The 56,269-nt window shown below is 63.7% G+C and carries 52 protein-coding genes and 1 tRNA gene (2 of these 53 only partly in view); 25 read left to right on the top strand and 28 right to left on the bottom strand.

The window, feature by feature from the left end; all coding sequences use genetic code 11:
* Positions 1-125: the beginning of a hypothetical protein gene (locus tag ABZO33_RS08900; RefSeq protein WP_414535757.1), read on the bottom strand. 397 nt of this gene lie to the left of the window's left edge; only the first 125 of its 522 coding nucleotides appear in the window; the start codon lies at positions 123-125; the stop codon falls past the left edge of the window.
* Complete coding sequence (locus tag ABZO33_RS08895; protein WP_414535756.1) at positions 83-373, bottom strand: DUF1778 domain-containing protein; 291 nt, start codon at positions 371-373, stop codon at positions 83-85. The genes ABZO33_RS08900 and ABZO33_RS08895 overlap by 43 nt, the downstream gene beginning before the upstream one ends.
* 488 nt (positions 374-861) lie before the next feature.
* Here ABZO33_RS08895 and ABZO33_RS08890 point away from each other — a divergent pair, with 488 nt between their 5' ends.
* On the top strand, positions 862-1,119 hold the full coding sequence (locus tag ABZO33_RS08890; protein ID WP_414535755.1) for a hypothetical protein: 258 nt from the start codon (positions 862-864) through the stop codon (positions 1,117-1,119).
* Positions 1,120-1,185: 66 nt separating this feature from the next.
* Here ABZO33_RS08890 and ABZO33_RS08885 read toward each other — a convergent pair whose 3' ends face one another.
* The 3 genes from ABZO33_RS08885 to ABZO33_RS08875 form a co-directional block, all read right to left on the bottom strand.
* A complete protein-coding gene (locus ABZO33_RS08885) occupies positions 1,186-3,588 on the bottom strand; it encodes a DUF3772 domain-containing protein (protein WP_414535754.1) in 2,403 nt (800 codons plus the stop codon).
* A 54-nt stretch (positions 3,589-3,642) separates the two neighbouring features.
* A complete protein-coding gene (gene ada / locus ABZO33_RS08880) occupies positions 3,643-4,701 on the bottom strand; it encodes a bifunctional DNA-binding transcriptional regulator/O6-methylguanine-DNA methyltransferase Ada (protein ID WP_414535753.1) in 1,059 nt (352 codons plus the stop codon).
* A gap of 94 nt (positions 4,702-4,795) precedes the next feature.
* Positions 4,796-5,422, bottom strand: a complete 627-nt coding sequence (locus ABZO33_RS08875; protein WP_414535752.1) for a DNA-3-methyladenine glycosylase family protein — start codon at positions 5,420-5,422, stop codon at positions 4,796-4,798.
* Positions 5,423-5,589: 167 nt separating this feature from the next.
* On the opposite strand from ABZO33_RS08875, the gene ABZO33_RS08870 reads away from it, so the two are divergent.
* The 3 genes from ABZO33_RS08870 (at position 5,590) to ABZO33_RS08860 (ending at position 9,619) form a co-directional block, all read left to right on the top strand.
* Entirely contained in the window at positions 5,590-6,105 is a 516-nt protein-coding gene (locus ABZO33_RS08870; protein WP_414535751.1) for a sigma-70 family RNA polymerase sigma factor, read from the top strand.
* Positions 6,092-7,048, top strand: coding sequence for a FecR domain-containing protein (locus ABZO33_RS08865; protein WP_414535750.1), 957 nt, complete (start codon positions 6,092-6,094; stop codon positions 7,046-7,048). The genes ABZO33_RS08870 and ABZO33_RS08865 overlap by 14 nt, the downstream gene beginning before the upstream one ends.
* 96 nt (positions 7,049-7,144) lie before the next feature.
* Positions 7,145-9,619, top strand: a complete 2,475-nt coding sequence (locus tag ABZO33_RS08860) for a TonB-dependent siderophore receptor (RefSeq protein WP_414535749.1) — start codon at positions 7,145-7,147, stop codon at positions 9,617-9,619.
* Between the two features lie 22 nt (positions 9,620-9,641).
* Here ABZO33_RS08860 and ABZO33_RS08855 read toward each other — a convergent pair whose 3' ends face one another.
* Positions 9,642-10,799, bottom strand: coding sequence for an MFS transporter (locus ABZO33_RS08855; RefSeq protein WP_414535748.1), 1,158 nt, complete (start codon positions 10,797-10,799; stop codon positions 9,642-9,644).
* A gap of 442 nt (positions 10,800-11,241) precedes the next feature.
* Here ABZO33_RS08855 and ABZO33_RS08850 point away from each other — a divergent pair, with 442 nt between their 5' ends.
* Complete coding sequence (locus tag ABZO33_RS08850; RefSeq protein ID WP_414535747.1) at positions 11,242-12,081, top strand: RHS repeat-associated core domain-containing protein; 840 nt, start codon at positions 11,242-11,244, stop codon at positions 12,079-12,081.
* Positions 12,082-12,168: 87 nt separating this feature from the next.
* Here ABZO33_RS08850 and ABZO33_RS08845 read toward each other — a convergent pair whose 3' ends face one another.
* Complete coding sequence (locus ABZO33_RS08845; RefSeq protein ID WP_414535746.1) at positions 12,169-13,383, bottom strand: MFS transporter; 1,215 nt, start codon at positions 13,381-13,383, stop codon at positions 12,169-12,171.
* 200 nt (positions 13,384-13,583) lie between these two features.
* Between ABZO33_RS08845 and ABZO33_RS08840 the strand changes: the two genes are divergently transcribed.
* Positions 13,584-14,507 (top strand): FecR family protein, encoded by a 924-nt coding sequence (locus ABZO33_RS08840; protein ID WP_414536328.1) that lies wholly within the window; start codon positions 13,584-13,586, stop codon positions 14,505-14,507.
* Positions 14,508-14,603: 96 nt separating this feature from the next.
* Positions 14,604-14,680, top strand: a tRNA-Met gene (locus ABZO33_RS08835).
* Positions 14,681-14,734: 54 nt separating this feature from the next.
* On the opposite strand, the gene ABZO33_RS08830 is transcribed toward ABZO33_RS08835, so the two are convergent.
* Positions 14,735-15,349, bottom strand: coding sequence for a LysE family translocator (locus tag ABZO33_RS08830; RefSeq protein ID WP_414535745.1), 615 nt, complete (start codon positions 15,347-15,349; stop codon positions 14,735-14,737).
* 217 nt (positions 15,350-15,566) lie between these two features.
* On the opposite strand from ABZO33_RS08830, the gene ABZO33_RS08825 reads away from it, so the two are divergent.
* Entirely contained in the window at positions 15,567-16,472 is a 906-nt protein-coding gene (locus ABZO33_RS08825) for a LysR substrate-binding domain-containing protein (RefSeq protein ID WP_414535744.1), read from the top strand.
* Here ABZO33_RS08825 and ABZO33_RS08820 read toward each other — a convergent pair.
* Positions 16,412-16,996 (bottom strand): D-Ala-D-Ala carboxypeptidase family metallohydrolase, encoded by a 585-nt coding sequence (locus ABZO33_RS08820; RefSeq protein ID WP_414535743.1) that lies wholly within the window; start codon positions 16,994-16,996, stop codon positions 16,412-16,414. The two genes, ABZO33_RS08825 and ABZO33_RS08820, sit on opposite strands and share 61 nt — an antisense overlap.
* Positions 16,997-17,061: 65 nt before the next feature.
* Here ABZO33_RS08820 and ABZO33_RS08815 point away from each other — a divergent pair, with 65 nt between their 5' ends.
* Positions 17,062-18,225 carry a hypothetical protein gene (locus ABZO33_RS08815; RefSeq protein WP_414535742.1) on the top strand — a complete coding sequence of 388 codons (1,164 nt, stop codon included), beginning with the start codon at positions 17,062-17,064 and terminating at the stop codon, positions 18,223-18,225.
* Between the two features lie 153 nt (positions 18,226-18,378).
* Here ABZO33_RS08815 and rimI read toward each other — a convergent pair whose 3' ends face one another.
* Together rimI and ABZO33_RS08805 are read right to left on the bottom strand one after the other, a co-directional pair.
* Positions 18,379-18,834: a ribosomal protein S18-alanine N-acetyltransferase gene (rimI, locus tag ABZO33_RS08810; protein ID WP_046857177.1), complete on the bottom strand. Its 456-nt coding sequence runs from the start codon at positions 18,832-18,834 to the stop codon at positions 18,379-18,381.
* Positions 18,831-19,622 (bottom strand): energy transducer TonB, encoded by a 792-nt coding sequence (locus ABZO33_RS08805; protein WP_414535741.1) that lies wholly within the window; start codon positions 19,620-19,622, stop codon positions 18,831-18,833. Before ABZO33_RS08805 ends, rimI begins: the two co-directional genes overlap by 4 nt.
* Positions 19,623-19,897: 275 nt before the next feature.
* On the opposite strand from ABZO33_RS08805, the gene mksB reads away from it, so the two are divergent.
* Genes mksB through mksF form a run of 3 tightly spaced genes read left to right on the top strand, consistent with a single transcriptional unit; the run spans position 19,898 to position 24,712 of the window.
* Positions 19,898-21,187 carry an Mks condensin complex protein MksB gene (gene mksB, locus ABZO33_RS08800; protein ID WP_414535740.1) on the top strand — a complete coding sequence of 430 codons (1,290 nt, stop codon included), beginning with the start codon at positions 19,898-19,900 and terminating at the stop codon, positions 21,185-21,187.
* On the top strand, positions 21,177-21,884 hold the full coding sequence (gene mksE / locus ABZO33_RS08795; protein ID WP_046857180.1) for an Mks condensin complex protein MksE: 708 nt from the start codon (positions 21,177-21,179) through the stop codon (positions 21,882-21,884). Before mksB ends, mksE begins: the two co-directional genes overlap by 11 nt.
* Positions 21,881-24,712 carry an Mks condensin complex protein MksF gene (mksF, locus tag ABZO33_RS08790; RefSeq protein WP_414535739.1) on the top strand — a complete coding sequence of 944 codons (2,832 nt, stop codon included), beginning with the start codon at positions 21,881-21,883 and terminating at the stop codon, positions 24,710-24,712. The genes mksE and mksF overlap by 4 nt, the downstream gene beginning before the upstream one ends.
* A gap of 96 nt (positions 24,713-24,808) precedes the next feature.
* On the opposite strand, the gene ABZO33_RS08785 is transcribed toward mksF, so the two are convergent.
* The 5 genes from ABZO33_RS08785 to rplU all read right to left on the bottom strand — a co-directional run bounded on the left by ABZO33_RS08785 (position 24,809) and on the right by rplU (position 28,503).
* Complete coding sequence (locus tag ABZO33_RS08785; RefSeq protein ID WP_414535738.1) at positions 24,809-25,270, bottom strand: CreA family protein; 462 nt, start codon at positions 25,268-25,270, stop codon at positions 24,809-24,811.
* A 5-nt stretch (positions 25,271-25,275) separates the two neighbouring features.
* Positions 25,276-26,394, bottom strand: coding sequence for a glutamate 5-kinase (proB, locus tag ABZO33_RS08780; protein ID WP_279888510.1), 1,119 nt, complete (start codon positions 26,392-26,394; stop codon positions 25,276-25,278).
* A gap of 87 nt (positions 26,395-26,481) precedes the next feature.
* Positions 26,482-27,705 carry an Obg family GTPase CgtA gene (gene cgtA / locus ABZO33_RS08775; RefSeq protein ID WP_414535737.1) on the bottom strand — a complete coding sequence of 408 codons (1,224 nt, stop codon included), beginning with the start codon at positions 27,703-27,705 and terminating at the stop codon, positions 26,482-26,484.
* Between the two features lie 188 nt (positions 27,706-27,893).
* Positions 27,894-28,151, bottom strand: coding sequence for a 50S ribosomal protein L27 (gene rpmA, locus ABZO33_RS08770; RefSeq protein WP_003247464.1), 258 nt, complete (start codon positions 28,149-28,151; stop codon positions 27,894-27,896).
* 37 nt (positions 28,152-28,188) lie between these two features.
* Positions 28,189-28,503 carry a 50S ribosomal protein L21 gene (gene rplU / locus ABZO33_RS08765; RefSeq protein WP_003247466.1) on the bottom strand — a complete coding sequence of 105 codons (315 nt, stop codon included), beginning with the start codon at positions 28,501-28,503 and terminating at the stop codon, positions 28,189-28,191.
* A gap of 244 nt (positions 28,504-28,747) precedes the next feature.
* On the opposite strand from rplU, the gene ABZO33_RS08760 reads away from it, so the two are divergent.
* The 3 genes from ABZO33_RS08760 (at position 28,748) to ABZO33_RS08750 (ending at position 30,640) form a co-directional block, all read left to right on the top strand.
* Entirely contained in the window at positions 28,748-29,716 is a 969-nt protein-coding gene (locus ABZO33_RS08760; protein WP_414535736.1) for a polyprenyl synthetase family protein, read from the top strand.
* A gap of 185 nt (positions 29,717-29,901) precedes the next feature.
* Positions 29,902-30,243 (top strand): zinc ribbon domain-containing protein YjdM, encoded by a 342-nt coding sequence (locus ABZO33_RS08755; RefSeq protein ID WP_046857186.1) that lies wholly within the window; start codon positions 29,902-29,904, stop codon positions 30,241-30,243.
* 151 nt (positions 30,244-30,394) lie between these two features.
* Positions 30,395-30,640 carry a hypothetical protein gene (locus ABZO33_RS08750; protein WP_038707330.1) on the top strand — a complete coding sequence of 82 codons (246 nt, stop codon included), beginning with the start codon at positions 30,395-30,397 and terminating at the stop codon, positions 30,638-30,640.
* A gap of 127 nt (positions 30,641-30,767) precedes the next feature.
* Here the strand turns inward: ABZO33_RS08750 and ABZO33_RS08745 are convergent, their stop codons facing one another.
* From ABZO33_RS08745 to ABZO33_RS08725, 5 genes are all read right to left on the bottom strand, one after another.
* Positions 30,768-31,385, bottom strand: a complete 618-nt coding sequence (locus ABZO33_RS08745; RefSeq protein WP_414535735.1) for an FKBP-type peptidyl-prolyl cis-trans isomerase — start codon at positions 31,383-31,385, stop codon at positions 30,768-30,770.
* A gap of 85 nt (positions 31,386-31,470) precedes the next feature.
* On the bottom strand, positions 31,471-31,776 hold the full coding sequence (locus ABZO33_RS08740; protein WP_046857188.1) for a DUF6482 family protein: 306 nt from the start codon (positions 31,774-31,776) through the stop codon (positions 31,471-31,473).
* A 128-nt stretch (positions 31,777-31,904) separates the two neighbouring features.
* Positions 31,905-32,393 (bottom strand): TIGR00645 family protein, encoded by a 489-nt coding sequence (locus ABZO33_RS08735; RefSeq protein ID WP_023631146.1) that lies wholly within the window; start codon positions 32,391-32,393, stop codon positions 31,905-31,907.
* Between the two features lie 179 nt (positions 32,394-32,572).
* Positions 32,573-32,911 (bottom strand): hypothetical protein, encoded by a 339-nt coding sequence (locus tag ABZO33_RS08730; protein ID WP_023631147.1) that lies wholly within the window; start codon positions 32,909-32,911, stop codon positions 32,573-32,575.
* Positions 32,912-33,074: 163 nt separating this feature from the next.
* On the bottom strand, positions 33,075-35,513 hold the full coding sequence (locus ABZO33_RS08725; protein WP_414535734.1) for a Lon protease family protein: 2,439 nt from the start codon (positions 35,511-35,513) through the stop codon (positions 33,075-33,077).
* A 254-nt stretch (positions 35,514-35,767) separates the two neighbouring features.
* Here ABZO33_RS08725 and ABZO33_RS08720 point away from each other — a divergent pair, with 254 nt between their 5' ends.
* From ABZO33_RS08720 to ABZO33_RS08705, 4 genes are all read left to right on the top strand, one after another.
* Positions 35,768-36,256, top strand: coding sequence for a DUF3015 domain-containing protein (locus ABZO33_RS08720; RefSeq protein WP_414535733.1), 489 nt, complete (start codon positions 35,768-35,770; stop codon positions 36,254-36,256).
* Between the two features lie 78 nt (positions 36,257-36,334).
* Positions 36,335-38,188, top strand: a complete 1,854-nt coding sequence (locus ABZO33_RS08715) for a DUF4105 domain-containing protein (protein WP_414535732.1) — start codon at positions 36,335-36,337, stop codon at positions 38,186-38,188.
* Between the two features lie 115 nt (positions 38,189-38,303).
* Positions 38,304-38,657: a hypothetical protein gene (locus ABZO33_RS08710; RefSeq protein WP_414535731.1), complete on the top strand. Its 354-nt coding sequence runs from the start codon at positions 38,304-38,306 to the stop codon at positions 38,655-38,657.
* Between the two features lie 68 nt (positions 38,658-38,725).
* Positions 38,726-39,244: a GreA/GreB family elongation factor gene (locus ABZO33_RS08705; RefSeq protein ID WP_414535730.1), complete on the top strand. Its 519-nt coding sequence runs from the start codon at positions 38,726-38,728 to the stop codon at positions 39,242-39,244.
* Between the two features lie 72 nt (positions 39,245-39,316).
* On the opposite strand, the gene gdhA is transcribed toward ABZO33_RS08705, so the two are convergent.
* From gdhA to ABZO33_RS08690, 3 genes are all read right to left on the bottom strand, one after another.
* On the bottom strand, positions 39,317-40,657 hold the full coding sequence (gene gdhA / locus ABZO33_RS08700; protein WP_414535729.1) for an NADP-specific glutamate dehydrogenase: 1,341 nt from the start codon (positions 40,655-40,657) through the stop codon (positions 39,317-39,319).
* A 289-nt stretch (positions 40,658-40,946) separates the two neighbouring features.
* Entirely contained in the window at positions 40,947-42,614 is a 1,668-nt protein-coding gene (ettA, locus tag ABZO33_RS08695) for an energy-dependent translational throttle protein EttA (RefSeq protein ID WP_038707327.1), read from the bottom strand.
* A gap of 206 nt (positions 42,615-42,820) precedes the next feature.
* A complete protein-coding gene (locus tag ABZO33_RS08690; protein WP_046857195.1) occupies positions 42,821-43,213 on the bottom strand; it encodes a hypothetical protein in 393 nt (130 codons plus the stop codon).
* A gap of 251 nt (positions 43,214-43,464) precedes the next feature.
* On the opposite strand from ABZO33_RS08690, the gene ABZO33_RS08685 reads away from it, so the two are divergent.
* The 4 genes from ABZO33_RS08685 to ABZO33_RS08670 all read left to right on the top strand — a co-directional run bounded on the left by ABZO33_RS08685 (position 43,465) and on the right by ABZO33_RS08670 (position 51,443).
* Positions 43,465-47,295, top strand: coding sequence for an EAL domain-containing protein (locus ABZO33_RS08685; RefSeq protein ID WP_414535728.1), 3,831 nt, complete (start codon positions 43,465-43,467; stop codon positions 47,293-47,295).
* Positions 47,296-47,560: 265 nt separating this feature from the next.
* Positions 47,561-48,814, top strand: coding sequence for a serine hydroxymethyltransferase (glyA, locus tag ABZO33_RS08680; protein ID WP_414535727.1), 1,254 nt, complete (start codon positions 47,561-47,563; stop codon positions 48,812-48,814).
* Between the two features lie 233 nt (positions 48,815-49,047).
* On the top strand, positions 49,048-50,298 hold the full coding sequence (locus ABZO33_RS08675) for an aminotransferase class I/II-fold pyridoxal phosphate-dependent enzyme (protein ID WP_414536327.1): 1,251 nt from the start codon (positions 49,048-49,050) through the stop codon (positions 50,296-50,298).
* The gene (locus tag ABZO33_RS08670; protein ID WP_414535726.1) at positions 50,295-51,443 is read left to right on the top strand and encodes an MFS transporter; all 1,149 of its coding nucleotides are present in this window, start codon (positions 50,295-50,297) and stop codon (positions 51,441-51,443) included. The genes ABZO33_RS08675 and ABZO33_RS08670 overlap by 4 nt, the downstream gene beginning before the upstream one ends.
* Here the strand turns inward: ABZO33_RS08670 and ABZO33_RS08665 are convergent.
* From ABZO33_RS08665 to ABZO33_RS08650, 4 genes are all read right to left on the bottom strand, one after another.
* Positions 51,428-51,592: a hypothetical protein gene (locus ABZO33_RS08665; RefSeq protein ID WP_414535725.1), complete on the bottom strand. Its 165-nt coding sequence runs from the start codon at positions 51,590-51,592 to the stop codon at positions 51,428-51,430. The two genes, ABZO33_RS08670 and ABZO33_RS08665, sit on opposite strands and share 16 nt — an antisense overlap.
* A 63-nt stretch (positions 51,593-51,655) precedes the next feature.
* Positions 51,656-52,648: a GTPase gene (gene yjiA / locus ABZO33_RS08660; RefSeq protein WP_414535724.1), complete on the bottom strand. Its 993-nt coding sequence runs from the start codon at positions 52,646-52,648 to the stop codon at positions 51,656-51,658.
* A gap of 78 nt (positions 52,649-52,726) precedes the next feature.
* Complete coding sequence (locus ABZO33_RS08655; RefSeq protein ID WP_008094130.1) at positions 52,727-52,924, bottom strand: YbdD/YjiX family protein; 198 nt, start codon at positions 52,922-52,924, stop codon at positions 52,727-52,729.
* Between the two features lie 13 nt (positions 52,925-52,937).
* The gene (locus tag ABZO33_RS08650) at positions 52,938-55,004 is read right to left on the bottom strand and encodes a carbon starvation CstA family protein (protein WP_414535723.1); all 2,067 of its coding nucleotides are present in this window, start codon (positions 55,002-55,004) and stop codon (positions 52,938-52,940) included.
* A gap of 164 nt (positions 55,005-55,168) precedes the next feature.
* On the opposite strand from ABZO33_RS08650, the gene ABZO33_RS08645 reads away from it, so the two are divergent.
* Positions 55,169-55,537 (top strand): PilZ domain-containing protein, encoded by a 369-nt coding sequence (locus ABZO33_RS08645; protein WP_414535722.1) that lies wholly within the window; start codon positions 55,169-55,171, stop codon positions 55,535-55,537.
* Between the two features lie 261 nt (positions 55,538-55,798).
* Positions 55,799-56,269, top strand: the 5' portion of a protein-coding gene (locus ABZO33_RS08640) for a nucleobase:cation symporter-2 family protein (protein WP_023630301.1). Its footprint extends 1,047 nt past the window's final position; 471 of the gene's 1,518 nt are visible here — the first part of the coding sequence; its start codon is at positions 55,799-55,801; the stop codon falls past the right edge of the window.

Here is a 56,269-nt window from a genome sequence, read left to right as displayed (position 1 = left end):
TCTCGAAGGTAGCCATTGATCGACGCCTCTCCACAGTCGAACTGACCTAGCTCATGAAACGCTTCGAGCTTCTGCGGAGCGCTCAGCTCCAGCGCTTCGGCCTTGCCAACAGCTTCTTCACGCATTCATTGCTCCTGATGGGGTTGTCTTCAAGCGCCTGGGTGAATTGATCGAAGGCTTCGTCATCAAGCAGGAACAACCGGCGCTCCATCAGTACTTCCTCAGCGCGTCGGCAAGCCGCATCGAGAACGAAGCTGGTGCGGTCACCGCCCACAATCTCCACGGCGGCATCGATGAGGTCTCTGCGATGCTCGGCCACCCGCATGTTCAGCGGTACGGCCTTGCTCCGATCCTTGATGTGTAAATCGCTCATTGGTGACTCCCAGCCCATCCCACGGGGCACTGAATCGACGAAGGATATCGACCAGACAAAGACTACTCTTGCGTAACGCAATTGTATAGCCAGATATCAATTTGCGTTACACCTAGACTGCTCATGTCACGCTTAGATTGACCTTGTTCCCTTTGGCATGCACGTCAGAACATTCCGAGATTGAAACCAGTTGCTTCAGCCCGAGCGGACTTGGGAACTATCCTACGCACGCTGCCGACGCGTCTGAATTGTCGAGGACCATCAGCAGGACTAACTTCCCCAGGTCGTCGTTCTGACGATCAGGTGTGAGAGCCTGCTACCGTCGAAATGAAGCACGCAGCGCTGCCATGGCGGCTGTGCGCGGGCAGGCCCAGGCCTGGCCGGCATTTGCTCATTTCGACCGGTCTCTCACCCCGCGTACGGCTGCCACCCTCATCCTGTGAGAGGGATCTGGAGGCGGCACCTTTCAATCGAAATGAGTGCTTCCCATGAAAAAGATCGTTCCTGATCCACCCCCTGCCAAACCGCTCAACCGCCCCTTCTTCACCATCAACGACGATATGCCCACCACCGAAGCGCTGCTTCATGCCATCCAGCTGATGCGCGGTATCGAAGACACCCTCGACGAATACTGCTGCGCCTTGGCCGGAGAACCCGGGCTGGGGATGCTGGTGAACGCCGCGCACAACGTGCAGATGGGGCGGGCGTTGGCGGAGCACGCGTTGAACCGCTGCACTTGCGGCTGACAGACTCCGAGCGCATCGCGGGGCCAGTCGCATCGGTGCGCCGATACGACTGGCCCCGCGATGGCTTCACGCCGGTTCGTCGGCCTGGCGCCCGTTCTCCTGCACCAGCACCATGCTCGCCGGCGACGACAGGGCGATGCCCTCTTCACGCAGGCGCCCGAGAATGGTGAACAGCAGGTCGCTGCGCGTGCCCGATACCTGTCGAGGCGAAGCGACATAGCCGCTTACCCCGATGACCATGCCACTGCTGGTCAGGTCCTTGAAGGTCACCGAGGTGGCCGGTGCATCGAGGATCGATTCGTGCTCCTTGTATGCCGCCAACAGCACTTCGCGCACTTTCGCAGGATCGGTCTCCAGCGGCAGCGTCAGGGTGATGCCCACTACGCCCAGGGCATTGGCCATGGTCACGTTGCGCACGTTCTGCGAGATGAACTGCGAGTTGGGCACGATCACCGTCGAGCGGTCGGACATCTGGATCTCGGTGGCGCGCACGTTGATCCGGCGAATATCACCCTCGACACCGGCCAGGCTCACCCAGTCGCCCACCTTCACCGGGCGCTCGGTGAGCAGGATCAGGCCGGAAATGAAGTTCTGCACGATCTGCTGCAGGCCGAAACCGATACCCACCGACAGCGCACTGACCACCCAGGTCAGGCTGGTCAGGTTGATGTGCAAGGTCGACATCACCAGCATGGCCAGGAACAGGAAGCCCAGGTAGCCGACCAGGGTCACCAGCGAGGCGCGCATGCCGGCGTCCATGTCGGTTTCCGGCAGCAGGCGCTCGCTCAGCCAGCGCTTGACCACGCGGATGGCGAACCAGCCACCGAGGAAGATCGCCACGGCCAGGAAGATGTCCTGGGGCACGATGTTCAGGTTGCCCAGCACCTTGCCACCGGTGCCGTCCCAGTCCGCCAGGCTCAGCAGCAGCTCGCCGGGGCTGGTGCCCGATGGCATGAATATCAGCAACGCGGCGGCGAACAGCAGCAGTGTGCGGCCGATGCCCGCCAGCACCGTGCTGGCCTGGGCCTGGTGGCGTTGCTGCAGGCCCAGCGCCGAGGCCAGCGCCAGACCACCAGGCTGGCGCGGTGACAGCAGGGTTTCGCACAGGTCGCCGAACACGGTTACCAGCAGGTAGGCACAGACCACCACCACACTGACCCACAGCAGCTTGGCGGTGAGGAAGTAGGCAAGCGTCAGGTAGCCGGCGAGCAGGGTCAGCAGGACAGCCGCCACCCACACCACGATCACGAACGGGATCAGCCCGGCCAGGCCCTTGGGACGCTCCAGGTCGTGCAGGCGGTGGGCGCGGCGATAGCGCAGCAGCGCCACGACGAACAGCAGCGACACCACCAGCGCGGTCACGCCGTTGGTAGCCAGGGTCAGCGCCAGGCTGGTGCCGATCACGCTGTTGATGCGCTCCTGGGTCAGCAGCACCATCAGCGCCAGGGCCAGGACCTTGGGGAACCAGCCCAGGGCACTGGCCACTTCGTCGGCGATCGGCGGGAGGCGCCAGGACGGACGCTGCAGCATCAGCATGGCGCGCCCCAGGCCAGAGATGAAGGCACTGAAGATCACCAGCGCAAGGATATGGTTGGTCAGACTGGCGACGTCGCTACCCAGTTCGGCGCTGCTCTCCAGCCCCCAACGCAGCAGCGACACGGAGCCTGAGATGGTGCCCAGCGTGGCCAGGCTGACGCTCAGCGCCAGGGCGCTGCGGCGCAGGCGGCCTTCGGGCAGCCAGCGGATCATCGCATCGGCCAGCAGGCGCTCGAGCAGCCGCCGTACCAAGGTCCAGACCAGCACCGCCGCCACCAGCGCGGTGATGAACAACCAGCGGTGCTCGGCGCTGAAGGCGCTGGCCATGGCGTCCGACACCTCGCCACGCAGGTCGCGCAGACGCGCCACATCATCGTCGGTAGGGCGGATCAAGCTCGACCAGAACGCCGGGCTCAACGGGCTGGCGGCGCGGCTGGTGATCTGCGAGTTGAACAGGCTGCGGCGCAGGTTGACGATCTGCGTCGACAGGTCACGGGCCGACTGGGTCAACGTGGTGGCGTCCTTCTGCTCGGCGACCACCTTGTTCTTCTCGTCGTTGAGCTGCTTGCGCTGTCGCGTCAGGCTCTCGGCCTCTTCCGCCATGGGCGGGCCGAGCACGTTGAGCTGGTCGTCCAGGCGCTGCACGTCGGCGGTGCGCTGGGTGGCCAGCACATCGGCCTGGCGTTGCACCTGCAGGGCCGACTGGCGCAACTGCGCAAGCAGGTCGTCGTTGGCGTTGCTGGTGACGCCCTGGCGGATCTGGTCGAGCCGCTCGCTCAACTCCTCCAGGCTGGCGTTCTCGTCCAGCACCTGCTGCTCGGCCACGGCCAGGCGCGATACCGGCGTGGCCGGGGCAGCCCAGGCCGGGACGGCCAGGCACAACAGCAGGGCGAAAATCCCCGCATAGAATCGGTCAAGGCTGACGCGCCTCATCGAATGTTCCTCTACACAACTCGACAGGGCGTGAATTCTACGCGGTCTGGAGGCTCAGGAGAGTGCCGTCTCTCGGTCCAGCAACTGACGTTTGCGTTCGATGCCCCAGCGGTAACCACTGAGGTCGCCGTCACGGCGCACCACCCGGTGGCAGGGAATGGCCACGGCGATCGCGTTGGCCGCGCAGGCCTGAGCCACCGCGCGCACGGCCTTGGGCGCGCCGATGCGTTCGGCGATGTCGGTGTAGCTGACCGTGGTGCCGGGCGGTACCTCGCGCAGCGCCTGCCAGACCCGCTCCTGGAACGCCGTGCCCTGCACATCCAGGGGCAACGCCAGGCCCAGCGCCGGCGCCTCGACAAAGCCGATCACCTCCGCCACCAGCCGTTCGAAGGCGTCATCGCCGCCGATCAGCTGGGCCTTGGGGAACTTGTCCTGCAGGTCCTTGAGCAAGGGTTCGGGCTCGTCACCGAGCAGGATCGCGCAGATGCCCCGCTCGCTCTGAGCCACCAGGATCGCCCCCAGCGAGCACTGGGCCACGGCAAAATGGATGGTGGCACCCTGACCGCCGGCACGGTACTCCCGCGGGCGCATGCCCAAGCGCTCGGCGGCGCTCTCGTAGAAACGGCTGTTGGAGTTGTAGCCAGCGTCGTAGATGGCCTCGGTGACGCTGTCGGAGGCATCCAGGCGCTCGCGCAGGCGCCGTGCGCGAAACGCCGAGGCATAGGCCTTGGGTGTAAGGCCGGTCTCGGCCTTGAACAACCGGTGCAGGTGGAAGGGGCTGACATTGAGTTCGCTGCCGAGCCGATCGAGATTAGGCGCCGTCTCGCCGGCCTCGATCAGGCGGCAGGCGCGGGCCACCAGCTCGGTGCGCCGGCTACCCTGCCCGGCCTTGCAGCGTTTGCAGGCGCGGTAGCCCGCTGCCTCGGCCTGGCCGGGGTCGGCAAAGAACTCGACATTCTCGCGCTTGGCCAGCCGCGACTTGCAGGCGGGCTGGCAGTAGACGCCGGTGGTGCGCACGGCGTAGACGAAGTGGCCGGTGGCGGCGGTGTCGCGGGACTGCACGGCATGCCAGCGTTCAGCGTCGGTGGTGTAGGTGGTCGGGGCGGGGGTCATGGCGCCTCTCCTTGGTTCGATGCGCTGAGCTTGGCGGCTTGGCCGAAAACGAACACTCCGAATCTTGCGTTATCTTCAATGGCCCTATTACGGGTCAAGCCCTCCACAGGTACCAGGCCGCCACGGTGCGATACGGGCTCCACGCCCCGCCCAAAACCCGCATCTGCGCGGGCGTCGGCGCCTTTTCCAGGCCCTTCATGCGCCGATACCCCTCGCGCACGCCGAAGTCGTCCACTGGCAGGATATCCGAACGCTCCAGGCTATAGATCAACAGCATCTCCACCGTCCAACGCCCGACTCCGCGCAGCGCCACCAGGCGTTCGATCAGCACCTGGTCATCCAGCGCCAGGGCTTCGGCGCGGCAAGGCACGATGCCCTCCAGGCTGGCCTGGGCGATGCCGTGCAACGTAGCCGTCTTGCTCGCGGAAAAACCACAACCGCGCATCACCTCCGGGGGTACCGCCAGCAACTGCGCAGGCGAGGGGAAGTCGGCCTGCGCAAACAGCGCCAGCAACCGCCCGAGGATTGCCTCGGCCGCCCGCGCATGCAACTGCTGGTAGGCAATGGCCCGCACCAGCGCCTCGTAGGGCTCGCGACCAGGCGTGGCCCGATGCAGGCAGGGCCCGACGGCGGCAATATGCCGCGCCCAGTCCGCATCCTGCCCGGCCAGCCAGGCAGCGGCATCGTCGAAGGCCTGCGGGGAAAGATCTGCAAGGATCATCGGTGGGGTTCGTATGGGCACAGTCTCCCAGACTAGCCCAACCGTTCATCGGTGAAACGCTCAATCTTGCGCATCTAATCGCTGGCATACCATTGATCCGCCAGTAACGCCGCGCATAGAATTGAGAACCATTAACAATCACATTATCCGGGCAGGCTCTCCAGACGATGCAGATCGAAGACACGCTCAAACCGGCCCAGGTCGATCTGCTCTATCAGGCCCATCACCACTGGCTGCGGTCCTGGCTCGGCGCCCGGGTAGGTTGCCGGGAGAACGCCGCCGACCTCGCCCAGGACACTTTCGTGCGCCTGCTCAAGGCGCGCCAGGCCTCGCCTCTGAAGGAGCCACGGGCCTACCTGAGCAGCATCGCCCGCGGCCTGATGATCGACCAGTTCCGCCGTCGCGCCCTGGAAAAAGCCTACCTCGAAAGCCTGGCCAGCCTGCCCGAACAGCATGCGCCCAGCGAGGAACAGCGCCTGGTCATCCTCGATACCCTCGAACGCCTCGACCTCGCCCTGCAACGCCTCAAGCCCCGCGCTCGCCAGGCCTTCCTGCTGGCCCAGCTCGACGGCCTCAGCCTGGCGCAGATCGCCCAGCGCCTGGACGTTTCCCGGGCCACCGTGGAACGCGACCTGGCCAAGGCCCTGGGTGCCTGCTACCGGATGCGCTATGCCGACACCTGACCAGACACCGACCCAAGCCCAGGTCGACCAGGCCATCGAATGGCTGGTCAAACTGCGCTACGACAGCCCCGGCCCACGCACCGAACAGCAGTTCCAGCGCTGGCTGGCCAGCCACTCGCAGCATGCCCAGGCGTGGCAGCGGGTCAGCAGCCTCGGTGACGAACTGGCCAGCCTGCCCGCCGAGTTGAGCCGGCAGACCCTGGCCGGCACCGAGCGCCAGCGCATGAGCCGGCGCGACCACCTCAAGCTGCTTTCAGTATTGGCGCTCGGCGGCGCCGCCGGCTGGGCCGCACGCGAACCCCTTGGCCTGACCGCCCTGATGGCCGACAGCCGCACCGCCACCGGCGAGCGCCGTGAACTGCTGGGCAGCGACGGCAGCCTGATCCACCTGAACACCGCCAGCGCCATCGACTTGCGCTACAGCGCCGACCAACGCCGGCTGACCCTGCTGCGTGGCGAAATCAGCCTGGACAGCAACGTCAACGACAACCGCCCGTTCAGCATCGACACCCCCGTCGGCGCGCTGAGCACCGAAGGTGGCCAGCTACTGTTGCGGGAGAACGCCCAGGGCCTGCTGCTGGCCGTGCGCCGCGGCGAGGTGACGTTGTTCCCCGCTTCCACCGCTGCCCATTCGGTCAAGCCTGGCGAGGTGCTGCAGGTGTTCGCCCAGGGCGACTACCAGCCCGCGAGCCTGCATGGCGACCCCTGGGGCTGGACCGACGGCGTGCTCAGCGTGCAGCAGATGCCCCTGGGCGAGTTCATTGACGAACTGTCGCGCTACCGCCCCGGCGTGCTGCGCTGCGCGCCGGAGGTGGCCGGGCTGCAGGTTTCCGGCACCTACCAGCTGGCCGACACCGACCAGGTCCTGCTGCTGGTCGCCCGTAGCCTGCCGGTGCGCGTCGACTACCGCACGCGCTTCTGGGTGAGCATCGGCGCCGCCTGAACAATTGATGAAAATAAATGAGGTGGAATCTCATTCTCGTCCGGCCTGAAGGAAAACAAGCCCGAACAGTGGTCTGACAACCTTCAGGAGCGCTTCATGATTCGCCCGTGTGCCCCTCGCAACGCCACCCTGCGCCATGCCATCCACGCTGCCGCCCTTGGCCTGGGCATGGCCTGCGCAGGCGTACTGCCGACAGCCGCCCTCGCCGCGCCCGCCAGCCAGAGCCAGCAGCGCGACTGGAACATCCCGGCTGGCCCGCTGGCCGCCGCACTGGACCAACTGGCGCGCCAGGGCGGGCTCAACCTGTCGTTCGACGCCGGCAGCCTGCAGGGCAAAACCACCCAAGGCGTGCAGGGCCGGCATGACAGTGCGCAGGCGTTGCAGATCCTGCTGCAGGGCAGCGATGTGCAGGTCCAGCAGGAAAGCGACAAAAGCTTCCTGCTGATACCCGCCCTGGATGTGGGCGATGCCCTGCAACTGGGCGCCACCAGCATCTCCAGCAACCGCTTGGGCGAGACCACCGAGCACAGCGGCTCCTACACCACCGGGGCGGTGACCATCGGCAAGACCCCGCAAAGCATCCGCCACACCCCGCAATCGGTGACCGTGGTCACCCGCCAGCGGATCGACGACCAGAACATCACCAACCTCACCAACCTGCTCGAGCAGACGCCCGGCGTGGTGGTCAACCTCACCGACAGCGAGCGGGTGCAGTACTACTCGCGCGGCTACCAGATCGACGCCATCCAGTACGACGGTGCCACCGTGGTGCAGAGCAGCGGCGGTGGTTCGTTCATCCAGAGCGATTCGGCGATCCTCGATCGCGCCGAGATCCTGCGCGGGGCCACTGGCATGCTGCGCGGCGCCGGCAACCCCTCGGGCACCGTCAACCTGGTGCGCAAGCGCCCTACCTATGAATTCCAGGGCGAAGGCAGCGTCACCCTCGGCACCTGGGACGCCCAGCGCTACGTCGCCGACCTCTCCGGGCCGTTGACCGAGACTGGCAACGTGCGTGGCCGGGTGATCGCGGTGCACGACGAGAAGGACCACTTCCAGCAGTCGCGCCAGGAGCGCAAGGACGTGCTGTACGGGGTGATGGCCTTCGATCTCGACGACAGCACCACCCTGACCACTGGCCTTGAGTGGACCCAGCTCGACGCCACCGGGGCCTGGGGCAACCTGCCGGCCGACTACGACGGCTCGCCATTGCCGTTCGGCCGCAGCACCTACCTGGGTGCCGACTGGAACCGCTGGAACCGCAGCAACCTGCAGACCTTCGCCGAGCTCGAGCACCGTTTCGACAACGACTGGACGCTCAAGCTGATGGCTCAGCGCACCCACTTCGAGCTGGACGACAACGGCTTCAAGCAGACCTTCTTCAGCCGTGCCACCGGCACCGCCAACCCGACCCGCAACCCTTACCTGATGAGCTACCAGGTGACCGAAGGCGATGGCGGCGAGAGCCTGCAGAACAACCTCAGCGCGACCCTCAACGGCCCGTTCGATTTGCTTGGCCGCACCCACGAGCTGATGCTGGGCGTCGAGCGCATCCGCAACGACTCCTACGCCTCGGCCACCAACAATGTGCAGTCGGGTGTGTTCGACATTCGCACCTGGGACCCGAAGACCAGCCTGGCCAACCCGAACATCGACATCACCGCCCACCCGGTGCGCACCCGCACCACCCAGGAAGGCGCCTACGCCACCTGGCGCATCTCCCTGGCCGACCCACTCACCGCGATCATCGGCGCCCGCGCCAACTGGTACGACTACGAGCAGGAGAACAACACCAAGGCCAACGGCAAGTTCAGCGTCGACAACGAGATCGTGCCGTACGCCGCGCTGATCTACGACCTCAACGAGAACTTCAGCACCTACGCCAGCTATACCGAGATCTTCAACCCGCAGACCAACACCGACGCTGCAGGCTCCGTGCTGGAACCTGTGACCGGCGAGGCGTATGAGACGGGGATCAAAGGTGAGTTCTACGAGGGCCGGCTGAACACCTCGCTGGCGTTCTTCCGCATCTACCAGGTCGGCAACGCGCTGGACGACCTCAGCGGCCCGAACCCGTGCCTGCCCAACTACACCAGTGGCTATTGCAAGGTCGCCGCGGGCAAGAACCGCAGCCAGGGCTTCGAGCTGGAGATTTCCGGTGAAGTGCTGCCGGGCTGGAACGTGACCGGCGGCTACACCTACAACACCACCGAATACCTCAAGGACACCACCGGCAACAACGGCAACCCGATCCGCACCACCGACCCCAAGCGCATGCTGCGCCTGTTCACCAGCTACCGCCTGCCGGGCGAGCTGCAGGCCTGGACCGTGGGCGGCGGCGTGCAGGCGCAGAGCGCCATCTACAACCGCAGTGGCAGCGCCGAAGCCTCGCAGTCGGGGTATGCGGTGTACAACGCGATGGTGAACTACCGCTTCAACGACAACTATTCGTTGCAGTTGAACGCCAACAACCTGTTCGACAAGAAGTACTACCGCCAGGTGGCGCCGACGCCGACCGGCTACTACTGGGGCGATCCGCGCAATGTGTCGGTGACCTTGCGCGGAACGTTCTAACCTGCCCCGCGATGGCTGGGGGTCAGTCCGCCACCGCCTGAAGCTTGCCCGCCCGGCGATAGGCCTGGCGGGCGAAGCACACGAACAGCCCCGCCATCAGCGCCAGCGCCATGGGCAGGCCATGGGGCGCCACGTCCATCGCCGCGCCGCTGACCAGCGGCCCGACCAGGCTGCCGACGCCCCACAGCAGGCCGACACTGGCATTGGCGGTCACCAGGTCCTGGCCCCTGAAACGCTGCCCGATCAGCACCAGCGCCAGCGTATAGATGCCGCCCGCCACCGCCCCGAGCACCACCAGCAGCGGCCACAGCAGCCAGGTCATCTGCAGCAGCCACGGCAAGGCGATGCCGATACTCATCGCCACCAGCCCGCACACCAGGTGCAGCCCGGTGCGCTCGACCCGGTCGGCGAGCCAGCCCAGCGGCAGCTGGAAGAGCATGTCGCCGGCGAACACCACCGTCACCATCAGCGCCGCCACACCCACGGCGAAACCATGGCTGGTGGCGTATACCGGCAGCAGCGACAGCACCACGGCATCGAAGAACGAGAAGAACAGCACCGCCACGCACAGCGCCGGGGCCACGCGGAAGAAGCCGGCCAGACCGAAGCTCTTCTCGCCCTCCTCATGCTCGACGTGGTCGTTGGGCACGGTGAACAGGATGCACAGCAAGGCCAGGCCATAACAGAGGGTGACCACGCCGGTCAGCCAGGGGCTGTTGGCGCCCAGCAGCGCCAGCAACGCCGGGCCGAGCACCTGGAAGCCGGTGAAGCTGGTGGCATACAGCGCCATGATCTTGCCGCGGTTGTGTTCCGGGCACAGCTCGTTGACCCACGACTCGCCGAGAATGATCGCGATGCCCATGCCGATGCCCAGCCCCAGGCGCAGCAGCGCCAGCCACAGCATCGAATCGAAGGCCCACTCCAGCAGGGCGATGCTCACGGTGCACAGGCTGAAGCTGAGCAGGTAGATGACTCGCCGGGTCAGGTGCCGGCAGCAGGCGTCGACCATGAACGCCGAGAGCATCATGCCCGCCGCCGGGATCGCCGAGATGATGCCGATCTCCAGCGTCCCTGCCCCCGCTTCGTGCAGGCGCAACGACACCAGCGGCAGGCTCGCCCCAAGGCTGAAACCGACCACCGACACGGCGAACAACAGGCCCGCCAGCAAACGCATGTTCATGTACCACTCCTTGCAAGCCGGCGCACAGGGGCTCTGGCCCTGGCCGACTGGAAAATCCGCTGAAAGATGTTCGAACGCAGGCGCCCGCGATCACACCGCAAAGGCGCGGGATGCGGGGGCGCGGATCAGTTCAGGGCAAGGTGTGGCGAGAAGGTGAAGGCGAACAAGACGCTGCGTCGACGCTTGAGCACCGTGTCGCTCGGCCACGCGCGGCGCGCTGTCGGGACGACAGGCTGGCGATGTGGGCTGAGGCTACGGGTACGGCGCATTGCATCGGCTACGCAGGTAGAGAGGAGGCGGCACTCTAGGCCAGGGGAGGTGGGATCGTCAATCGAGTCGAAGAGCGAATCACGACGACAAACCTGTAATTTTTACCAGTTGCTGGTGATGCCCTTGGAGCGCAAAGTCATGTAACAGCTGCTCTATATCAAAAGGGAATCGAATGAAACCTAAAGTCACAAGTAGCTTTACTACTGCGCTGCTGACAACTGATGCTCATGGATCAATTTTGCAGCACAGTTCAAAGCAAAAATCGACTGCGTTCATTTATACTCCTTTCGGCTATAACCTGACCATCAATCGGTTGACATCAACACTAGGATTCAATGCTCAGGCACGAGACTGTTCAGGATTTTATTTACTCGGCAATGGTTACCGTGCCTATAACCCAGCCTTGAGTATTTTCCTGAGCCCTGATAACCATTCGCCATTTGGTAAGGGAGGAGCCAATAGCTACGGATATTGCAAAGGAGACCCCATAAATTACCAGGATCCAACTGGTGAAGCTGAAGTTCACGCGAGAGTTTTAAAGGTCATGCGTATCTACAGTTCTTGGGATGCGTTTGAACAGGACAACCAGCCTAGGACAGCTCGGGAGTTGCTGCCAGCTCCTGCACAGCAGGCGTTTCCAGCACAACCTCAAGACAACCAGCCTCTGGCGCGTAACCACGACCCCTTGAGAACAGCCCAACCAGCACATGCCAGCCCTCCAATACCCTTGGAAAGCAACAGAGTTGCCGATACCGTCGGCGAGAATACTCACCGCGCGTCATCTCCAAGACAAGCATTTTCGGCAATGCTTCGCTCTCAGGTCAGAAGCATAGTTCGACGCATCCTTCCGAGATCAAGATCGTCATCACAACAATTAAACACCTCTCCTCCACCTGTGCCGAACTCAGCAGCCCGTATGCATCAGCTAATGCGAGCAGGCCGGGCAGCTGACAATCGCAACACTTCTTGGTCAGCATCAGGTAATAACGGGAGAGTACGCGCAAGCAGCTGATATTATGAAAAGTCCATTGGTTCGAAGTGCCTAAGTCAGGGTATCCCTCATAGAGGCCGCGCTGCCTGCAGCGCGGCACCTGTTGCCTCAGCGCTTGCCAGTAGACGGCAAAAACACCGCCAGCAACCCAAACAACGGCAGGAACGAGCAAACCCCATACACGTACTCGATCCCACGCAGATCGGCCACATACCCCAACAGCGCCGCGCCGATCCCGCCAAACCCGAACATCAGCCCGAAGAAGATCCCGGCGATCATCCCGACATTGCCCGGCACCAGTTCCTGGGCATACACCACGATCGCCGAGAACGCCGACGCCAGGACGAAGCCGATCACCACGCTGAGCACGGTGGTCCAGAACAGGTCGGCATAGGGCAGCGCCAGGGTGAACGGCGCCACCCCGAGGATCGAGAACCAGATCACCGCCTTGCGCCCGATGCGATCACCGATCGGCCCGCCGAAGAAGGTGCCCGCCGCCACCGCGCCAAGGAACAGGAACAGGTGCAGCTGCGAACTGGCCACCGACAGCTGGAACTTCTCGATCAGGTAGAAGGTGAAGTAGCTGGTGAAGCTGGCCATGTAGAAGTACTTGGAAAACACCAGCAGGCCCAGCACCACCAAGGCCATCATCACCCGCTGGCGCGAGATGCCATGGGTGGCCTGCACCGCCTTGCGCGCCTTGGCCTGGTTCAGGTGCTCCTTGTACCAGCGGCGCAGCATCAGGGTCACGGCAAAGAAGAACAGCCCGGCCACGCCGAACCAGGCCACGTGGGTCTGGCCGAAGGGAATGACTATCGCCGCCGCCAGCAGCGGGCCAAGGGCGGAGCCGGCGTTACCGCCGACCTGGAAGCTCGACTGGGCCAGGCCGAAGCGCCCACCCGAGGCCAGCCGAGCGATGCGCGAGGTCTCGGGGTGGAAGGTCGAAGAGCCGATGCCCACCAGCGCCGAGGCCAGCAGGATCATCGGGAAGCTGCCGACGAAGGCCAGCATCACGATACCCACCAAGGTGCACAGGGTGCCCAGCGGCAACAGGTTCGGCGTGGGCCGCTTGTCGGTGAAAAAGCCCACCCATGGCTGCAACAGCGACGCAGTGATCTGGAAGGTCAGGGTGATCAGGCCGATCTGGGCGAAGCTCAGGTCGTAGTTGGCCTTGAGCATCGGGTAGATCGCCGGCAGCACCGCCTGGATCAGATCGTTGATCAGGTGCGCCAGGGCGCAGAAACCGATGATGCGCATCACCAGTGGGGTGGCCTGGTTTGCCGGGCTGCTGGCGCTGGAAGTCGTGGTACTGCTGATGGCCATGGGCTGGATGTCCGTCCGCGGGTTGGGATCCGATTATCGTGAAACAAATAGATACGAAGCTACCTTTTTATTTGCGCAAGCCTTCCATCCGACACGTACTTGTAAATAATTCTCAATATATTTAGCATCCTTTCTCCTTTCCCTTGTGAACGCTGGGCGAAACCGCCCTCCCCTGCGAGCAGACCGATCCCATGAGCCCGATGCCCGCCTTGCAGCCCACGCCGGACCCCGAGCAGGAAGCCCTGGACTGGTTCTCGCGCCTGCGCCAACCCGGCTGCGACGAGGCCCTGCGCCAGGCGTTCGCCAACTGGTGCCAGGACCCGCTCAACGCAAGGGCCTATGCCCAGCTCGAAGCCTACTGGCAGCAATTGCAGGTTCCTGCGGCGCGCCCGCGACCACGCATCGCCAAGGTCCGTCGCAGCCGCGCCGGACTGTGCTTGGCGCTACTGTTTCTAATACTGGTGGGCGCACTGGCCTGGCTCTACTGGCCGGTGATGCAGCGCCTGGGCAGCGAACTGCACACCGACAGCGGTGAGCGTCGCAGCGTGCGCCTGGCCGATGGCTCGACCCTGCACCTGGACAGCGCCAGCGCGATGAATGTCGACCTGCGCGGGCGCACCCGCCAGTTGCATCTGGTGCAAGGGCAGGTCTACCTGGAGGTGATGCTCGATGGCCGGGCCATGGAGGTGCAGGTCGATGACACCCGCATCCAGGTGTTCGGTACCCGCCTGCAGATCGCTCGCCATGCCGACTACGACGAACTGGTGGTGTTCGGCGGCAAGGCTGCGGTGTTGCAGGGGGGCGACCAGCGCCTGGTCAATGCCGGCGAGCGGGTGACGTTCAGCGCAAGCCGCATCAATCCGGTCGAGAAGATCGACGCCAAATTGGCCGATGCCTGGCGCAACGGCCAGTTGAAGGCCAGGAACCTGCCATTGAGCGAGGTATTGGAACGCCTGGCCGATTACCGTGGCCAGCGTGTCTGGATGATGAACGAGCAGGCGGCCTACCAGCGGGTCAGCGGCGATTTCGACCTCGATCACCCGGCGCAGAGCCTCGAGCGCCTGGCCGCCGACCAGCAACTGCGCTTGCACAACCTGCTCGGCCACTGGCTGATCGTGCGCTGAGGCGCCCTTCCCGGCTAAGTTTTTGAAAGGTTGGCAATTTTTTTTGAAAACGTTGTTGACAGGATCGCGATTCGAGCTAATAATGCGCGCCAAGTTGGCTACATAGCTCAGTTGGTTAGAGCATAGCATTCATAATGCTGGGGTCCGGGGTTCAAGTCCCTGTGTAGCCACCACCTTTTAAAAGGGCTTATCGAAAGATAAGCCCTTTTTCTTTGCCCGCGAAAAAGCTACTTCACTCCTGCCACCACCACGGCCAGCCCCAGGCCGATCAACGCCACGCCGATGACCCGGTCGACCACCACTTGCCGCTCGATCATCGCCCGGCGCAGCCCGCTGCTGGAGAAGAACACTGCCACCAGGCTGAACCACACCCAGTGGGCGAACGACATGAACGCGCCGTAGGCGAAGTCCAGCGCCAGCGGGCTGCCAGGCTGCACCACCTGGGTGTAGGCGCTGACCACGAAGAGCATGGTCTTGGGGTTCAGCGCGTTGGTCAGAAAACCCGTGCGCAACGCGCTCGCCACGCTGGACGCGCCTTGCGCCAGGCCGTCGAGGCTGATGCGCGTGGTGTTGGTCAGCGACTTGTAGCCCAGGTACACCAGGTAGCCCGCCCCCACTACCTTCATGGCCAGGAATAGGGTCGGGCTCTGGCTGATGATCACGGCGATGCCAAGCACGGTGTACAGCACATGCACTTGCACGCCCAGGGCGATGCCTGCCGCGGCAGCGAGGCCAGCCTTGTGACCTTGTGCATAACTGCTGCGGGTGACCATGGCGAAGTCGGCGCCGGGACTGATGACGGCCAGGAGGGTGAACAGGGCTACGGCGATGAGTTCGTTCACGAACAGGGATCCTCGATGAAAATTCACGGAAGATGGGATTATCCTGTTGCCTTGAACGGGTAAAAATCGATTTATAGTCTGACTAATCTGCTAGTTTTACTCACCTATCCGCATTGAATCGACTGGCCTATCGCGGGGCAAGCCCGCTCCCACGAGCACAGCCTGAGCATGCGTGGGAGCGGGCTTTCCCCGCGATAAAGCCGGAACAGGCCAGCACATGAAACTGCCTCCCCTCACCGCCTTTCGCTACTTCGACATCGCCGCCCGCACTGAAAGCTTCGTGCGCGCCGCCGAGCACCTGCACGTCACCCACGGCGCCGTCAGCCGCCAGGTGCGCCTGCTCGAGGAAAGCCTCGGCGTGGCACTGTTCGAACGGCGCAACCGGGCGATCTTTCTCACCCCCGCCGGTCGCGAGCTGCGCAGCACCACCCAGTCGATCTTCGAGCAATTGGAGGGCGCCGTGCAGCGCCTGCAACAGCAGCCTGAAGACAACGTACTGGTGGTCTCCTGCGAGCCGACCATCGCCATGCGCTGGCTGATCCCGCGCCTGCCGCGCTTTCACGCCGCACATCCCGACCTGCAGTTGCACCTGGTGGCGGCCGGCGGGCCGGTGGACTTCGCCCGTGGCGGCATCGACCTGGCCCTGCGCCGCGATGACTTCCATTGGGATCGCCAGTTGCACAGCCTGAAGATCTGCGATGAATGGATCGGCCCGGTCGCCACACCGCACCTGGAGGGCCAACGCCTGCTGCACAGCGCCACCCGCCCCGATGCCTGGGCGACCTGGCTGCGCCTTAGCGGCCAAGGCATCCGACACACGGCGCGCAGCGAGTTCGAGCACTTCTACTTGTCGATCCAGGCCGCCAGCGCGGGCATGGGGCTGGCCATCGCCTCGGCGCTGATGGTCCGCGACGAACTGGACAATGGCCAGCTACAGGCACCCTTCGGCTTCCTGCGCGATGGCTCCGGCTACCACCTGCTCAGCCCGCAGCCGCTGGACGTTGGCAGCAAGCGCCAGCGCTTCGCGCAGTGGGTCGGCGACGAGTGCCGGGCCTGCCTGGCTCACCTGGGCTTGCTGCAGAACGACGAACCGGCCCCGCCGTCCCCGCCCCAGGTGCGATAGCCGGCCGTGTCGATATGGATACGCCCCGAGGGGTAACGGCCAAGCCCCATGTTCCAGGCCTGGCCGTGCTGCTGCCAGAAGCGGCACAGCGGGTTAGGGTCGGCCCAGCGCGGCAGCAGCAGGTCGACGGCGAAAGCGCGCATGTGCGCGCTGCTCGGTGCGCCGCCGGCACAGGCATTGAGCCGGGGATCGCGGTAGGCCGACACCACTTCGAACTGATTCAGGATGCCTTGGCGATCCAGGGTCTGAATCAAGGCCAGGGTCGAACGCACCGCCGGCCAGTGACTCGCCGGCGGCACCGCGAAGGGTGAAGCCTTGCACAGGCGCCAGTCGGAGGCCGAGCGCAGCAACTGATGAATCGGCACCACGCCATACAGCCGGGCCTCCACCAGCATTTCACGAAACCGTCGGTTCTCGTGATCCCCGGCCCACTGGGCGAACATCCACACATCGCGTTCATCGGCCTGCACCGCACCCAGCCCGATCAGCGCGCTAACCAATAGCCATATCCTGGCGCTTTTCATTCCCCCACCTCTTCATCCACCATGGGCGGTCCGCCGTCCTGGCGGCCACTGACAAGGAGTTAAGCATGCACAAGATTGCTGTATCGGGCCTGGCCGCCCTCGCCTTCAGCGGCCTGGCCATGGCCGACGCGCAGATCGACCTGGGCGATGCCCAGCGGGTCACACGGCTATTCGCCTACCCCAACAACTGCAACGTGATCTGCTACCGCGACTGGACACTCGAGAAGACCGTCGAGCACTACCTCACCCAGAGCGTGCAGCGCGACGGCTACGCCGACGCCAAGGTCACGGTGAACCGCGACAACGACAAGCTGCACGCCAGCATCACCGGCGTGCCGGCCAGCTACACCGAGCCCTTGCGCAAGCTGCTCGACAGCGGCGAGCTGGCCTACCAGGGCGCCACCCGCCTCAACCAGAAAGGCGGCTGGGACTACAGCTGGTACCTGTTCCTGCCCCTGGGCATGGCGCTGGAGAACCGCCGCAGCATCGAACTGCTGCACTTCCCGCCGGACTATTCGCTGACCCGCTACCAGGACTACCTGAAGTCCAACACCACCGACCGCTGGGCGGAGCTGCTGACCTTCAATGGTATCGAGGCCACCCAGACCCCGGCCTACCAGACCATCGTCGACATCGCCCCGATCGCCGCGCCGGCCAGCGCCGGCAAGGACCTGGAAGGGGTCTACAGCTACTTCAACGACTACCAGGTGCGCATGGTCAAGGAAGTGGCCCTGACCCACGACGGCAAAGGCGCCTTGCCGATGGTTGCGTTTGGCGCGCCGGTACGCGCCTGGATCCAGCAACAGTATGGGCCAAAGGTGAATGTGCTCGGCCTGGTGAGCATCAGCCCCGAGGCCAACAGTGCCAAGGTGCCCGTGCTCGGCGCCAACCACCCGAGTGCGATCTGGTACGCCGCCGACCCGAAAAGCTATGACGGCGATCAGGACAAGGCCGACGCCGCAGGCCTGAAGATGATGGGCCAGGACCTTTCCGCCGCCTGCTGGCAGGCCGGCATGGGGCGCAACCCGCAGGCCGATGCCAAGCTCACCCTGGATGCCTGCACCAGCAAGTGGCAGGTAACCCAGAAGAAGCAGACCTGCGAACTGTTCTACCGCACCATCCGCGAGATGACCCCGGAGCAGGCGGCGGCCAAGTGCAATACCGGGCCGGTCACACGCAGCCTGCGGGACCTGCGTAAACCGGTCGAAGTGCAGCACCCAGAGATCTGAGTTACTTGCACAAGGGGCCGCGATGCGGCCCTATCGCCGGCAAGCCGGCTCCCACACCGACCGCGCCGCCTTCAAGCCAAGTGCCATCGCTGTGGGAGCTGGCTTGCCAGCGATGGGGCGCGTAGCGGCCCCAATACAAGACAGCGTGCGAAGTCAGTCTTCGAGCAACGTACAGGCCATCACCAGGGCATCCTCCCGCCCACCCGCCATCGGGTAGTAGTCACGGCGCCGGCCGACTTCATTGAAGCCATAGCGCTCGTACAAGCGATAGGCCGACTGGTTGCTGGCACGCACTTCCAGGAAACACTCACGGCCATTGAGCTGATAGGCCCGGGCCATCAGGTGTTCGAGCAGGCGCAGACCCAGGCCACAGCCCTGGTTCTCCGGTTTGACGGTGATGTTGAGCAGGTGCGCCTCGTCGATGATCACATTGATCACGCCATGGCCGACCTGCTGCTGGCCGTCGAACATCAGCCACACTTCGTAGGATTTCAGCGCATCCTGGAAGATGCCGCGGGTCCAGGGATGGCTGAAGGCGGCATATTCGATCTTCAGCAGGGTATCCAGGTCCGCCTCGGTCGCCGGGCGGAAACTGATCGAGTCACTCATTCAACGCGTTTCCAGCGCGCCATCAGCTGGCGCATGGCTTTCCAGACGTCCGCCTTGCGCTGCGGCTCGTCCATCAACAGTTCAAGGCCGGGCAAGGCCCAGGCATCGCCGAGCAGGTCGACCTTGAGTTCTTGGTAGTAGGCTTCGGCATCGGCCTGGCCGGCGAAGCGGATGGCCGGCAAGCCGAGCAGCCACAGACAGGTACACGGCGCTTCTTCCAGGCGCGCGGCGATGAAACCCTGGACGAAGTCCCGGGCGGCGTCCGGGCCCTGGTCCATATTGCCGCGCATCAGCAGCGGCCAACGCACCGGCTCGCCAATGATCTGCGGGGCGTCCGGCAGGCCAGCGGCGCGCAGCATGTCCTTGAGCAGCAGGTACGACGGGTCGCGACTCTGGAACGGCTGGCCGGTGGCCAGCTCGACCAGCAGCAGGCAACTGCCAGCGCGCAGCAACTGCAGGGCGAAGCGTGGCGGCGGTACCGGCGCCGGGCGTGGCGCGGGGGCCTCCTGCTCGGCCTCGACCGGCTTGGCGGCTGGTTTTGGCGCGCTGCCCGGACGCGGGATCTCGATCTTCGGCCGCTCGGCACGCGCCTGAGGAGCCGCCGGGGTGGCGCTCGGCGCAGGCACGGGAGCGGCCGGACGCACCTCGAAGTCGACGTCCTCGACCGGCGCCACCGGTAACAGCAGCTCTGGCCGCGACGGCGCGGCGAAAGGCAGTTCGGCGCGCGGCAGCCAGTGCACCACTTGCATGGCGGACAGGTAGGCGCGGCGGCGGGACTCGATCAGCAAGGCGCGGGTATCCGGGGATAGTCGAAACAGTCGGGCATTCTAACGCCGTTGACCTGGATGCGCCGCAACAGAATATCGGCCATCGCGGGGCAAGCCCGCTCCCACGCCTGCATTAGGGCGTGGGAGCGGCGGTTCGGCGCCCCGACTTGCCCCGCGATGGCCGGTGAATCCCCCAAACGGATCAGGGTTATCCCCATAACAGACCAAGGGGTGAAATCCTCCCCCCCGGATGCAGTACAATCGCCGCTTTTATTTGGCAACGAGTCGACCCGCCAATGATCGAACCCAAGCGCGTCCTGCGCGCCCTAGCCGAACACTGGGCCTTGATCGAGCCGCTGTGCGAGCGCTTCGACCAGGGCACCCTGAGCCTGGTCGAGCTGCGCCAGCAGCTGGCCCGCCAGCAGGTGGAAAGCACCCCGCAGGACATCACCCAGCTGCTCGACGTGTGGATTCGCCTGGACATCCTGGTCCCGGTGGCCAAGAGCCCGAACCGCTTCGAGCTCAACGCGCAGATCCACGACTTCCTCGCCTACCTGCGCCGCGAACACCGGCTGGGCCTGTGCCTGGAGATCGAAGCCTACCTGCGCCACCTGGAGCGCCTGGCCGGGCATATCCAGGACGCCTTCGACAACCGCGACAGCGACGACCTGGCGCGCCAGCTGCGTCTGCTCGACATGCGCGTGCGCGATGTGCTGAAGAAGCTCGACAACGACGAACAGGCGCTGGTGGCCGTGGCCGAGCGGGCCAAGACCAGCAACCGCCAGATCCCCCTGCGCCAGCGCTACGCCGAAGTGCTGGCGACCTGGGACGAATACGTCGAGCCGATGATCCAGCTGGTCAACGCCGACGGCGCCTTCGAGCAGGGCGTGCGCAAGGTCGAGACCGTGCTGCTGCGCCTTTTGGGCGAGCAGGCGCGCCTGGGCCACCTGGTCGACGACGACATGCTGCTGCGCACCCACGCGCGCATCCTCGAGATGCAGACCAGCGCCCAGCTGACCTTGCGCCACGCCCGCGAGCTGCTGCTGCCGCTGCGTGAAGAGGCGCGCCGGCACAACGCCGTGACCCGCGGCGCGGCGCTGGCCCTGTCGGTGATCCGCAAGAAGGGCATCGACGCCGTGCCGCAGGCGGCCATGCCGATGTTCACCCGCCCGCAGAGCACCTTCCTCGGCAGCGCCAGCCAGGTCGAGGCCTACGTCTACGCCCTGGCCCGCTTCGAGCCCAAGCCCGCGCGCTTCCCCAAGGCGCACAAGACGCAAAAGGGCCCGCTGCCCCGCGCCCCGCGCACGGTCAAGGAAATGCTCGAGCGTTGCGAAGACGCCCTGCCGCTGCCGGACCTGATGGTCTGGCTGCTGGAGCAGGAGCCCGAGGGCGCTACCGACGAACTGCTGTACTGGTTCTCGCGCCTGTCGCGCGAGAAGCGCTTCAGCCGCGAGCGCCTCGATCGCCAGCAATACCTCACCCGCGAACACCTGGTCAGCCTGCGCTCCTTCGCCCTGACCTCCAGCCGCGAAAACAAGCCGGCGACCCTGACCGAATCCACCGCGAGCCCCGCCCATGCATCTTGATCTTTCCGAACTGTCCCAGCTCGCGCCGATCTTCCGCGAACTGTTCAAGGGCTTCCACGTCAGCCGCCGCGACCCGGAGCTGTACGCCCAGCTGTCGAACTTCCAGGACCAGTACCGCACCCTGTTCAAGGCCCTGGGCTTCGAGCTGGTGTGCGATACCCGCGGCTTCTACTACTTCGTCCCCGAGCAGGCCGCCGCGCAGGTCAACAAGACCGCCCAGCGCCTGTCGCTGTTCACCTTCATCCTGGTCGAGCACCTCGCCGACCAGGGCCGCGACCCGATGGCCGTGCTCGACGGTGGCAGCATCGGCCGCGACGAACTGCCGTCGCTGCTGGACAAGTACCGCGACCTGTTCCTGCAAGCCGAAGTGCAGACCGTCGACGAGCTGGAAGAAAAGATCATGCGCCGCATGAGCCAGCTCGGCTTTGCCCATGAGGAAGGCGGCATCTACCGCTTCCTGCCGCCGATGCACCGCTTCCTCGACGTCTGCCTGTCGGTCCAGCAGGACCGCGACCTGGCCGCCACCCTGCACAGCGATCTGCCGCTGCCAGTACCCGTGCTGGTGGTGGAAGAGACGCCCGAAGAACTCAACCGCACCGACGACCCGCTCGACCTCACCCCGTTCGACGGCGAGGAAAGCGAAGAGGATGCCCTGGCCCGGGCGATCCGCGAAGAGCAACAGGAGATTGACGCATGAGCCAGGAACGCTACGGCATCCGCCGCTTCGCACTGCTCAACACCGCCGGCTACAGCCTCGGCCTGTTCCCCTTGGAACACCCGTTGTCGGTCTACGGCGCCAACAACCTGGGTAAATCGGCGTCGATCAACGCCCTGCAGTTCCCGATCCTGGCGCGCATGTCCGACATGAGCTTCGGCAAGTACAGCCTGGAGCAGTCGCGGCGCTTCTACTTCGCCAGCGACACCAGCTACATCCTCACCGAGCTGAACCTGCCCCACGGCCCGCACGTGATCGGCGTGGTCGGCCGCGGCCCAGGCGGCGGCTTCGGCCACCAGTTCTTCGCCTACCAAGGCGAGCTGGACCTGGCCCACTACCAGAAAGACGACACCTGCCTGCGCCAGAAGGAGCTGTTCACCAACCTCGAGCGCCACGGCCTGAAAGCCTACGAGCTCAAGCCGGATGAGCTGCGCCGATTGCTGGTCGGCGGCCACACCTCGGTGCCGCTGGACCTCACCCTGATCCCGCTGCGCTCGACCAGCGAGCAGAGCCTGAAGACCTTCCGCGCCCTGTTCATCAACCTGCTGCACATGCGCGAGATCACCGCCGCCAAGCTCAAGCAGCTGTTCCTCGACGCCTTCGAGCACAGCCTGCGTTCGGGCAGCGTCGACTACATCGCCGCCTGCGAAGAGGCCTTCCGCGACGTGCGCCGCATGGAGGGCGACTACAACGCCCTGGTGGCTGCCGGCCCGCTGGTCGAGGCCCTGGCCGGTGGCGTGGCCCAACGCGACATTCTGCGTGGCAAGCTGCATCGCATTTCGCCGCTGCTCGACAACCTGCTGGGCACCTGGCAGGAATATGCCATGGCGCGCAAGGAAGAGCTGGTAATCCAGTCCGAGCACTACCGTGGCGAGCAGGACCGACTGCAGAACGACCAGCGCGGCGGCACCCAGGAGCTGATGCGCCTGGAGCGCGAAATCACCGGCATTCAGCGCTGGCTGGGCGAGCTGTCGGTGCTCAAGCACCGCTTCGCCCTGGTCACCGATGTCAAGGTGCTGGAGCAGCAGCTGCTGGCGGCCAAGGACGCTCACGACGAACTGGCCGGCGCCCTGGCCCAGTCGCGACAGTTCTCCGCCGAAGACCTCGACGAGCGCGTGCGCGACCTGGAAAAACGCGTCAAGGCGGTCAAGCAGCAGCTCGACCACGCCGACAACAACAGCTATGCGCGCCTGCGCGAAGAGTTCTCGCAGCAGGACGTCGACCGCCTGATGCGCCTGTTCAACGGCGCGCTGTTCAGCCTGCCGATGGGTGAGCGTGGCATCGAGCTGGACGACAGCGACGTCTGGGTGAAAACCCTGGAGGGCGTGCTCGACCGCTTCAAGGGCGAGCGCTTCGAAGTGCCTGGCCTGTCCATCGACATCTCGCACATCGACCCGCCCGCGCTGCAGGCCCTGGCCGACCGCGCCGCCCTGCGCGATCAGAAGGAACGCCTGGAGAAAGAGCTCAAGCAGCTCAGGACCCAGCAAGCCGTAGCCCTCGACCGCGCCGCGAGCAAGGCGCAGACCGAGGCGCTGTACCAGCAGGTGCTGGATGCGCAGAAGGCCCTGGAGGACTTCCGCCGCACCGAGACCCTGGCCGCCGAAGAGCCGGAGAAAATGGAGCAGCTGGGCCAGCTGGAAGCCGCCCAGGACGAGCTCAAGCGCTCCAGCGACGCCTTCACCGAGCGCGTCCAGCAGCTGTCGGCCAAGCTGCAACTGGTAGGCCGGCAGATTGCCGACCTGGAAGCCAAGCAGCGCACCCTGGAAGACGCCCTGCGCCGTCGCCAGCTGCTACCGGCCGACCTGCCGTTCGGCACACCGTTCATGGAAGCCATCGACGATTCCATGGACAACCTGCTGCCGCTGCTCAACGACTACCAGGACAGCTGGCAGGCGCTGCAGCGCGTGGACAACCAGATCGAGGCGCTGTACGCCCAGGTGCGCCTGAAAGGCGTGGCCAAGTTCGACAGCGAAGACGACATGGAGCGCCGCCTGCAGCTGTTGATCAACGCCTACTCGCACCGCACCGAGGAAGCGCTGACCCTGGCCAAGGCCCGCCGCGCCGCGGTCACCGACATCGCCCGGACCCTGCGCAACATCCGCAGCGACTACGACAGCCTCGAGCACCAGCTGGCGCTGTTCAACCGTGAGATCAACAAGCGCCAGGTGTCGAACCTGGAGAGCTTCCGCGTGGTGCTGGCACCGAACAAGGAAGCGCTCAAGCATATCGACCAGATCATCCACAGCGCCGGCCAGTACGAGGAAGGCGAGACCCTGTCGGTGTTCGACCTGACCCAGAGCGCCGAGCAGGATCACAAGAACGAAGAGGCCAAGGAATACCTGGCGCGACTGGTGGCGGCCAACCACAACCAGCTGGGCCTGAAGGACCTGTTCGAACTGGCCTTCGAGATCACCAAGATCAACAGCCAACCGGTGATCCACGCCGACATCGATGGCGCCGCGTCCAACGGCACCACCATGACCATCAAGGCGCTGACCAACATGTACCTGTTGCTGCACCTGATGGACCGCGATCTGGCCGGGCGCATTCGCTTGCCGTACTACCTCGACGAGGCGGCGGACATCGACGAACGCAACCAGGCGGCGCTGCTGGAGACCAGCCAGCAGCTGGGCTTCGTGCCGATCCTGGCGAGCGTGAAGCCGCAGGTGTCGGCGCGGGTAGCGATCGATCTTGAGGGTGGTAGCGGGCCGAATGGCATCTACATCGACGAGGCAGACTGGAAATACATCAGCCGTCGCGACGAGGTGAAGGCCATCGTGCGTGAGGATGAGGCCGAAGAGCTGGCCTGAGCCATCCTGTAAAACATCGCGGGGCAAGCCCGCTCCCACGCCGATCCATGTGATGGCGTGGGAGCGGGCTTGCCCCGCGATCGTTTCAGCCGGTGATCACTGCGCCCACGGCACAATCGGAATCGCCGTCACCGCATTCTGCGGGCTGCCTTCGATCACGCGGTCGCTGTACACCAGGTACACCAGCGTATTGCGCTTCTTGTCGAGAAAACGCACCACCTGCATGGTCTTGAACACCAGCGAGGTGCGTTCCTTGAACACTTCCTCACCGTCTTTCAATTCACCCTTGAAGTGGATCGGCCCGACCTGACGGCAGGCAATCGACGCCTCGGCACGGTCCTCGGCCAGACCCAACCCACCTTTCAGGCCACCGGTCTTGGCTCGCGACAGGTAGCAGGTCACGCCATCGACCTTCGGGTCGTCGAACGCCTCGACGACGATGCGGTCATTCGGCCCGACGAACTTGAACACGGTGGACACCTGGCCGATTTCCTCGGCCCCGGCCAACATCGGCAGCACCAACGCGGCGGCGGCAATCAATCCTTTAAGCACTTGCATCTCCTTCAGACCAACACCAGGTTGTCGCGGTGCACCAGCTCAGGCTCGGCGCTGTAGCCCAGCAGGCTCTCAATGGCATCGGACGGCTGGCCGATGATCTTCTGTGCTTCCAGGGCACTGTAGTTGGCCAGGCCACGGGCCACTTCCAGGCCGTCGGGGCCAACGCAGACCACCATCTCGCCACGGCGGAAGCTGCCCTGCACGGTCTTCACCCCCACAGGCAGCAGGCTCTTGTTCGATTCGCGCAGGGCTTTCACCGCGCCGTCGTCGAGCACCAGGGTGCCACGGGTCTGCAGGTGGCCGGCCAGCCACTGTTTGCGCGCGGCGAGCATGCCGCGCTCGGGCGACAGCAGGGTGCCCAGGCGCTCACCGGCCTTCAGGCGGTCGAGCACGCGCTCGATACGGCCACCAATGATGATGGTATGCGCACCGGAGCGGGCGGCCAGGCGCGCGGCGCGCAGCTTGGTCTGCATGCCGCCACGGCCCAGGGCGCCGCCGGTACCGCCCGCCACGGCGTCCAGCGACGGGTCATCGGCACGGGCTTCGTAGATCAGCTGGGCTTCGGGGTTGTTGCGCGGGTCGGCGTCGAACATGCCGTCGCGGTCGGTGAGGATCACCAGCAGGTCGGCTTCCACCAGGTTGGCCACCAGCGCCGCCAGGGTGTCGTTGTCACCGAAACGGATCTCGTCGGTGACCACGGTGTCGTTCTCGTTGATCACCGGCACCACACCCAGGTCGACCAGGGTGCGCAGGGTGCTGCGGGCATTGAGGTAACGCTTGCGGTCGGACAGGTCGTCGTGGGTCAGGAGGATCTGCGCGGTGTGCTTGCCGTGCTCGCCGAAGCTCGACTCCCAGGCCTGCACCAGGCGCATCTGGCCAAGCGAGGCAGCGGCCTGCAGCTCGTTCATCGCGCTCGGTCGCGTGGTCCAGCCCAGCTGGCTCATGCCCGCTGCGACGGCCCCGGAGGAGACCAGCACCAGTTCCACGCCCGCCTCGCGCAGGGCCACCATCTGCTCGACCCAGACCGCCATGGCGCCCCGGTCGAGGCCCTTGCCGTCGGCGGTCAGCAGCGCGCTGCCAATCTTCACGACCCAGCGCTTGGCGCCAGTCACCTTGCTTCGCATCTTCTCTTCCAACCTATGTCGAATCTGTAGATACCTTGGATACAAAAACGCCGCTCCAGAGAGCGGCGTTTAGTGTACTGCAACCGGTCAGTCGCGCACGTAAATGATTTCCGGGCCGTCTTCGTCGTCCTCGAAATCATCCCAATCGTCATCGTCGCCGATGTCGTGCACGCTCTTGACGCCGGTACGGCGCAGGGTGCGGGCGTCGTCCAGTGCCTGCAACTGGGCACGGGCTTCGTCTTCGATGCGCTGGTCGAGCTCGGCCAGCTCTTCGGCGTAGGCCGGGTCGTTGGCCAGGCGGTCGGCGCGGTCTTCGAGGTAGCGCATCAGGTCGTGGCTGAGTTTCTCGGTGCCCTGCTTGGCGATAGCCGAGATCACGTACACCGGGCCATCCCAGTTCAGGCGCTCGACCACTTCCTTGACGCGCTCATCCTTCTCGTCGTCCATGATCATGTCGGCCTTGTTCAGCACCAACCAACGCTCACGATCGACCAGCGCCGGGCTGAACTGCGCCAGCTCGTTGATGATCACTTCGGCGGCGTCGGCCGGGCTGCTGTCGTCCAACGGCGCCAGGTCGACCAGGTGCAGCAGCACGCGGGTACGGGCCAGGTGCTTGAGGAAGCGGATACCCAGGCCGGCACCTTCGGAGGCGCCTTCGATCAGGCCGGGGATGTCGGCGATGACGAAGCTCTTCCAACGGTCGACGCTGACCACGCCCAGGTTTGGCACCAGGGTGGTGAACGGGTAGTCGGCAACTTTCGGCTTGGCGGCCGAGACCGAGCGGATGAAGGTGCTCTTGCCGGCGTTCGGCAGGCCCAGCAGACCGACGTCGGCCAGGACCTTCATTTCCATCTTCAGGTCGCGCTGGTCGCCGGGCTTGCCCGGGGTGGTCTGGCGTGGCGCACGGTTGGTGCTCGACTTGAAACGGGTGTTGCCCAGGCCGTGCCAGCCGCCTTGGGCGACCATCAGTTTCTGGCCCGGGGTGACCAGGTCACCGATCACTTCCTGGGTGGAAGCGTCGATCACGGTGGTGCCCACCGGCACGCGCAGGAACAGGTCCTCGCCTTTCTTGCCGGTGCAGTCGGTGCTGCCGCCGTTGGAGCCGCGCTGGGCTTCGTGGTGACGGGTGTAGCGATAATCGACGAGGGTGTTGAGGTTCTCGTCGGCCACCATGTACACCGAGCCGCCGTCGCCGCCGTCACCGCCGTTGGGGCCACCATTCTCGATGAATTTTTCGCGGCGGAAGCTCATGCAACCATTGCCGCCGTCACCGGCTTTTACCCGGATCGATACTTCGTCTACAAACTTCATTCAAAACCGCCTCTCGTCGGACGACGAGTCGAAAACCAGAAAATCTTGAGGCTCTTGCAAAGATGAGCGCGGCGGCCCCGTACGAACCAGAAACCAACGCCGGCAGCCCATTCAAACAGCTTTGCAAGAGGCTCACCACAAACGAAAAAGCCCCGTCGCATGACGGGGCTTCTGGAGCGACGTCGCGATTAAGCGGCGACGATGCTCACGTAACGGCGCATGAACTCGCCTTTCTTCTCGAACTTGATCACGCCTTCGATCTTGGCGAACAGGGTGTGATCCTTGCCCATGCCAACGCCGTAGCCAGCGTGGAATTCGGTGCCGCGCTGACGGACGATGATGTTGCCAGGCTTGATGACCTGACCGCCATACATCTTCACGCCAAGGCGTTTCGATTCTGAGTCGCGACCGTTACGAGTACTACCACCAGCCTTCTTGTGAGCCATGGTTCAATTCTCCAATAAATTCAGGGGATCGGGGCGATTAAGCCTGGATACCGGTGATTTTGATTTCGGTGAACCACTGGCGGTGGCCCATGCGCTTCATGTGGTGCTTACGACGACGGAACTTGATGATGCGAACCTTGTCGTGACGGCCTTGCGAAACGACTTCGGCCACTACTTTAGCACCAGCAACAACTGGAGCACCGATGGTGACTTCTTCACCGTTGGCGACCAGCAGAACGCGATCGAAGGTCACGGATTCGCCAGTGGCGACTTCCAGTTTTTCGATCTTGAGGAATTCACCTTCAGCGACTTTGTACTGCTTGCCGCCGGTAACGATTACTGCGTAAGACATGGTATTTCTCCGATAATCCTGCTCACCCAGCGCTTTATATGATGAGTATTGGCTGGCATGGCTGCACAGGGCTGGAACGGCCCGGCGCAATTGCGTAAGGCAGGTGCTGCCCAGGAAGTTAGGGTGCGCGATTGTACGCAACCCCATAAATGCTTGCAAGTACCGGCCCGGGGCCACGGCCACCGCGCCTTGACACACCGATACCTGCGACCTAGCATGCCGCGCAACCTCAATGGAGCAGCCGATGCAACCCCAAACCTTCTACCGCGCGGTAGCTGATGACTTCAGCGCCGTCGACGAGATCATCAAGAAGCAGCTGACCTCGCGCGTGCCGCTGGTATCGAAGATCGGCGACTATATCACCTCCGCCGGCGGCAAACGCCTGCGCCCGCTGCTGGTGCTGCTGTGCGGCAAGGCCCTGGGCCGCGAGGGCGACGACCTGCGCCTGCTGGCGGCGACCATCGAGTTCCTGCACACCGCCACCCTGCTGCACGACGACGTGGTCGACATGTCCGGCATGCGCCGTGGCCGCTCCACCGCCAACGCCCTGTGGGGCAACGCGCCGAGCGTGCTGGTGGGCGACTTCCTCTATTCGCGCTCGTTCGAGATGATGGTCGAACTGGGCTCAATGCCGGTCATGCAGATCCTCTCCAAGGCCACCCGGGTGATCGCCGAAGGTGAAGTGCTGCAGCTGTCGCGCGTGCGTGATGCCAGCACCACCGAGGAAATCTACATGGACGTGATCCGCGGCAAGACCGCGATGCTGTTCGAAGCCTCGACCCACAGCGCTGCGGCGCTGGCCGGCGCCACCGACGCGCAGCGCGAAGCCCTGCGCACCTTCGGCGACCACCTGGGCGTGGCCTTCCAGCTGGTCGACGACCTGCTGGACTATAAAGGCGACTCCGAGACCTTGGGCAAGAACGTCGGCGACGACCTGGCCGAAGGCAAACCGACCCTGCCGCTGATCTACACCATGCGCGAAGGCACCCCGGAGCAGGCCGCGCTGGTGCGCCAGGCGATCCAGAAGGGTGGCCTGGAGGACCTGGAGCAGATCCGCATCGCCGTCGAGGCATCCGGCGCCCTGGAGTACACCGCGCAGATGGCCCGCGACTACGTCGCCCGCGCCATCGCCTGCCTGGAAGTGCTGCCGGCCAGCGAGTACCGGGATGCCCTGGTCGAGCTGAGCGAGTTTGCCGTAGCGCGTACGCACTGATACATCGCATCACCCCTATCGCGGGGCAAGTCGCATCGGCGCACCGCCGCTCCCACGCCAGCACACATCATGGCGTGGGAGCGGCGGTGCGCCGATGCGACTTGCCCCGCGATGCTTTTGTGCAGGAAATCACTAAACCCTATACAATGTGCGCCTTTATCCGCCTGTACTTGAAAGGAAACGCCGTGAGCACTCTGCCACCCTGCCCTCAATGCAACTCCGAATACACCTATGAGGATGGCACCCAACTGATCTGCCCCGAATGCGCCCACGAGTGGTCGGCCAACGGCGAAGCCGAAGCCGCCAGCGACGACGTGGTGAAAAAGGATTCGGTCGGCAACGTCCTGCAGGACGGCGACACTGTCACCGTGATCAAGGACCTCAAGGTCAAAGGTTCGTCCCTGGTGGTCAAGGTCGGTACCAAGGTCAAGAACATCCGCCTGTGCGACGGCGACCACGACATCGACTGCAAGATCGACGGCATCGGCGCGATGAAACTCAAGTCCGAGTTCGTGCGCAAGGTCTGATCGCCTGCCCCTCGGGGCTGCCCAACGGGCGGCCCTGACAGATCCTGCAACAGGATCGCCGGGACCATTCGGAAGAATTCTTCCAATAGTCCCTTGCTATTTTGATAATAAGAATTATTCTCATTGGAACCGCTATCCAAGGAGAGTAGCCATGACCTATCTGATCGACGCCTGGCTCGACCGCCCCCACCCTTACCTGCGCATCCTGCATCGCGAGACTGGCGAAGTCTGCGCCGTGCTCGAGGAAGACGCGCTTGATGAACTGCGCGACCAGGGCGACCTGGACCTTATGGGCCTGAATTCGAGTGAGCCGGGAGTGCTCAAGGAACTGGTGAGGAACCTGTTCCTGTTCTGCTATGCGCGGGCGTTGCGCCCGGGAGGAACGGATTGGAACTGAATTTAGCAGGTCTGCCCTCATCGCCGGCCAGCCGGCTCCCACACTGATCGCAACGACCTCAGGTCTTGTGCTGTTCCTGTGGGAGCGGGCTTGCCCGCGAATGGGCCGCAAAGCGGCCCCGACGGTATTACAGAACGTCGAGCAGCTCGACGTCGAACACCAGAGTGCTGTGCGGCGGGATGCTACCGACGCCTTGGGCGCCGTAGGCCAGCTCGCTCGGCACGTACAGGCGCCATTTGCTGCCGGCGTTCATCAGTTGCAGAGCCTCGGTCCAGCCGGCGATCACGCCGCCAACCGGGAATTCGGCAGGCTGGCCACGATCGTAGGAGCTGTCGAACACGGTGCCGTCGATCAGGGTGCCGTGGTAGTGAGTACGCACATTGTCTTCGCGGGACGGCTTGGCGCCTTCGCCTGCGGTCAGCACTTCGTACTGCAGGCCCGAGGCCAGGGTCACGATGCCTTCGCGCTTGGCGTTGTCTGCCAGGAATTCCTTGCCAGCGGCAGCGGCGGCTTCAGCCTTGGCTGCGGCTTCGGCCTGCATCACTTCGCGGATGACCTTGAAGGCGGCCGACAGGTCTTCTTCGCTGACGCGGCTGTCGGCGCCATGGAAGGCGTCGGTCAGGCCGGCGACGATGGCGTTCAGGTTGACGCCTGGTGGCGGGTTGTCGCGCAGCTGGCCACCCAGCTGACGGCCGATGCCGTAGCTGACGCGGGATTCGTCGGTGGACAGGTTGAGTTCGGACATTGGCGTGCTCCGCTTGAGGGCGCACTGCAGCCGCGCCCTGATGAAAAGGGCGAGCAGCCTAGCACACTGGCGCCGCGTGAAGCAGCTACCAAGCCGAACGCTGGGAAATCGGTACTTTGAGGTCTTCTTCCGGGTGCGTGCCCATGCCACACATCTCGTCCTGCACGGACCAGTGCACCAGGTTCAGCGACAGCAGGGGGATCGATTGCAGAAGCAGCCGCGCATCCTCGACCGAATGCACGCGCAAGCGTTGACCACGCGGGTCATCGAGTGGGTGGGCGCGGCCCTTGACCCGGGCTTCGAGCAGGTAATCACCGCCTTCGATGGCGATCAGGTTGAGTTCGTCGACATGGCCAGCCCTGGCCTCGGTATTGAGCTGATGCAGGTTCATGGGCGTACCTCGCTGCGGGAACCACGCATGAGTGCTCATTTTTTGTACAGGCCTGCTGAAAGTACAAGCCACCGTCCGTCAGGAATTGAAAAGCATCGCGGGGCAAGCCCGCGATGCGAGCAGACGAATCAGTGCTTGGTGATGCGATCCAGGTAACCCATGACGAACGCCGAAATGACGAAGGTCATGTGGATGATCACGTACCACATCAGGTAGTCGGTGGAGATGTTCTGCGCATCCATGAACACCCGCAGCAGGTGGATCGAGGAGATGGCGACGATCGACGCGGCGACCTTCATCTTCAGCGACGAGGAATCCATCTTGCCCAGCCAATTGAGCTTTTCCTTGCTCTCGTCGATGTCCAGCTGCGAGACGAAGTTCTCGTAGCCGGAGATCATCACCATCACCAGCAGGCCGCCGACCAGCGACATGTCGATCAGCGACAGGATCACCAGGATCAGGTCGGCTTCGGCGAGGGTGAAGACATTGGGCAGGACATGGATGATTTCCTGGAAGAACTTCAAGGCCAATGCCAGCAGGCCCAGCGAGAGGCCGAAGTAGATCGGGGCGAGCAGCCAGCGCGAGGCATACATCGCGTTTTCGAGGATACGTTCCATGGACAATAGGGGACTCTGAAGTGACTGGAAAAGCGAGCGCGAGTATAGCCAGCCACCTGTGACAGCAAAAGCCTGCGGTCAGTTGCCGCAGGCCCGATATATCCTCGATACCCTATCGCCGGCAAGCCGGCTCCCACAGGTTGGATGTGTGGCAGCTTACTGGCGATGAGATCATGGGGTCAGGTTTCGGGATGGAACTGATAATCCCCAAGGTTCCGGCAACGTTCACCGTTGATCCGGCGCAACTGCGCTTGCAGGTGCAGGCACCAGATCTGCGGATCTTCAGCGACCTGATAGCCATGCAGGGTGAGGCTGTCGACAATGGCGTTCATCACCGATTCGGCCACCATCGGCCCGTGAAACGGGCCCTGGGCCTTGATCGCCGAAGGTTGTTCTCCGGCCATGCCGGCGGCGAACAGCAAGGTCCACATGCCGTTGTCGCCGGCCAGTGGGCGGATGCTGCATTCGATGCGGGTCACCAGGCCCAGGCACTGGCGGGTGAGGCTGAGGTTGCGCATGGCGGCGTCCCCTCTGTAAAGCCTTGTTCAGCCTGAAACCATCAGGCTGTTTCCATCCTGAACCCTGACAACGTCCTTAAGTTCCACTGTAGCCGAGCCGCAAGAAAAGTTGGAAAACTGGCGCTGAACGGTAGCACTTCGCCGCCAGCGCCGGTTTATTGACTTAAGCGGGCTTGGCCTGGGCGATAACCTCCTCCAGGCGCTCTTTCTCGGCTTCCTTGATTTCTTCCTCGCTGATCATTTCGGCAATCACCCGCAGACGCTCGACCACCCGGGCGTTGACGCTGCCCTCGGCGAATTCGCCCTTGTCATCCATCTCGCCGGCCTCCTCGCCAACCAGCAGGCTCAAGGCTTCGTCGGCCTGGCTGACGGCATAGACGTGGAAACGACCGGCTTCGACCGCCTGCACCACCCGCTCGTCGAGCATCAGCGTGGCGACGTTGGCACGCGGGATGATCACCCCTTGTTCACCGGTCAGGCCACGGGCTTCGCAAAGACGGAAGAAGCCTTCGATCTTCTCGTTGACCCCACCGACCGCCTGCACTTCGCCAAACTGGTTGATCGAGCCGGTAATGGCAAAACACTGCTTGAGCGGGGTACGCGACAACGCCGAGATCAGCGTGCACGCCTCCCCCAGCGAGGCGCTGTCGCCATCGACGTAGCCGTAGGACTGCTCCAGCGCGATGCTCGCCGAGATCGCCAGGGGGAACTCCTGGGCATAGCGGCTGCCCAGGTAGCCGGTGAGGATCATCACCCCCTTGGAGTGGATCGGCTGCCCCAGGTTGACCTCGCGCTCGATGTCGACGATGCCACTGCCGCCCGGGTAGACGGTGGCAGAGATGCGCGCTGGCATGCCGAACGCCGAATCGCCCACTTCAAGGACGGTCAGGCCGTTGCACTTGCCGATCGCCGCGCCTTCGGTGTCGATCAGGATGATCCCGGCGAGCATGTCGTCGAGCACCCGCTGCGACACCCGCCCGGTGCGCTGGGCCTTGGCCTTGAGCGCCCGCTCGATGTGGCCGGCGTCGGTCATGCTCTCGCTGGCCAACTGGCGGATGAAGTCTGCCTCGCTGACCAGCTGGAACAGGTCGCCGATTCGCGCCGACAAGCGCGACTGGTTCTCGGCCAGGCGCGCGCTGTAGGTGGCCAGGCGCGCCACCGCATCGCTGGTCAGCGGCGCCATGCCTTCCTCGTTGGTACGGGTACGCAGCAACTGGGCGAACTGCTCCAGGTTCTCGTCGACCATGGGCATGTCTTCATCGAAGTCCACCAGCACCCGGAACATCTCCTGGAAGTCCGGGTCATGGTCCTGCAGCGCGTAATACAGCTGGCGCGAGCCGATAATCACCAGCTTGACGCTGAGCGGGATCACCTGCGGCGTCAGGCTCACGGTGGCGACACGGCCCAGTTCGCCCAGCGGCGACTCCATCTTCAGCTTGCGCGACTGCAAGGCACGCTTGAGCGCGTCCCAGACGAAGGGCTCGCCGAGCATCTTCTCGGCTTCAAGAATCAGGAAGCCGCCATTGGCGCGGTGCAACGCACCGGCGCGAAGCTGGCGATAGGAGGTGTACAACGCACCCTGGTCAGTGCTGTATTCGATGCGACCGAACAGGTTGTCGTAGGTCGGGTGCGGCTCGAACACCACCGGCGCCCCACCTTTGCCCGGGTGGCCGACCACCAGGTTGGGCGCGTACTGTTCCTCGAGCATCTTGCGCGCCACCGCGTCGGTCTTGCTGTCATCGACCAGTTGCTCGACCACGGTGCGCAGCAGGTTCAATTGCAGCGATTGCAGGTAGGCGCACACCGCGGCGTTTTCCGCGTACTTTTCCGACAGCGGCGCCAGCAGCGGCTGCAGGGCGAGAGTGATGGTTTCCTCGTTGAGCTGGCGCAACTGGTTGTTCGATTCGCGTTTCCATTGCGGCAGGCTGGAGAGTTCCTCGTTCAGGCGCTCCTCGAGCTCGGCGATGTCCTCATGGAAACGCTCGCGCAATTCCTCCGGCAGTTGGGCGAACTCGGCTTCGTCCAGCGCCTTGCCATCGGCCATGGGGGTAAAGGCGACATTGCTGCTGTCGCGGTACAGCGCCACGTCCTTCTCCAGCGAGGCGCGCTCGATGACGTCCAGTGCGCGGTCATAGCGCTGGTTGAAGGCGCGGTCGATGGCGCTTTTCTTCTGCTGGTAGGAAGGGTGCTCGAACACCGCCGGGAAGGTGGCCAACAGGTTGTCGATCAAGCCGTTCATGTCGCTGAGGAACGCTTGCGCGCTGCCGGCCGGCAGTTCCAGCGCGCGCGGCTCGCGGGAGTCCTCGAAATTATTGACGTACAGCCAGTCGGCCGGGGTGAGCTGGCGCTTGCCTTCGGCCTTGAGGTAGCGCTTGACGAAGGAGAACCGGCCCGTGCCGGGCTCGCCCATTACATACACGTTGTAACCGGGGCGCGGCATCGCCACGCCGAACTGCAGGGCCTCGACGGCACGCTCCTGGCCCAGCACACCACGAAACGGCTCCAGATCGTCGGTATTGGAAAAAGCAAACTGTTCAGCGGAGAAACGCCGGGTCAGGGCTTCTGGCGCGAGACGCAGGCGCGAGGCGACAGGATCGGGCATTGGGTTTCCTTACTTCGGCGGGGCGGATGAAAAGCATTCTGGCGCTGCCAGCGCGCAGCGGCAAGGCTCCATGGGACTTTATGTCACAGCCCAAGCCTGGCAATCACGCAAGCAATTTTTCGCAATAAACAACGCAACCTTTGGATCGTGCCTAAACTCCAAGCTGCGCAGGGGGATGGAAATCCTCCCGCCCTGGCAACTGCGTTGCCAGAACCCTGACCATTGGTACGTCACTTGAGAAAGAGAACAACGCTATGAAACGGATTCTTCTGGGTACTCTGTTCGCCGCTGTCTCGATCAACGCCATGGCCGAAGCGCCAGGCGGCCCGAACTGCGGCTGGGGCAACCTGCTGTTCGAGGGCCAGCGCGGCACGCCGGCCCACTTCCTGGCCTCCACCACCAACGGCACCTCCGGCAACGCAACCTTCGGCATGACCTCGGGCACCAACGGCTGCTCGACCAAGGCCGCACTCACCTATGGCGGCAAATCCTGGTTCGCCATGAACGGCATGATGAACGAGCTCTCCGAAGACATGGCCCAGGGCCAGGGCGAAGCCCTGACCACCTATGCCGTGGTCCTCGGTGTGGCCCCTGAAGACCGCGCGCATTTCGCCGCCGTCACTCACGAGCACTTCCAACAGATCTTCAGCAGCGCCGACGTGACTGCCGAAACTGTCCACCACAACACCCTGGCCGTGCTCAAGAGCGACCCGCAACTGGCCAAGTACGCCTCCGAGGCTTGAGTACCACGCCTCCCGCCCCGGCAGCGGGGCGGGCTTGGCGCTTCACCTTTCGGCATCATCAGGATGTAGTTGCCCGACATGCTCAAACGCCTCGTTCCCCTGGCGCTGATCGTCAGCGCACCACTTCATGCCGCCCCACAGCTTGACCCGGCCCGCGTCCAGCAGTTGGCGGCCACGCCCTACTGGATCGCCATCGGACACTACGAGACTGCCAAGCTTGGCGGTTGGCGCAGCTATGTGGACGACCCGCGCTTCTTCCTTGCCGAGGACGGCGCGCATCACCCGGACCAGGAGCTGCAGGCCACGGTCGCCGCGCTGTATGCCCCGGCCAGCCTGGGCGACAAGCACGCCCAATGCGTATTCCCGGCACGGACCCGCTGGCTACGCGAGCAGCTGGCCCTCACCGATCTGCCGAGCCCGGCCTGCCAGGAATTCGATACCTGGTACAAGTCGATCGACCCGCACAGCGCGGCGCTGATTTTCCCGGCGGCCTATCTCAACAGCCCGTCGTCGATGTTCGGCCATACGCTGCTGCGCATCGACCAGTCCAATACCCGGCGTGACGACACCACGCTGCTGAGCTACGCGATCAACTTCGGCGCCTACATCGAGGGCAGCGACAACAGCATCCTCTATGCCTGGAAAGGCCTGATGGGCGGCTATCCCGGGCTGTTCGCGATGATGCCCTACCAGGAAAAGCTGTCCGAATACCGCAGCCTGGAAAACCGTGACCTGTGGGAGTACCAGCTGGACCTGACCCCGGAAGAGACCGGGCGCATGGTCGAGCACGTGTGGGAGCTCAAGCAGATCAAGTTCGACTATTTCTTCTTCGACGAGAACTGCTCCTATCGCCTGCTGGAGCTGTTGCAGGTGGCACGCCCGAGCCTGGACCTGACCTCGCAGTTCCCGCTGACCGCCATCCCCACCGACACCGTCAAGGCGGTGAAGCAGTCCGGGCTGGTGGCGGACGTGCGCTACCGCCCTTCCCGCGAACGCGAACTGCTGGCCCGTGCCGAGCCGCTGGACCACGAGGAAAAGCAGCAAGTGCTGGCCATCAGCGCCGACACCGCGCAGTTGCAAAGCCCCTCCTTCACCGCCCTGCCCCGCGACCGCCAGGCGCTGGTACAAGACGCCGCCTACCGCTTGGAGCGCTACCGCGCCAATGGCCAGGAACGCGACCCGGCCCAGGCCGGCCGCAGCTATGAACTGCTCAGGGCGATCAACCGCAACCCGCCGCCGCCATTGCAGATCGAGCAGCCCGGCCTGCCGGAGGACGGCCACCAGTCGCGCACCTGGCAACTGGGGGTGGGTACCCGCGAGGACCGCGCCTACGCCGAGTATGGCCTGCGCATGGCCTACCACGACCTCAACGACAACATGGACAGTTTCCCCCTCGGCGCGCAAATCGAGATTTTGCAGCTCAAGCTGCGCCAGTACGAGGGCAACGACTGGCAGGTACAACGCCTGGACCTGGCCACCATCCGCTCGCTGACACCGCGCAACGATCTGCTCAAGCCTTGGTCGTGGCAGGTCGCGGGCGGCCTGGAACGCGTGCCGGGCAAGCATGACGACGACGTGCTGGTCAGCCATGTCAACGGCGGCGCCGGCGGTACCTGGCAACTGGGTGACGACTTGCTGGGCTTTGCCCTGGGCACGGTGCGGGTCGAGCATCACAACGACTTCGCCGAATTCATCTCGCCCGCCGCCGGGTTCAATGGCGGGCTGTTGTGGCGCAACCCACTGGGTAACCTGACGCTGGAGGCCAAGGGTGATTTTTTCACCAACGGCGAAGTGCGGCGCAGCATCAGCCTCAACCAGCAGTGGGAGATCAGCCGCGACCTGGGCTTGCGATTGAGTGCGTCACGCCAGTTCAGCCACCTGGCCACGGCGCAGAACGAAGTGATGCTGGAGTTGAAGTGGTATCAGTATTGAGCACCTGGGCCGCTTTGCGGCCCCGGTCCCGGTGCAATCCTTCGACAGCGTTTTGACATCGTGCCAACAATTCCCGACCTAGACTTTGCGGTATTAATCCGAGGGTCCTGTGGTCATGTCGCGGTACTGGTTAGGCTTGTGTTTCTTGCTGCTGGCGGGTTGCGAAAGCACCCATGAACAGATGGTCAACCAGGGCTACCCGCCCGCCTACGCCGACGGCTTTCAGGACGGCTGCAGCAGCGGTCGCCAGGCCGCCGGGCTGATGGCCGGCGACTTTCGCAAGGATGTCCCGCGCTACCTGCACAACCGCCAGTACGAAAGCGGCTGGGACGACGGCTTTCGCCAGTGCCACGCCATGCAGTCCAGCGAAGACCTGCGCGAGTATCGCGAACGCTATTGGGACGAGCGTGACCGCGACTGGCAGCAAGAGAAGGATCAAGGTGCCGCACGCGCCTATCGGCGCAATTGACGTCGCAAACGGACAACTGTTGAAACCCGCAGCCTGCCACCATGGTCTCCAGCACAAGGAGGCCAACCATGAGCCGAGCATTCGTCAATGAAGACCAGGCCGCCGCCCAGGCCAGCCAGCCGGTCGAGCGCCGGGTCAGCGACCAGCCCAACCATGTCACCGCCAGCGGCCTGGCGCAGTTGCAGCTGCGAGTGGCCGCGCTCAATGCATTGCGCGCCGAGCTGCAGGCCGAGGGCGATGCCGACAAGCAGCGCCTGGCCGATACCGAGCGTGACCTGCGCTACTTCACCGCCCGCGTGCAGAGCGCGCAGGTTGTCCCTGCTGCAACGTCCACGGAGAAGGTGCAGATCGGCAGCCTGGTGCGGTTCATCGATGAGCATGACCAGGAGCATCAGGTGCAACTGGTGGGCGAGGATCAGGCCGATGCGGCCCAAGGCTTGATCAACTGGGGCTCGCCGCTGGGGCGGGCGCTGCTGGGGGCACGGCCTGGAGATGAAGTGCTGTGGCGACGACCGGCGGGGGATCAGGTGATCGAAGTGGTAGAAATTGGAAGCGAGGCTTGTGGGAGCGGGCTTGCCCCGCGATAGCGCCGGCCAGGCAAACGTCGTGGCCTGATCCAACAACATCGCGGGGCAAGCCCGCTCCCACGGGTCTTCAGATCAAACGACGCCCTGGGCCAGCATCGCGTCGGCCACTTTCACGAAGCCCGCGATGTTGGCGCCCTTGACGTAGTTGATGCTGCCATCGGCCTCTTCGCCGTAGTGCACGCACGCATGGTGGATCGACTGCATGATGTGGTGCAGCTTGCTGTCCACCTCCCCGGCAGTCCACAACAGGCGCATGGCGTTCTGCGACATCTCCAGGCCCGACACGGCCACGCCGCCGGCATTGGACGCCTTGCCCGGCGCGTAGAGAATGCCGGCCTCGATGAAGATATCCACAGCCTCCAGGGTGGTCGGCATGTTGGCCCCTTCGGCCACGCAGATGCAGCCATTGCGCAACAGGGTACGGGCGTCTTCGGCGCCCAGTTCGTTCTGCGTCGCGCATGGCAGTGCGATATCGCATGCCAGGCTCCAGGGCGTCTGGCCTTGGCGGAACTCCAGGCCGAACTGCTCGGCCAGCTCGCTGATGCGACCGCGCTTGACGTTCTTCAGCTCCATCACCGCGTCCCACTGGGCATCGGCAAGGCCGGCTTCTGCGTACAAAGTACCTTCGGAGTCGGACAGCGAGATCACCTTGCCGCCCAGGTCCATGACCTTGCGCGCCGCGTACTGGGCGACGTTACCGGAACCTGAGATCGCCACGCGGCGACCGTCGATGCGCTGGTCGCGGCGCTTGAGCATCTCTTCGGCGAAGTACACGCAGCCGTAGCCGGTGGCCTCCGGGCGGATCAGGCTGCCGCCATAGGTCATGCCCTTGCCGGTCAGCACCGAAGTGAACTGGTTGGCCAGGCGCTTGTACTGGCCGAACAGGAAGCCGATCTCGCGGGCACCGACGCCGATGTCACCCGCTGGCACATCCAGGTCGGCACCGATGTGGCGGTACAGCTCGCTCATGAACGCCTGGCAGAAGCGCATCACTTCGGCGTCGCTCTTGCCCTTAGGGTCGAAGTCCGAGCCACCTTTGCCGCCGCCCATGGGCAGCGAGGTCAGCGAGTTCTTGAACACCTGCTCGAAGGCCAGGAACTTGAGCACGCCCAGATTGACCGACGGGTGGAAACGCAGGCCGCCCTTGTACGGGCCGATGGCGCTGCTCATCTGGATGCGATAGCCGCGGTTGACCTGGACCTTGCCCTGGTCGTCGACCCACGACACACGGAACAGCACGGCGCGCTCGGGTTCGACCATGCGTTCGAGAATGCCTGCCTGCAGGTAGTGAGGGTTGGCTTCGAGGAAAGGCCACAGGCTGCGCAGCACCTCCTCCACGGCCTGGTGGAATTCGGGCTGGGCCGGGTCGCGCTGTTGCAGTCGGGCCAGGAAATCGTCGACAGATTCGATCATGGTAGACATCTCACCAAGAGAGGGATTGTTTTTGGTTTTTTCGGGAATGTACCAAGAACCAATCGCACTGGAACAGGGCGCGATGTCGTTTTTATGAAATTAATTGGTGCGTTTTCTATAACTGTATACAAGTTTTAGGATGTACCCGTGAGAGAGAACTTGCTCCTGGATCTCCTGCGATGCAGCAATCGCGGGGCAAGCCCGCTCCCACGCAGCCCTCCCATCGCCTGAAAGACGGGCACAAAAATGGGGCCCCTAGGGGCCCCATCGTTGTGCAGCGAAAACCGGCTTACTGGGCCAGTTTCTTGTGCCGCACGCGGTGCGGCTGGGCTGCGGCGTCGCCCAGGCGCTTCTTGCGATCGGCTTCGTACTCGGTGTAGTTGCCTTCGAAGAACACCACGCTGGAGTCGTCTTCGTACGCCAGGATGTGGGTGGCCACACGGTCCAGGAACCAACGGTCGTGGGAAATCACGATGGCGGCGCCCGGGAAGTCCAGCAGGGCTTCCTCCAGCGAACGCAGGGTTTCAACGTCGAGGTCGTTGGACGGTTCGTCGAGCAGCAGGACGTTGCCGCCCTCCTTCAGGGTCAGGGCCAGGTGCAGGCGGCCACGCTCACCACCGGAGAGGTCCTTGACGAACTTCTGCTGGTCGCCGCCCTTGAAGTTGAAGCGGCCGACGTAGGTGCGCGACGGGATCTCGTAGCTGCCGATGCGGATCTGGTCGGAGCCGTCGGAGATCTGCTGGAACACGGTCTTGCTGCCGTCCAGGTCCTCGCGGCTCTGGTCGACGCAAGCCAGCTGCACGGTTTCACCGATCTCGATGCTGCCCGAATCCGGCTGTTCCTTGCCCATCAGCATGCGGAACAGGGTCGATTTACCGGCACCGTTACCACCGATCACGCCGACGATGGCGCCCTTGGGCATGGCGAACGACAGGTTGTCGATCAATACGCGATCGCCATAGCCCTTGGTGACGTTCTTGAACTCGATGACCTTGTCGCCCAGGCGCGGACCGGCCGGGATGTAGATCTCGTTGGTCTCGCTGCGTTTCTGGAATTCCTGCGACTGCATCTCTTCGAAACGCTGCAGACGGGCCTTGGACTTGGACTGGCGGGCCTTGGCGCCTTTGCGCACCCACTCCAGTTCCTCTTTCATGGCCTTCTCGTGGGCGCTCTGCTGCTTGGATTCCTGCGCCAGACGGTCCGACTTGGCTTCCAGCCAGCCCGAGTAGTTGCCTTCGTACGGGATGCCGGCGCCGCGGTCCAGCTCGAGGATCCAGCCGGCGACGTTGTCGAGGAAGTAACGGTCGTGGGTGATTGCCACCACGGTGCCGGGGAAGTCGTGCAGGAAGCGCTCCAGCCAGGCCACCGAGTCGGCGTCCAGGTGGTTGGTCGGTTCGTCCAGCAGCAGCATGTCGGGGGCCGACAGCAGCAGGCGGCACAGGGCCACGCGGCGCTTCTCGCCACCGGACAGGTGCTCGATCTTCGCCTCCCAGGCCGGCAGGCGCAGGGCGTCGGCGGCGACGTCCAGCTGACGCTCGAGGTTGTGGCCGTCGGCGGCCTGCAGAATGGCCTCGAGCTTGGCCTGTTCGGCGGCCAGCTTGTCGAAGTCGGCATCCGGGTCGGCGTAGGCGGCGTAGACCTCGTCCAGGCGAGCCTGGGCGTCCTTGATCACGCTGACCGCTTCCTCGACCACTTCACGCACGGTCTTGCTCGGGTCCAGCTGCGGCTCCTGGGGCAGGTAGCCGACGTTGATATCGGGCATCGGACGGGCTTCGCCGTCGAATTCCTTGTCGACGCCCGCCATGATCCGCAGCAGGGTCGATTTACCCGCGCCGTTCAGGCCCAGCACGCCGATCTTGGCGCCCGGGAAGAACGACAGGGAAATGTTCTTGAGAATTTCCCGCTTCGGCGGCACGACCTTGCTCAGCCGATGCATGGTGTAGACGTATTGAGCCAAAACCAAGCCCTCTATCAGATAGGTAAAGACACGCGCCCCGGCATTGGCCAGGGTGATGTAGTTACGGGGTGTCGTTGAACAAAGTGGGCCATTCTACGCCAAGTCGCGGCGTTGCACAGATGGGGTAGATGGCGGGGCCGCTCGGCGGCCTTCGCGGGGCAAGCCCGCGCCCACACCGGCATGGGTGGGGCGGGCTTGGCGCGGGCTCAGACGTGCGACTGCCTGGCCTTGCCACGCGGCAGGCGGCAACGGTCCGATTGCTCGGCCAGGCGCGCGGCCCAGGCGGACTTGACGCTGAAGCCGCCACTGCGGGCAGGTTTGCCAGCCGGCTTGCTCACGGCCTTGGCAGGCGCGGCAGTGGGCTTGGCGGTGGGTTGTGCGGCAACCTGGGCGACCGGCTCGGCGGCAGCCTTGGCCGACTTGCGCAGCTCGGCCAGCGACGGCGTCTTGTTGGCACTGGCGGCAGCCGCGTCCGGCTTGGCCAGCGAGCGCTGGCAGGTCTTGCAGGATACGTCCTCGGCCACGGCAGTGCTGACCAGCGTCTGACTGCTACGCCCGCAGGCGGAATCGAGGCCATTGGTGGAATAGTGGGTAACCAAAACCGTACATCTCCGATGCGTTGACTATGAAGCGGGCGGCATTCTCGCACAGGTTGCAGGGACTTGCCGAACCGGCATGACCAGCTGCGGGCCGGCATCGGACATGCGGACTGGCACTTTGCCATATTTGAAGGCATGCTAGTCGGCTACCCGCGTGCGTCTTATAGTGCGCCCAGCAACCACGGCACGGGCCGTGCATGCCGCGAGAACGCAACCCCTGCCATCGTCAGCCCAATCGCAGGACCCAACGCTTGACCAATCTCACGCAACCGTCATCCCTGCGTCCTGCCGATCCCACGGCCGGCACGCACCTGCGTGGCTCGCTCAAGGGGGCGTTGGCCCTGCTCGCCCTGGTTCTGCTGGGTTTGCTGCTGTGGCAACTGTTCGCCCAGTTCCGCCATACCCAGGCCGACCTGCGCGAGCAAAGCCTGGCCACCAGCGCCGAACTGGCCGACCACCTGAGCCTGAACATGGCACTGAAGGCCCAGCAATCGCTGAACCTGGTCCAGCCCTACGTCAAACCTCCGGCGCCTGTTGCACTGCCCAGCCTGCTCGCCACCTTGCAGGCTCGCCTGCCTGCCCTGCGCGACCTGGCCTGGCTGGACGCCGCCGGGCAGGTGCGCAGCGACACCCTCGCGGGCTCTCCCGACCGTCAGGTGATTGACGACCTGCTGCAACTGAACCAGGGCCGTGCTTTTTTCTATGGCAACAATGCTGACAACCAGCGCGTCTACCTGCTGCTGCGCCAGCCGACCGAACAGGACCGCGGCTACTGGCTGCTGCGCCTGAGCCCCGACTACTACCAGGAACTGACCCGTCACCTTGACGGCCCCGCCCATCCCCTATGGCTGCTGGAAAACAGCCGCAGCGGCGAGGTCATCGAGCGCCACGGGCACCGGCAGACCAGCGAAGAGCCTCTGCAAAGCGTGATGCTTGCCTTCATCGACAACAGCACCTGGCAACTGCGTGGCCTGTTCGATGCCGGCCTGGCCCGCGACAGGTTGCTGCCGGCGCTGCTCGGCAAATGTGTGCTGGTGCTGTTCTGCGCGCTGCTGCCGGTGCTGGCGCTGATCAACATGCGCCGCCGCCAACGCGCCTTGCAGGAAGACCGCCGGCGCTACCAGGAAATCTTCGAGGGCACCGGCGTGGCCCTGTGCGTGCTCGACCTCTCCAGCCTGCCGGGGCAGCTCGACCGCTACCACCTGCGCAACCGCGCCGCGCTCAAGCAGAGCCTGGCCCTGGACACCAAGCTGCGCCGCTCGCTGCTCACGGAGCTGAAGATCACCGAGATCAACCAGGTGGCCCGCCAGCTGCTCAACGTCGACTGCCACGAAGGCGCCTGGCAGCGCCTGATCGACGGCAGCGGCGACGGCCGCGACAGTGTTGGCATGCAGTTGATCGACGCGTTGATCGAAGAGCGCCCGCAGCTTGAGCTGGAGGTGCGCGTGCCGGCCCCGCTGGGCGGCGAACTGCACTTGTGGCTGATGGCCCGCCTGCCACAGCAGCGCCGCGACTACCAGGCAGTGATCCTGAGCATCAGCGACATCACCAGCCGCAAGCAGGTGGAGCTGTCTCTGCTCGAACGCGAGGGCTTCTGGTCGGACGTGGTACGCACCGTGCCCGACCAGCTCTACGTGCAGGACGTTGACAGCCAGCGGATGATCTTCAGCAACCGCCACCTTGGCCAGACCCTGGGCTACGACCGCGCGGAACTGGCTCAGATGGGCGACCGCTTCTGGGAAATGCTCCTGCACCCTGGCGACGCCGAGCACTACCGCGCCCTGCGCCAGCAGCAGCGTGACACCGGCTACGGCCAGTCGCTGCACTGCCAGCTGCGCTTCCGCCACCGCGATGGCGGCTGGCGTTGCTACGACATCCGCGAGCAGGTGCTGACCCGCGACAGCGAAGGCCTGGTCACGCGCATCATCGGCGTGGGCAAGGATGTCACCGTGCAGATCGAAGCCAGCGAATCGCTGCGCGACAGCGAACAGCGCTACCGCATGCTCGCCGAGAGCATCAGCGACGTGATCTTCTCCACCGACAGCCAGCTGCAGCTCAACTATGTCAGCCCCTCGGTGCAGGCGGTGCTGGGCTACCAGGCCGACTGGATCTTCGCCAACGGCTGGCAGTCGATCATTGCCAACCCGGCCCAGCTCAGCGGTGTCTACAACCTCCTCGAGCGCGTCAGCCAGGTGCTGGACGACAGCACGCAACTGGCCCAGTTGCGCAGCACCCTGCCCACGCAGTTGTTCCTGTTCGACTGCCTGCGCGCCGACGGCCGCAAGATCCCCATCGAGCTGCGCCTGGTGCTGGTGTGGGACGAACACGAGCGTTTCGAGGGGGTACTCGGCGTGGGCCGCGACATCAGCCAGCAACGCCGGGCCGAAAAAGACCTGCGCATGGCCGCGACCGTGTTCGAGCACTCCACCTCGGCGATCCTCATTACCGACCCGGCCGGCTATATCGTCCAGGCCAACGAAGCGTTTACCCGGGTCAGCGGCTATGCCATGGCCGAGGTGCTCGACCAGCTCCCCGGCATGCTTACCGTCGAGCAGCAACAGAACGCCCAGCAAGGCTACGTGCTCAAGCAACTGAGCCAGCGCGGCAGCTGGGAAGGCGAGGTCTGGCTGAAACGGCGCAACGGCGAGCACTACCCGGCGTGGGTCGGCATCACTGCGGTGCTTGACGATGAAGGCGACCTGGCCAGCTATGTGTGCTTCTTCACCGACATCAGCGAACGCAAGGCCAGCGAGCAGCGCATCCACCGCCTGGCCTACTACGACGCCCTCACCCACTTGCCCAACCGCACGTTGTTCCAGGACCGCCTGTACACCGCCCTGCAACAGGCCGAGCGGCAGAAGGCCTGGGTGGTGCTGATGTTCCTCGACCTCGACCGCTTCAAGCCGATCAACGACTCCCTTGGCCATGCGGCAGGCGATCGCATGCTCAAGGACATGGCCGAGCGGCTATTGGCCTGCGTCGACGACGACGACACCGTGGCACGCATGGGCGGCGACGAGTTCACCCTGCTGCTGCAGCCCAAGGCCAGCCGTGAACAGGCGCTCAATCGCGCCATCCATGTCGCCGAGCACATCCTCGACGGGCTGGTCACCCCGTTCGTCCTGGAAAACCGCGAATTCTTCGTCACCGCCAGTATCGGCATCGCCCTGAGCCCGCAGGATGGCAGCGAGCTCAGCCAGTTGATGAAGAACGCCGACACCGCCATGTACCACGCCAAGGAACGCGGCAAGAACAACTTCCAGTTCTACCAGGCGGACATGAACGCCAGTGCCCTGGAGCGCCTGGAGCTGGAAAGCGACCTGCGCCATGCCCTGGAGCAGAACGAGTTCACCCTCTACTACCAGCCGCAGTTCAGCGGCGACGGCAAGCGCCTGACCGGTGCCGAGGCGCTGTTGCGCTGGCGCCACCCGACCCGCGGCCTGGTGCCGCCGGGCGACTTCATCCCGGTGATCGAGGAACTGGGCCTGGTGGTCGACGTCGGCGACTGGGTGCTGCGCGAGGCCTGCCGTCAGCTCAAGGCCTGGCACCAGCAGAAAGTGCGGGTACCCAAGGTGTCGGTGAACATCTCCGCCCGGCAGTTCTCCGACGGCCAGCTGGGCACGCGCATTGCCACCATCCTTGAGGAAACCGGGCTGCCGCCGGCATGCCTGGAGCTGGAGCTGACCGAAAGCATCCTGATGCGCGAGGTCAACGAGGCCATGCAGATCCTCGACAGCCTGAAAAACTTGGGGCTGAGCATCGCGGTCGACGACTTCGGCACCGGCTACTCGTCGCTCAACTACCTCAAGCAGTTCCCCATCGACGTGCTGAAGATCGACCGCACCTTCGTCGATGGCCTGCCCGAAGGCGAGCAGGACGCGCAGATCGCCCGGGCGATCATCGCCATGGCCCACAGCCTCAACCTGGCGGTGATCGCCGAAGGGGTGGAGACCCATGAGCAGCTGGAGTTCCTCCGCGAGCACGGCTGCGACGAGGTGCAGGGCTACCTGTTCGGCCGGCCGATGCCGGCCAACCAGTTCGAAGCGCAGTTCAGCAACGAAACGTTGTTCATGTTCCAGTAGCACAGAGACTTCCGATCGGTTTCGTGGGAGCGGGCTTGCCCCGCGATGGGGCCTGTGCAGCCCAGGCCAATGCCTGGGCCAATCGCGGGGCAAGCCCGCTCCCACGAAACCGCGAAAACGGACTCTCAAGTCAACTCCAGCCCAGTCGCCACGCGGCCTGCAACATGAAGCCCATTGGTCCGCGACTTGATGCCACTTCATATGCCAGCGGCGAATCAATCGGTTAGAATGCTCCCCCAATTCTGCCCGATCCTTGAGGACCGCCATGTTCAGCCGTGATTTGACCATTGCCAAGTACGACGCCGAGCTCTTCGAAGCCATGCAGCAAGAAGCCCTGCGCCAGGAAGAGCATATCGAGCTGATCGCTTCGGAAAACTACACCAGCCCGGCGGTCATGGAGGCCCAGGGTTCGGTTCTGACCAACAAGTACGCCGAAGGCTACCCAGGCAAGCGCTACTACGGTGGTTGCGAGTACGTCGACGTCGTCGAGCAGCTGGCCATCGACCGCGCCAAGGAGCTGTTCGGCGCCGACTACGCCAACGTCCAGCCGCACGCCGGTTCCCAGGCCAACGCCGCTGTCTACCTGGCCCTGCTGTCGGCCGGTGACACGATCCTGGGCATGAGCCTGGCCCACGGCGGCCACCTGACCCACGGTGCCAGCGTTTCCTCCTCGGGCAAGCTGTACAACGCCATCCAGTACGGCATCGACGCCAACGGCCTGATCGACTACGACGAAGTCGAAGCGTTGGCCCTGGAGCACAAGCCGAAGATGATCGTCGCTGGCTTCTCGGCCTACTCGCAGGTCCTGGACTTCCCACGCTTCCGCGAAATCGCCGACAAGGTCGGTGCCTACCTGTTCGTCGACATGGCCCACGTGGCCGGTCTGGTCGCCGCTGGCGTGTACCCGAACCCGGTGCCGTTCGCCGACGTGGTCACCACCACCACCCACAAGACCCTGCGCGGTCCACGTGGCGGCCTGATCCTGGCCCGTGCCAACGCCGACATCGAGAAGAAGCTGAACTCCGCGGTCTTCCCGGGCGCCCAGGGCGGCCCGCTGGAGCACGTCATCGCCGCCAAGGCGATCTGCTTCAAGGAAGCGCTGCAGCCTGAGTTCAAGACCTACCAGCAGCAAGTGGTGAAAAACGCCCAGGCCATGGCCAGCGTGTTCATCGAGCGTGGCTTCGACGTCGTCTCCGGCGGCACCGAGAACCACCTGTTCCTGCTGTCGCTGATCAAGCAGGAAATCTCCGGTAAGGACGCCGATGCCGCCTTGGGCAAGGCCTTCATCACCGTCAACAAGAACTCGGTGCCGAACGACCCACGTTCGCCGTTCGTCACTTCGGGCCTGCGTTTCGGCACCCCAGCCGTGACCACCCGTGGCTTCAAGGAAGCCGAGTGCCGCGAGCTGGCCGGCTGGATCTGCGACATTCTGGCCGACCTGAACAACGAAGCGGTGATCGACGCCGTGCGTGAGAAGGTCAAGGCCATCTGCAAGAAGCTGCCGGTGTACGGCAACTGATTGGCAGACGCCTGAAATTAAGAAGCCCGGCCTTGTGCCGGGCTTTTTTGTGCCTTGTGTCCTAGACGCATGCAGGCCCTACAAAACCTTGAACGTAAGTGTTTAATCCTCCACGACACTCCAAGGTATCTCTGACACTTTTCTCGGAGAATTACCTCAGCCAAAACACCCGACTTCGGACATACCGACGCTTTACTGCGATGCACACTGCCTGCTCCAAATCATTGCAGGAAGTGTTTGACATGGCAGTCACTCGAAATCGATTCACCAATTACAGGAGCATGATTCAGAAATCAGAGGCGGACTGGCAGACATCGTATGCCAAGCATCTTTCCGGGCTGCAGGTGCGGGCCATTGCCAGGAATCTACTTCAGGACCAACACGGCAGGACGCTGCAACACTTCTGTACGACATCCTATCTTGGGCTGGACTACCACCCGGATATCCTCCAAGGGGCGATCGAAGAGCTGGAAAATTCGCGCACCCTACGTATCGCCAACTCGCGCTATCGCTGCCAGCTTCAAGTGCTAGACCAATATGAGGCTGAACTGTCTGAGCTGTTTGGATGCGCGTCTCTGGCCACATTGTCATGCAGCGCAGCAAGCTCTGGAGTATTGCCTCTTGTTGCCGCAGGCATTTTCACTGATGGGATATCGCCCCATATGGTGTTCGACAAATTTGCCCACTACTCCCTGAACCATATCAAAGCAGCCTGTGCGGATGAGACCGAGGTCCAGACGCTTCCCCATAACGATATGGACCAACTCGAGAGCATCTGCAGGCAACATGCAAGGGTTGCCTATGTGACAGACGGCTACTACAGCATGGGCGGGACGGCACACATGGACGCCTTGTTGTACCTCAAGGAGCGCTACGGTTTGTTCTTGTACTTGGACGACTCACATGCCCTTTCTACGGTAGGTGTTCTGGGGCAGGGTTTCGTCAGAGGTCAACTACAGGAGCTGGATGAAGGGATCATCATTGTAGCGTCCTTGGGGAAAGCATTTGCCGCAAGCGGTGGCCTGGTCATGCTGGCAAATACCCAACAGAAACGTCTTGTACAAAGATATGGCGGTCCTACCAACTGGTCCCAAAGTCTCAATGCCGCAGCTATCGGTGCAGGCCGGGCCTCCACCCGACTTCACTCCAGCCCTCTGCTGAATACGCTGCAGCAAGAGTTGAGAAACAACATCGAACTGTTCGACAGGCTTTTGCCTACACCTCATGCTGGATCAACATCTCCCATCAGGCTAATACCGCTTGGACAGGCTGAAGATGCCATTGCTGCGTCGACCTTCCTGGCCAACAACGGGTTCCTCACCTCAGCCGTCTTCTTTCCTGTCGTGCCCAAGGATGCTGCAGCACTGCGTATTACGCTTAGAGCAGATATGCAGCCTGGTGAAATCGAGAGCTTCTGCCGGAATTTCGCTGAGTACCTGAACAGCAATCCTGCCATCGCCCATTTACTGAACACTCAGCCATGACCAAACGGCGAGTTCTCTACTTCAGTTGCTTAGCCGTACTGTTGTGCCAGTCGGGTATAACCTTCTACCTACCCATGCTCCCAACTATTGCTGATGACCTGAATGCAACAGATGAATTCGCCGCACTCAGCCTGAGCCTGTTTCTTGTAGGAATGGGGGCATGCGTAATGCTGTGGGGGCGGTTGGGGGCCACACTCGGTTCGAGTCGTATGCTGACCTGGACGCTACTCCTCTACGGCTGCTGCACATTGCTGCTCGCAGTATCACCCATTGCCTGGGCATTTCTTGTTCTACGCCTGCTTCAGGGAGCTCTGGCAGGCGGCATATCCGTTGCAGCTCGTGCGTTGCTGGTCGAGCAGTATGATGGCAAGGACCTGACACGTGCCTATAGCAGCCTTTCACTTTGCTTCGTACTTTCCTTGGGAGCCTCCCAGTTTATCGGGGCGATGATTGCTACGCTCACGAACTGGCGAATGGCTATGCTGCTCGTCGCGATACCCTGTGTACTAATGGCAACACTGAAGGGCTGGAATATCGCAGCTCAGCACATAGTGCTTCCGCGCCAAACAGGTGAGAGCCCCCATCTACATAAGCTCATTGTGCAACCAAGCTTCATTCTACCTGTGCTTGCTGGAGGTTTTGGGTACTCCATCATCGTCGTATTTAGCAGTACGGCGCCCTTGCTTCTCCAGCAGTCTTTCAATTGGTCCATGTGGGAATATGGGCTGTTAGGATGGCCAATCAGCCTTGCCTATCTGCTCGGTACTCGTCTGGCGAGCACCCTTGCAACCGGCGACAACGAATCAAGGATGCTTCGATATTCGAGTGTTTTGCTGTTATGTGGCGCGCTAATCATGCTTGTTGCATCATCACTGTTGAAAAATGCGGCTTACGCGATCTGGCTACCCTATTGCCTGATGCTTGTAGCTCAGGGAATGGCATACCCAGTGAGTCTGTCACTGGCAAGCAGGCAGTCAACAGGAGCTGCTTCTCCAGCTATGGCACTGATTGCTCTTGTTCACCAACTGCTGGCTGCCCTGACGAACTTGATATCCAGCTCCGTGGGCACGAGTCCCACCATGCTGGTTATGTTATGCGCTGGATTGGCGTCACTCGCCTGGTTGGCAACTCACTCTAGGCCCTGAACTCCATCGCCGCTTGCCATGTGAAGTTTCTTGATACATTGCATCAATTGCCAGATGAGCACCTGCTTGAGTGCGGCCTCAGATACCACTTCAGCCAAGCCCTCCTCCAAAAGGAAGTCATCAAAATCCGTTCCTTTGTGAAGGTTCATTCGGTCTTCCCCGCTTGAGTAAGTAGAGGTGAAAAAATGCCGCCATAAGGCGGCATTAGCAAGTCAGATACTTCTGACTCCCTCGTAACTCAACGCCTCAAACCCTATCCGAATCTTTTCCTCCGGCAGCTCATCGGCGATGAACACCATCACGCTTTCACGCGGCTCGCCTTCCTTCCACTCGGCATCCCAGTCGAACCCGTACAGCTTCAGCACGCCCTGGAACACCAAACGGCGGTCCTCGCCGGCAATGTTCAGTACCCCCTTGTACCGCAGCAATTGCTTGCCGTGCTCTTCCAGCAGCTCGTTCATGAAGTCGCTGAGCCGATCGATGTCCAACGGCGTTTCAGTGCGCAGCACCAACGTCGAGATACGGTCCGGAGTGGCCGGCTTGAGCAGCGGGCGCAAGGTGGGCTTTGGACTGATGCCCAGGTCCGGGTTGAGGTTGAAGCCGCGCACATCGAGCAGCTCGGCCAGGTCGATGCGGCCGTGCTCGACCACGCGGATCGCCGCCCGGCCATTGATACGCGCCAGGCGTTCGCGCAGGGCGTCGACCTCCTGCGGCTCGACCAGATCGGTCTTGCTCAGCAGCAGGCGGTCGGCAAAGCCGACCTGGGCCTGGGCAATGGCCTGGGTCAGATGCAGCTCGGCGTGAGCGGTGTCGACCAGAGTGATGATGCCATCGAGGATATAGCGCTCACGCAGTTCTTCATCGATGAAGAAGGTCTGCGCCACCGGCGCCGGATCGGCAAGGCCGGTGCATTCGATGACCAGACGATCGAAGGCGATGTCGCCGCCGTCCAGGCGTTCGAGCAGCAGGTACAGGGCCCGGGTCAGGTCGCCATGGATACTGCAGCACACGCAGCCGTTGGCCAGGGTCATGACCTGCACGGGTTCATCGCCCAGCAACTGGCTGTCGATGCCGGCCTCGCTGAATTCGTTCTCGATCACGGCGAGCTTGAGGCCATGCTCGGCCTTGAGCATGTGCTTGAGCAATGTGGTCTTGCCGGCGCCAAGAAAGCCGGTCAGCACGGTAACGGGAATCGGCGTTTGCACGCGGTTGTCTCCTGCAGCTGAAAATGAAAGTGGGAGCCCGGTTGCCCGGGCTCCCACTGGTTCATGCGTGTCGCGGGTTCAACAGCACTTGGGCCCGGACTTGCCACCATAACGCGCTTCCTGGCGCTCGCGGAAGAACGCCTCGTAGCTCATCACCGGCTTGTCCGGGTGCTTGGTCTGCATGTGCTCGACATAGTTGTCGTAATCGGGCATGCCGACCATCAGCCGGGCGGCCTGCCCCAGATACTTGCCCAGTCGACCCAGGTCGTTGAACATCGCGGCATTCCTCTCAAGCGTCAGGCAAAGCCTGGAACGGGGTTTCCTTGTCGCTGCGCTCCTTGCGGCCCCAGGCGGCATAGCCGACCTTGAGGGCGAAGAACAGGATGCTGAACACCACCACCAGGAACAGGATCGTCAGGCCGGCGTTGGTGTAGGCGTTGAAGATCACGTGCTGCATCTGCCCGATATCCTTGGCAGGGGCCAGCACCTGGCCGGCGTCCAGCGCGGTGCTGTACTTCTTGGCCAGGGCCAGGAAGCCCACAGCCGGGTTCGGGTCGAACAGCTTGATCAGGCCCGCGGCGGTGGTGCAGATCAGCAGCCATACCGCAGGTACCAGGGTGACCCAGATGTAGCGCTGGCGCTTCATCTTGATCAGAACCACGGTGCCGAGCATCAGGGCGATGCCGGCCAGCATCTGATTGGAGATACCGAACAGCGGCCACAGGGTGTTGATACCCCCCAGCGGATCGATCACGCCTTGATACAGCAGGTAGCCCCACATCGCCACGCAACCGGCGGTCGCGAGCAGGTTGGCCCCCCACGACTCAGTGCGTTTGAGCGCCGGCACGAAGCTGCCCAGCAGATCCTGCAGCATGAAGCGCCCGGCACGGGTACCGGCGTCCACTGCGGTGAGGATGAACAGTGCCTCGAACAAAATGGCGAAGTGATACCAGAACGCCATGGTGTTCTCGCCCGGCAGTACCTGGTGCAGGATCTGCGCGATACCCACCGCCAGGGTCGGCGCACCGCCGGCACGGGCCAGGATGGTGTGCTCGCCAATGTCACGAGCCACCGCTTCCAACTGCTCGGGAGTAATCAGGAAGCCCCAGCTGCTGACGGTCTGCGCCACCGAAGCGACGTCGGCACCGACCACCGCGGCCGGGCTGTTCATTGCGAAGTACACGCCCGGCTCGATCACCGAGGCGGCGACCATGGCCATGATGGCAACGAACGACTCCATCAGCATGCCGCCGTAGCCGATGTAACGGGCGTTGGTTTCGTTGTCCAGCAGCTTCGGCGTGGTCCCCGAGGAGATCAGCGCGTGGAAGCCGGACACCGCGCCGCAGGCGATGGTGATGAACAGGAACGGGAACAGGGTGCCCTTCCACACAGGGCCCGTACCGTCGGTGAACTGGGTCAGCGCCGGCATCTTCAGCTCGGGCGCGATGATCAGGATACCGATGGCCAGGCCGACGATGGTGCCGATCTTGAGGAAGGTCGACAGGTAGTCGCGCGGCGCCAGTACCAGCCACACCGGCAGCACGGCGGCGACGAAACCGTAGCCCACGAGCATCCAGGTGATCTGCACGCCGGTGAAGGTGAACGCCGGGCCCCACACCGGATCCGCGGCGATCTGGCCCCCCAGCCAGATCGACAGCAGCAGCAGGACCACGCCGACGAGGGAGATTTCACCGATGCGGCCCGGGCGGATGTAGCGCATGTAGATGCCCATGAACATCGCGATCGGGATGGTCGCGATCACCGTGAACATGCCCCACGGGCTCTCGGCCAAGGCCTTGACCACGATCAGCGCCAGCACCGCGAGGATGATGATCATGATCAGGAAGCAACCGAACAGGGCGATGGTGCCCGGTATGCGGCCCATCTCCTCACGGACCATGTCGCCCAGCGAGCGGCCGTTGCGGCGTGTGGACAGGAACAGGACCATGAAGTCCTGCACTGCGCCGGCCAGCACCACGCCGGCGATCAGCCACAGTGTGCCGGGCAGGTAGCCCATCTGCGCCGCGAGCACCGGGCCTACGAGCGGGCCGGCGCCAGCGATGGCGGCGAAGTGGTGGCCAAAAAGGATGTGCTTGTTGGTCGGGACGTAGTCCAGGCCATCGTTGTTGAGTACCGCGGGCGTGGCCCGGCGAGGGTCGAGCTGCATCACCTTGGTGGCGATGAACAGGCTGTAGTAACGGTAGGCAACCAGGTAGATGGCCACTGCCGCGACGACGATCCACAAGGCGTTGATCGCCTCACCGCGCCGCAGGGCAACCACACCCAGCGCGCAGGCCCCGATGACTGCCAGCGCCAGCCACGGAATGTGGCGTAGCAGGCTATTATTGTTGTTCATGGTTTGCTTCCAGCTGGTGGATTGGAAAGACCGCCCATCGAGTCTAGGGCCAGTCCAGACGCATTGCCACACTTGCTTTGGTCTAGAGCCTCTGCGGCCAGATTGCCGTACCTGATGCACATGCCAAACTCACTATAGTCAGGATGTCACCCGGAGAAACCACCATGAGCGCCCACGACGAACGCCGCCGTTTCCAGCGCATCGCCTTCGATGCCCCTACCGAACTGCGCCAGGGCGAACGTCGCTGGCCGGTGAAGCTCCTCGACCTGTCGCTGAAGGGCTTGCTGGTAGAGCGCCCAGCCCCCTGGGATGCCGACCCCACCCAGGACTTCGACGCGGTCATCCACCTCAATGACAAGAAAACCCAGGTCAGGATGCAGGTCGAACTGCGTCACGACGAGTCCACCCGCCTGGGCTTCATCTGCCTGCACATCGACATCGACTCGATGACCCATCTGCACCGTCTTGTGGAACTGAACCTGGCAGACAGCACCGAAATGATGCGTGAGCTGCGCGAACTCATCGAAGATTGATATCTCTTAGCCTGCTAATGATCTGGCTGTGACGGCTTTCTTGTCCAGCCAGACAGCTTTCATACCTTTACCAGCCTCTTTGTACACACCCCTCTGGAACAGCCTCCCGCAGGTTGGAACGCAACGTGCATCCAGGTTTCAGGCACCCTGGACGCACCCGTTACGGCGCTACGATCAAAACTTTGTATACAATTTTAGTGGCAATTATTTGCGCTAGTTGTCTACAGTAGCGGCACAACAATAAACAGAGAGCCTGCTCCAATGACCACGTCCCCCAGCACGTCTCCCGCCCCGCGCCCCGAGGACGAAAACCTCGGCCTCGGCGCCAACCTGGCCTACGGGCTGCAGCATGTCCTGACCATGTATGGAGGGATCGTCGCCGTACCGCTGATCCTCGGCCAGGCGGCTGGCCTGGCCCCGGCGGAGATCGGCCTGCTGATCGCTGCCTCGTTGTTCGCCGGTGGCCTGGCGACATTGCTGCAGACCCTTGGGCTGCCGTTCTTCGGCTGTCAGCTGCCACTGGTCCAGGGCGTATCGTTCGCCGGCGTGGCGACCATGGGCGCGATTCTCGGCAGCCAGGGCGGCGGTGGCCTGCCGGCGGTGCTGGGCGCGGTAATGGCAGCTTCGTTGATCGGGTTCCTGATTACCCCGGTGTTCTCGCGTATCACCAAGTTCTTCCCGCCACTGGTGACCGGCATCGTCATCACCACCATCGGCCTGACCCTGATGCCC

Source organism: Pseudomonas sp. CAM1A (assembly GCF_047501685.1).
Lineage (GTDB): Bacteria > Pseudomonadota > Gammaproteobacteria > Pseudomonadales > Pseudomonadaceae > Aquipseudomonas.
The sequence above is the reverse complement of the archived record's forward strand: the minus strand, read 5'-3'. Positions and strand labels throughout refer to the sequence as shown.

What these genes read in the sequence shown, in the direction of transcription:
- ABZO33_RS08705 (WP_414535730.1), top strand. Translation starts at nt 38,726, where the DNA reads ATGAGCCGAGCATTCGTCAATGAAGACCAGGCCGCCGCCCAGGCCAGC.
- ABZO33_RS08865 (WP_414535750.1), top strand. Translation starts at nt 6,092, where the DNA reads ATGCCGACACCTGACCAGACACCGACCCAAGCCCAGGTCGACCAGGCC.
- ABZO33_RS08750 (WP_038707330.1), top strand. Translation starts at nt 30,395, where the DNA reads ATGACCTATCTGATCGACGCCTGGCTCGACCGCCCCCACCCTTACCTG.
- ABZO33_RS08870 (WP_414535751.1), top strand. Translation starts at nt 5,590, where the DNA reads ATGCAGATCGAAGACACGCTCAAACCGGCCCAGGTCGATCTGCTCTAT.
- mksB (WP_414535740.1), top strand. Translation starts at nt 19,898, where the DNA reads ATGATCGAACCCAAGCGCGTCCTGCGCGCCCTAGCCGAACACTGGGCC.
- ABZO33_RS08875 (WP_414535752.1), bottom strand. Translation starts at nt 5,422, where the DNA reads ATGATCCTTGCAGATCTTTCCCCGCAGGCCTTCGACGATGCCGCTGCC.
- ABZO33_RS08740 (WP_046857188.1), bottom strand. Translation starts at nt 31,776, where the DNA reads ATGAACCTGCATCAGCTCAATACCGAGGCCAGGGCTGGCCATGTCGAC.
- ABZO33_RS08745 (WP_414535735.1), bottom strand. Translation starts at nt 31,385, where the DNA reads ATGTCCGAACTCAACCTGTCCACCGACGAATCCCGCGTCAGCTACGGC.
- ABZO33_RS08720 (WP_414535733.1), top strand. Translation starts at nt 35,768, where the DNA reads ATGAAACGGATTCTTCTGGGTACTCTGTTCGCCGCTGTCTCGATCAAC.
- cgtA (WP_414535737.1), bottom strand. Translation starts at nt 27,705, where the DNA reads ATGAAGTTTGTAGACGAAGTATCGATCCGGGTAAAAGCCGGTGACGGC.
- ABZO33_RS08760 (WP_414535736.1), top strand. Translation starts at nt 28,748, where the DNA reads ATGCAACCCCAAACCTTCTACCGCGCGGTAGCTGATGACTTCAGCGCC.
- mksF (WP_414535739.1), top strand. Translation starts at nt 21,881, where the DNA reads ATGAGCCAGGAACGCTACGGCATCCGCCGCTTCGCACTGCTCAACACC.
- ABZO33_RS08855 (WP_414535748.1), bottom strand. Translation starts at nt 10,799, where the DNA reads ATGAACATGCGTTTGCTGGCGGGCCTGTTGTTCGCCGTGTCGGTGGTC.
- ABZO33_RS08730 (WP_023631147.1), bottom strand. Translation starts at nt 32,911, where the DNA reads ATGCGCAACCTCAGCCTCACCCGCCAGTGCCTGGGCCTGGTGACCCGC.
- rpmA (WP_003247464.1), bottom strand. Translation starts at nt 28,151, where the DNA reads ATGGCTCACAAGAAGGCTGGTGGTAGTACTCGTAACGGTCGCGACTCA.
- rimI (WP_046857177.1), bottom strand. Translation starts at nt 18,834, where the DNA reads ATGAGTGACTCGATCAGTTTCCGCCCGGCGACCGAGGCGGACCTGGAT.
- ABZO33_RS08820 (WP_414535743.1), bottom strand. Translation starts at nt 16,996, where the DNA reads ATGAAAAGCGCCAGGATATGGCTATTGGTTAGCGCGCTGATCGGGCTG.
- ABZO33_RS08645 (WP_414535722.1), top strand. Translation starts at nt 55,169, where the DNA reads ATGAGCGCCCACGACGAACGCCGCCGTTTCCAGCGCATCGCCTTCGAT.
- ABZO33_RS08850 (WP_414535747.1), top strand. Translation starts at nt 11,242, where the DNA reads ATGAAACCTAAAGTCACAAGTAGCTTTACTACTGCGCTGCTGACAACT.
- ABZO33_RS08710 (WP_414535731.1), top strand. Translation starts at nt 38,304, where the DNA reads ATGTCGCGGTACTGGTTAGGCTTGTGTTTCTTGCTGCTGGCGGGTTGC.
- rplU (WP_003247466.1), bottom strand. Translation starts at nt 28,503, where the DNA reads ATGTCTTACGCAGTAATCGTTACCGGCGGCAAGCAGTACAAAGTCGCT.
- ABZO33_RS08890 (WP_414535755.1), top strand. Translation starts at nt 862, where the DNA reads ATGAAAAAGATCGTTCCTGATCCACCCCCTGCCAAACCGCTCAACCGC.
- ABZO33_RS08885 (WP_414535754.1), bottom strand. Translation starts at nt 3,588, where the DNA reads ATGAGGCGCGTCAGCCTTGACCGATTCTATGCGGGGATTTTCGCCCTG.
- ABZO33_RS08725 (WP_414535734.1), bottom strand. Translation starts at nt 35,513, where the DNA reads ATGCCCGATCCTGTCGCCTCGCGCCTGCGTCTCGCGCCAGAAGCCCTG.
- ABZO33_RS08845 (WP_414535746.1), bottom strand. Translation starts at nt 13,383, where the DNA reads ATGGCCATCAGCAGTACCACGACTTCCAGCGCCAGCAGCCCGGCAAAC.
- ABZO33_RS08665 (WP_414535725.1), bottom strand. Translation starts at nt 51,592, where the DNA reads ATGAACCTTCACAAAGGAACGGATTTTGATGACTTCCTTTTGGAGGAG.
- ABZO33_RS08715 (WP_414535732.1), top strand. Translation starts at nt 36,335, where the DNA reads ATGCTCAAACGCCTCGTTCCCCTGGCGCTGATCGTCAGCGCACCACTT.
- proB (WP_279888510.1), bottom strand. Translation starts at nt 26,394, where the DNA reads ATGCGAAGCAAGGTGACTGGCGCCAAGCGCTGGGTCGTGAAGATTGGC.
- ada (WP_414535753.1), bottom strand. Translation starts at nt 4,701, where the DNA reads ATGACCCCCGCCCCGACCACCTACACCACCGACGCTGAACGCTGGCAT.
- glyA (WP_414535727.1), top strand. Translation starts at nt 47,561, where the DNA reads ATGTTCAGCCGTGATTTGACCATTGCCAAGTACGACGCCGAGCTCTTC.
- ABZO33_RS08825 (WP_414535744.1), top strand. Translation starts at nt 15,567, where the DNA reads ATGAAACTGCCTCCCCTCACCGCCTTTCGCTACTTCGACATCGCCGCC.
- ABZO33_RS08785 (WP_414535738.1), bottom strand. Translation starts at nt 25,270, where the DNA reads ATGCAAGTGCTTAAAGGATTGATTGCCGCCGCCGCGTTGGTGCTGCCG.
- ABZO33_RS08650 (WP_414535723.1), bottom strand. Translation starts at nt 55,004, where the DNA reads ATGAACAACAATAATAGCCTGCTACGCCACATTCCGTGGCTGGCGCTG.
- gdhA (WP_414535729.1), bottom strand. Translation starts at nt 40,657, where the DNA reads ATGATCGAATCTGTCGACGATTTCCTGGCCCGACTGCAACAGCGCGAC.
- ABZO33_RS08860 (WP_414535749.1), top strand. Translation starts at nt 7,145, where the DNA reads ATGATTCGCCCGTGTGCCCCTCGCAACGCCACCCTGCGCCATGCCATC.
- ABZO33_RS08735 (WP_023631146.1), bottom strand. Translation starts at nt 32,393, where the DNA reads ATGGAACGTATCCTCGAAAACGCGATGTATGCCTCGCGCTGGCTGCTC.
- ABZO33_RS08670 (WP_414535726.1), top strand. Translation starts at nt 50,295, where the DNA reads ATGACCAAACGGCGAGTTCTCTACTTCAGTTGCTTAGCCGTACTGTTG.
- mksE (WP_046857180.1), top strand. Translation starts at nt 21,177, where the DNA reads ATGCATCTTGATCTTTCCGAACTGTCCCAGCTCGCGCCGATCTTCCGC.
- ABZO33_RS08840 (WP_414536328.1), top strand. Translation starts at nt 13,584, where the DNA reads ATGCCCGCCTTGCAGCCCACGCCGGACCCCGAGCAGGAAGCCCTGGAC.
- ABZO33_RS08655 (WP_008094130.1), bottom strand. Translation starts at nt 52,924, where the DNA reads ATGTTCAACGACCTGGGTCGACTGGGCAAGTATCTGGGGCAGGCCGCC.
- ABZO33_RS08815 (WP_414535742.1), top strand. Translation starts at nt 17,062, where the DNA reads ATGCACAAGATTGCTGTATCGGGCCTGGCCGCCCTCGCCTTCAGCGGC.
- ABZO33_RS08895 (WP_414535756.1), bottom strand. Translation starts at nt 373, where the DNA reads ATGAGCGATTTACACATCAAGGATCGGAGCAAGGCCGTACCGCTGAAC.